This is a genomic window from Pseudoalteromonas sp. MSK9-3 (assembly GCF_003590335.1).
In the GTDB taxonomy this organism is placed as follows: Bacteria; Pseudomonadota; Gammaproteobacteria; order Enterobacterales; family Alteromonadaceae; genus Pseudoalteromonas.
In genome coordinates, this window is record NZ_MIET01000070.1 from 1 (window position 1) to 57,671 (window position 57,671).

Here is a 57,671-nt window from a genome sequence, read left to right on the forward strand (position 1 = left end):
GCGCCGCGTTGCTCTTCAATATAAGCCACTTCATTAAACTCTTTATGAGTATCTAAGCCAATGAAAAGTATGTTATGTTTAGTCATGCTAGCCTCTGCTATTTAGTTATTTGACAAACTAAGTATGGCTCTGGCTTTAAGCTAACCCACGAAAATGCGGAGGCTAGCACCGTGTGGGAGTCATTATGTCTATGTGTTTAGGAGAGTCATGAGCAAGTATCTCGTATTTTTATTAACGCTGCTTTTTTCATTTTTTTCAAAAGCAGATTATGAAATTACTTTAGAGTGTGACCATCAAAAAATGGCATCAGTGGATCCTCATAAGCATTATTTAGTTAGGTTAGCTGATGTAAGGGTAAACCTCATGCATCAAACTGCAGGGGTTAACTTGGATAAATTAGACTCGTTAATATTTGATACCCTTGACTCAATAAATAATCTAGGGTGTTACTCTGATAATTTAGATAACTTAAAAAAGTTAAAGTCTCATTATCTTCAAAAATCGCCTAACTTTCATAAAATAGTCGAGTTATTAACTGATATGGGTGCGTAAACACATAACAAATAAGGATAGGTGTCGCGCAGCCGACACCTTATCTGGGTGTTGAACAAGCCCGAAGTGAGTTTTATAGCTTATTTATAGTAAATAGTGATGAATATATTTTTCTATTTGTAGCGGCGTTCATTTATTTTAGCCGAGTGGATGCACTTCTTGCGTTCAGAAGTTAAATTAATATATCTATATCAATTCGTTATTTTTTGCGCTTCATCTCCTCTGATTGATTTAAGCCATTATCTTTTTTCCTGCCCATGATAATCAACTCGGTCGTGACATAATTTTAACTGACACCCATCCAAAATTGACGCTTTTTCATTCATCACCTATTTTTTAAATTCAGCTTAAAAGATAGGCGATTTCCGTATGGCTACAGCACGCAAAAGGCAAGTGAGTTTAACTGATACCAAATACTACCATTGCATTTCACGCTGTGTCCGTCGTGCCTATTTGTGTGGTGAAGATAAGGTAACAGGGCAATCATGATAATTTTAACTGACACCCATTCAAAATTGACTGTTTTTCATTCATCACCTATCTTTTTAATTCAGCTTAAAAGGTAGGAAGCTCATTCATGGCGACAGCACGAAAAAGACAAGTGAGTTTAACCGACACCAAATATTACCATTGTATTTCACGGTGTGTTCGTCGTGCGTATTTGTGTGGTGAGGATAAGGTAACAGGGCAATCGTATGAACACAGAAGAGGTTGGATAGAAGCAAAGCTGCTGGAGCTTGCAAAAGTATTTTGTATTGATGTGTGTGCGTATGCGGTGATGAGTAACCATACTCATATTGTGCTTTATGTAGATGATATAAAGTCTAAAAGACTGAGTGATAAAGCGATTATTATCAGATGGCATAAGCTGTTTAAAGGTACCATACTGTCTCATAAGTACCTTCAAGGTGAACGGCTAGACTCAGCGCAGCAATACTTTTTAAACAGAGACATTGAACAATTTAGAGAACGCTTATCGAGTATCAGTTGGTTTATGCGGGTGCTGAATGAAAGTATTGCCCGAAAAGCGAATAAAGAAGATAACTGTACAGGCAGGTTTTGGGAAGGCCGTTTTAAATCACAAGCTTTACTTGATGAAGCTGCACTAGCAGCCTGCATGGCGTATGTTGATTTAAACCCAGTTAGAGCCAAAATGACTGAGACACCCGAAGCGTCAGACTACACCAGTGTTAAAGCACGCTGTGAACATGCCAAAGAAGGCAAACAACCTAAACACTTAGCACGTTTTGCAGGCAGCCCCAGAAAACATATGCCTAAAGGTTTACCCTTTGAATTAAAGTCATACTTAGAACTGGTAGAGTTAACAGGTCGATGTATGCGAGCTGATAAACGCGGTGCTATCAACCCCATTAACTCCCCAATTCTAGACAGGCTCAACATCTGCCCAGAAAACTGGTTAAAACTCACGACCCAATTTACCAAAGTATTCCATGGCGCAGTAGGTCGGCCTCAAAAGCTTGATAATTATTGTGCGAGCCTAGAAATAAAACGGCGGGCTAATTATAAGCAGTGTGAAAAGTTACTGGCTTAACTTTTAGGCCACCAAGGTAATCTCTATATAACCAATACAGCATGGTTTGGCGGGTTAGCCGTGGCTTATTGCTGGGGATGAGTTCAGCTTTTCTCTATTTTTGAGCTTATAGCACATGTAGTTAACTCAATTTTATTAACTTGATGATATCTCAGGTTGAACATTGCCTGCTTATTGGTTTTAGTTTTTGAATGGGTGTCACTTGCTTGTTGCTCTCGTCAAGCCCGGATATATGTCAGAGCAACGCTTTATTGCAAATGGGTCAAACGTCAAACAGTGGCAGCGACGAAATGAAAAAACGAGGTAGTTTATTCTACCCCGCCAGAGTTATTTTTTTGACACACTGTGAGTGTCCATATATGTCATTGTATCTTTTTATTGCTGGGGATGAGTTCAGTTTTTCTCTATTTGGGAGCTTATAGCGCATGTAGTTAATTCAGTTTTATTAACTAGGCGATATTTCAGTTTGAACATTGCCTGCTTATTGGTTTTAGTTTTTTGAATGGGTGTCACTGTTTCTCTTGTTGTCACTGTTTCTCTTGTTGTTGCCAAAGGGTTGTTTTTTCGAACAGCGGACGCATATTATTAATATCATTTAAATGGAGTTAATTTTATGCACCAATTACTACTTATGCTTGGAATAATTTTTTCAACCTTGATGCACAAGCCAAGTAAATTCTTTAGCTGTTTTATTTGTCTTAACCTCGTAGGGCTTGCAGCCGTATTATCTTCCTTTTATTCGCCAATTTTTCACATAATACCTAGCTTTGTAACCGAGTGGTGGACTCAAGGTACTTATGAAAATTTTCCAATGTACTTAGTACTAGCTAGTTACTCTCTTCTTATATTTGCCTTTATCTGTCAAGTTAAAGCTTTGGCTTTTGAGTGTGCTGTTTATATTAAGAATAACTTTAATAAAAACATGCCCTTGCTTTAAAAGACAACTAACACATATGAGCCTTAACTCTGTCAATAGGCACTGATGTTCTTTTTGGCCGTTTTTATAAGTGACGGCCAACTCTAAATCAATAAACAAACTCGTTTATTTCGTCTGTCGATGTGGCAGTTAAGCAAGTTGTTTACGGCAAACACATAGTGAGGCTCTCTTATTGCGATCTCATAGCTGCCTGCTTTTGTCCACTTCCTTATGACTTAGCAGAGGCATTATGCCTAAAAGGATTTAGGCATTAGAGCGAAGCAGGATGTCAGAGCCGAGACATTCTTCGGTTAACCTCATCATGGCACTATTCAAGGCGGCTGGTTTCATCATTGTGATCCAGTAAGTTTCAGGCTCAAGTCAGGTGTAAGCGACTTTGCTTATTGTATTAATGCACGCGTACTGAGCGTCTAAGCAAGCCAAATGGCTTAGGTCGTTAGGCATATGATCAGGTTATGGCTTAATGGCTATTCACTCACCTAATTGATTGATGCTCAGCCTTTTATCCAGTTAGACGTTCAGCTCACTCAGTACCGTGACTAACGCTGTAAGAATCGTGGACTTCCCAGCTTTCACTAAACAGTTTTTAATTCACAATAATATCTTTTACTTTTATTACTAAATGCACTACTGTAATCACATAAGTTGGTACTACAGCTAGTAATGGATTACTACATCGACTGGTTTTCAGTTGAATATTTACGCTAAAATAAGGATATAAATATGTCAGACGTCAATACACTTAAAAATATACCTCACTTAAGTACACTCAATTTTGTATTGCTGGCTAATTTTAACTGATGGCTAATTTTAACTGACACCCATTCAAAATTGATTGTTTTTCATTCATCACCTATCTTTTAAATTCAGCTCAAAAGATAGGCAATTCTCTCATGGCTACAGCACGTAAAAGACAAGTGAGTTTAACGGATACCAAATACTACCATTGTATTTCACGGTGTGTTCGTCGTGCCTATCTATGTGGTGAAGATAAAGTAACAGGTCAATCGTATGAGCATAGAAGAGGCTGGATAGAAGATAAACTACTTGAACTTGTCAAAGTATTTTGTATTGATGTGTGTGCGTATGCGGTGATGAGTAACCATACTCATATTGTGCTTTATGTAGATGATATAAAAGCTAAAAGGCTGAGTGATAAAGCGATTATTATCAGATGGCATAAGCTGTTTAAAGGCACCATATTGTCTCATAAGTACCTTCAAAGTGAACCACTAGACTCAGCACAGCAATATTTTTTGAATAAAGACATTGAACAATTTAGAGAACGTTTAGCGAGTATCAGTTGGTTTATGCGGGTACTGAATGAAAGTATTGCTCGAAAAGCGAATAAAGAAGATAACTGTACGGGCAGATTTTGGGAAGGGCGCTTTAAATCACAAGCTTTACTTGATGAAGCGGCACTGGCGGCCTGTATGGCGTATGTTGATTTAAACCCAGTTAGAGCCAAAATGGCTGACACACCCGAAACCTCAGACTACACCAGTGTTAAAACACGCTGTGAACATGCCAAAGAAGGCAAGCAACCGAAACACTTAGCACGTTTTGCAGGTAGCCCCCGAAAGCACATGCCCAAAGGTTTACCGTTTGAATTAAAGTCCTACTTAGAACTGGTAGAATTAACTGGTCGATGTATGCGAGCAGATAAGCGAGGCCACATCAGCCCAGTTAACTCCCCAATTTTAGAAAGACTAAACATCGCCCCAGAAAACTGGCTAAAACTCACTACACAATTTACCAAAGTATTTCACGGCGCAGTAGGGCGACCTAAAAAGCTTGATAATTATTGCGCGAGCCTAGAAATAAAACGGCGAGCTAATTACAAGCAATGTGAAAAGTTACTGGCTTAACTTTTATACCATCAAGATAATCTCTATATAACCGATACTCCATAACTTGGCGGCTAAGCCGTGCCTTATTACTGGGCATGGGTTCAGTTTTTCTCTATTTTGGAGCTTATAGCACATGTAGTTAATTCAGTTTTATTAACTAGACGATATTTTAGGTTGAACATTGCTTGCTTATTGGTTTTAGTTTTTTGAATGGGTGTCACTGTTTCTACTGTTGGTAAAAGATGATATTGAAGAAAGGCTCAAAAATAACATAGATATATTGCTCGAATATACAGACTTAGTAACATATTCGCACCTTAACACATATGAGCCTTAACTCTGTCAATAGGCACTAATGTTCTTTTTGGCCGTTTTTGTAAGTGACGGCCAATTCTAAATCAATAAACAAATTCGTTTATTTCGTTTGTCGATGTGGCTGTTAAGCAAGTTACTTACGGCAAACACATAGTGAGGCTCTCTTATTGCGATCTCATCGCTGCCTACTTTTTTCCATTTCCTTATGGGTTCGCAGGGGCACTATGCCTAAAAGGATTTAGGCAGTAGAGCGAAGCAGAATGCCAGAGCCGAGACATTCATCGGTTAACCTCATCATGGCGCTATTCAAGGCGGCTGGTTTCATCATTGTGATCCAGTTAGTTTCAGGCTCAAGTCAGGTGTAAGCGACTTTGCTTATTGTATTAATGCACGCGTACTGAGCGTCTGATCAAGCCAAATGGCTTTGGTCGTTAGGCATATGATCAGGTTATAGCTTAATGGCTATTCACTCACCCAATTGAGTGATGCTCAGCCTTTTATCCAGTTAGACGTTCAGCTCACTCAGTACCGTGACTAACGCTTTAAGAATCGGGTTTCATCGAATACAGTCTCTTTTTTAAGCATATAGTAAACACATCGACCAAGCTTATGCGCCAGCGCTGACAATGCTTTGGCTTTACTCATCCGCTTTTGTAATTTCTCAAGGTATTTGGTGGCGTTATGATTATAATTTTAGCTGACACCCATCCAAAATAGATTGTTTATGTTGTGTCTTTCCTCTTGGATGTATCGAACCCGTATTCGGAAATATCACAGTGAATAAAGGGATGAATAAACTGACCTTACGAGGACAAACGAAAGTGAATGCACAATGGCAGCTGTATTGTCTGGTACATAATATAGAAAAGCTACAAAACAGGATACATTAAGAAGAGTAGAGCCATTTTAACCAAAATAAAGCCACAAAGGGCCGCTGTTAAGAGCGATAAAATCCCCCTCAAAGCACATAATGAAAATCAAAGTGAAAAGCTTCTAAACGATTGAATCAAAATAGGATCTCGGCTATGGTTGAGGCATCAATAAAAATAAATTAAAACGGGTAATTCTACAGGCTCGTTATGTGACTCGGATAGTTTGTCGTAAATAAATATATAATTAATGGAATATCTATAAATGAATAAATTGAGTAAAGAATATTTAGCTGAATGTAAAAATGCTCTTAATATGGAGCAAACTCACAGCCTATCAATAACAGATAATTGGGCGCATGTTAATAGAGAACTTGTCCATCAAGACTGGGATATTCTGTATAAAAAATTAGCAGGGTACGTTGATGAAACAGCCGTTGATAATGAAAGTGTTCAAGCATTAATGCAAGAACACTTTGAAATAGCTTGTCGTTTTTATACCCCATCCAAAGAAGCATATATAGGCATGGGAATATTTTATAAAGAAAATGACGATATGAAAAAGTTTCATAATTCGTATCACCCAGAAATGGTTAATTATTTAGGTGATGCAATTGTCCATTACGCAGGTAGCCATTTATAAAATCACATAACAAGTTGCTTAAATGCAAAAAAAAGGAAAGTCCAGTGAAACTCTTCGGTCGTACAACATCTTTTAATGTACAAAAAGTGCTTTGGTTACTAGAAGAATTAAGTGTAAATTATGAGCATGTAGAACTTGGTGGCCGTTTTGGCGGTTTGGATGATAAAGACTTTATTAAGTTAAACCCAATGAAAAAAGTGCCAGTTCTAATTGATGGTAATAAATCCGTTTGGGAATCGCACACTATTTTAAGGTATTTAGCTACGTGTTATGGCAATGAAAATTGGTATCCCGCATGTCCTTATGAACGCTCTTTAAGTGAACGATGGTTAGATTGGTCGCAGACAGTTTTTCAGCCAGCGTTTATGGGAACATTTTGGGGTTATTACCGAAAACCAGAAAATAAACGAGATATGGAAGCGGTAAATAGAGACTTGGATACTTGTATAAATTGCTTACAGGTCATTGAAGAGCAATTGAAACAATCTGAATATTTGGCAGGTAAAAACATTAGTCTAGCCGATATAGTAGTAGGTGCTGTTATCTATCGATTAGTTTCACAAGGATTATCTTTAGAATTGCCTGATTTAGTAAACAGGTGGTACGACAAACTTAGTAAACGCCCCGGTTACATAAAATGGGTAATGAGTGACTTTACAGAGCTTAAAGCCAGAGAGGATTTTTAATATAATCGGGTAGCCGGAGGTCTCTAACCTCCAGCCCCCACACAACCCATCATGCGGGTCCGCAATGGGCGGTTCATCTCCCATAATGAATATTGATCCAAATATCTCTCAATGACACTAAACCTTGTGAAGCCAATGAATTTTAACTGACATATATGGACACTCCCAGTGTGTCAAACAAAATAACTCTGGCGGGGTAGAATAAACTACCTCGTTTGTTCATTTCGTCGCTGCCACTGTTTGACGTTTGACCCATTTGCAATAAAGCGTTGCTCTGACATATATCCGGGCTTAACTGTTATTTCAGTACTCCTAATGAGCTTCGAGCAAATACACCCAAATTTGAAAACACCCAACCGGTTTATATACCGTGCCTTTGCCGGGTTTTGTAAACGCAGACTACGCTTCTCTTCATCTAAACGTAGCAAATAATGAAAATTTAATAGCAATTACTCTTGGTGCCCTTTGGGTTGAACACTTCTTGTCTTGTAAGTAATTTTTACCAGATTATGAAGCTACTTACCCGCCAGTATATCTAAACATGTATTGAATGATTTTCTATTAAGTTATGTTATCCCTCTCGAATATCCCAATGAATCACGAAATTGGGAATCTGACTATTCTCGATTTCGGGAATTTAACGATTTCTAGTATTTTAATTATTTTAAGTTTCTGTTATTTATCAAGTTTAATTTTGGTATCACCCTTGCTACTAAAAGGTATCAACTGAAAAAGGTACCAACATATGGATAAAGTACGTACACACACAAAAAAGAGGTTTAGCATTGTACCTGTCGGTATTGTGGTTGTGGTCGTCGTTTTGGTTTTGAGCCAGATAAGCGAGGCTTACTTTGCTGCAAAGCCCAATGGCCAACTTTGGCGTGAAACTGTCGTTACGCAAGATTTACAGTTACAGGTGAAGGGATTCGGCAGCTTACAGTCTAAGCAGCAGCGGTTTTTAACTGCGCCGTATAGTGCTGTTGTTGAGCAGATATTTATAAAACCAGGGTCGTTCGTCACAAAAGACAGTGTGATTGCTAGGCTAAGCAACCCAGAAGTCGCGCAAGCAGTATTGCAAGCCACAATGGCCTACAATGCTCAGCAAGCGGTACTCGGGCAGTTGGCATTAAAACAAGAACGAGAAGTACTGGCAGATCAACAATTATTGCAAGAGTTAGAAGTGGACTTGCAAGTGGCTAAGTCTCGGCTTAATGCTGAGCAGGGGCTGGCAAAGCAAGGGGTTGTATCAGCGCTTGATTTGCTTGATAGCCAAGCAAAGGTTGATAAGCTGACAATTCGTTTACAGCACCTAGAAAATAAACAACAAAAAATTGTGCACTTGCATGCACAAGCTATTCGTATTGAGCAGCAAAAACTGAATGAAAAAAAGAGTTTAAGAGAGCTCGCAGCTTCGCAAGCACAGCGCTTAAACGTTGTGGCGGGTATCGATGGTATGTTGCAAACATTACCGATAGAAATGGGCCAAAGTCTCAGTATGGGGTCACACATTGCTTTGGTAGGCAGCACTGATTCATTGGTTGCGTTGGTGAAGGTACCACAAGGTCAATTGCAAGGGCTGGATATTGGTATGTCAGCGGTTATTGATACACGAGGAGGCGAAGCTCAAGCCACTGTAACACGGATAGATCCGGTTGTTGCGGACGGTCATGTTGAGGTGGAATTAGACTTAGTTGGCGCGTTACCAAATAATGCGCGGCCATCGCTTAATGTGGCTGCTGTGATCACGCTCGGTGCGTTACCACACACTTTGACCATTCCTATGCCTGTGAACGCAAAAGCACACACCAGAATACAGCTATATAAGGTGGCAAAGAATGGTAAAACAGCCACAAAAACATGGATCACATTAGGTAAACAAAGCGGGCAGCGTGTCCAAGTACTGTCAGGTGCTCGCCAAGATGACGAGCTTATTTTATCTGCAATGGAAAAGCAGGCAGCACACACCATCGAATTAAAACTATAAGGTAGTAAGTATGACAACTTCAACAGCAAAAACCGTGAGTATTTCGTTAAAGAATTTAAGCAAAGTTTACGTCACAGAAAACATTGAAACGCATGCCCTACAGAATATAGAGTTGGATATTTACCATGGTGAATTTGTGTCTATCTCAGGCCCATCTGGGTGTGGTAAATCTACTTTACTGTCGATACTCGGCCTACTCGACTCACCCAGTGAAGGTCAATATTTGATTGAAGGTGAAGCCGTAGAAGGCTTAAATTTAGATCAGCGTGCTGAGTATAGAAATCTTAAAATCGGTTTTGTATTTCAGTCGTTTAATTTGATTGATGAACTAAGTGTGTTTGAAAATGTTGCGCTGCCATTGCGATATCGTGAGCCTGAGCTCGCTGAGGCTGATATTACCGCGGCCGTAAAGCAAGCCCTTACCCAAGTTGAAATGGGGCATCGCGCAGAGCATAAACCTAACCAGTTATCTGGTGGCCAACAGCAACGAATCGCCATTGCCCGCGCACTTGTTGGCGATCCAACCATTTTACTTGTTGATGAGCCCACAGGAAATTTAGACTCACATAATGGTGATGCTGTAATGGGATTACTGCGTACTTTAAATCGTCAAGGTACGACGATTTGCATGGTGACGCATGATCCAAGATATGCAAACTTTGCCTCAAAACAGTATCAGTTATTGGACGGGGAAATTGTGACAGTACCCAGCTTGAGTGAGGCAATATAATGAAAATAGCATCACATTTTAAGCAAGTAATGCATGGGCTGCAGAAAACCCCCGGCTTTACGCTCATTATGGTGTTCACCTTGGCGCTTACTTTAGGTGCACTATTGGCTGCGTTTAACCTTAATCAGGTTGTATTGCTTAAGCCGTTACCGTACCAAGATGCGCAACAGCTCTATGTATTAAAACAAAACTTACATCAAAATGGCGTAGACAATATTGGGGGGCAAGGAGAGGGTGGCCAAATTGCGATGTATCAAGCGTCTAAAGCCGCGGGGTACGAGTCTACTATGTTGACACAGCGACGCGGCCGCATCACCAGCCGTGCTGACAAGCCGGTTGAAGTTGCGATGTATGTAAGTCATGAGTACTTTCCATTACTGGGCGCCAATCTGATTTTGGGCCGTAATTTTACCCCAACAGAAAAAATCACCAACGCTTTGCCCGAAGCCATTATTTCATATGGTATGTGGCAATCGGATTTTGCAGCAGATGAGCGTGTGATTGGTAAAAGTTTAGCGTTCAACGGGGTGAGCTTACAGATTGTGGGCGTTATCCATGATGATTTTCGCGACCCAGAGCCATTGAGCTTCTATGGTACAAGTCGCTTATATTTACCTATGGCACAAGCTGGTATTAGCGAAAATGAGTTTCGTAATGCATCGCGTAATTTAGTAACTATTCAAAAAAATGATCCTTTGAAGCATATTTCAGAATTAACAGGGCTATTAGATAGCGCTTTAAAGAATGCCGTGGCTAATAGTGACTTTGCGGTTGATTTTAAAGACTATGAATATCGAGCGCATTTAGAGCCCTTACCAGCTGTTATAAAAGGAGATAACCCAATTATCTCTTTAATGGTGTTAGCAGGTGCTATTGTATTGCTCCTTATTGCGTTTGCTAATATTGTAAATTTGTATTTATCACATGTGATTAAAAAGCAAAGTATGCTAGCAATTAGTGCCAGTGTGGGAGCTAAACCTAAGCATATTTTTAAACACTTATTTGTGGAAAGCCTGCTAATTACATTGAGCGCTACCGCGTTTGGGTTGTTACTTGCTGCATGGCTATTGGTGTTAACACAGCACTTAGCGCAAGGCTCAATTAACCGACTTGATGAGTTAGGGATAAACTTAATAACGGTATTGTTTGCGGTGGGTATCGCTGTTGTATTGTCGTTTATACTTGCGTGGGTAGGCAGCAAGAGCATTGACCACGAACAGTTAAAACAACAACTGACGAGCAGCGGAAAGGGGACGCAAAAGCAAATTTCTGCCACATTACGTAAAGCGTTGGTGATTTCTCAAGTTGCATTGACTGGATTGATGTTATTTGCCACATCAACGGTGTTGCAATCAACACTTAAAATGGCCACCAAACCTTTGGGCCTGAATGTCGAGAATATATATAGTTTACAAATAGAAGCCGGCGATAATTACCCGTCACGTGAGGCGAAGTTAGTACTTATAGAGCAACTTAAGCAACACTTTCTGGCATTACCTGAGGTAGAAGCTGCGATAAAAAGCACCATATCTCCCATTCGTAAAGGTGACTTTTCTAGCCCATTTACCGACTCACAAGGTGAGCGCTTAGGCTTATTTGGGTTTAATACGGTCGGGTTAGATTATTTCTCAGTACTAGAACAGCCAGTATTGTACGGGCGAACATTTACGCAGGCCGATATTGAAGATAAAGCCAAGGTAATGTTAGTCAGTCGCGCTGTTGCACTTGAAGCCTTTGGTAAAGAAAATGCGGTGGGTGAGTCTATGTTTTTCTCGCCAGAACAAGGGTTTAAAATTATTGGTGTGGTAGACGATCATTATAATGCATTTACCGAGTCAAAATATCAAGGTGTCACCTATTTTGCTATGAGCCCGATGCGTTTAAATCTGATGGTTAAGGTGTCAGATAAAGCGAGTTTTACCCAAACGGATATTGTGAGAGAAGTAGAGCGAGTCGATGCAAGTTTAGCCATACTAGAATTTTTAGATGTAGAGCAAACCAGCCAAGATTTAGTGTTTAAATATCGTTTGGCTGCATGGTTAAGTGGATGTCTAAGTGTATTAGCATTATTTTTGGCATGCGCTGGCATTTATGGCGTAGTCTCATATGGTACGCAAATGCGCCGATTTGAATTAGGCGTTAGAATGGCGGTGGGTGCCAAACCTAAACGTATCATTAAACTGGTTGTCACCGATGCGTTTATCCCTTTGTTAATCGGCATTGGGGTGAGTTTACTCATTGCGGCAGGCGTATATCATTATGCATATCAATACAGTAATTTGATCCCAGCGCCCGATCCTTTACAAGTCACCATGTCATTGATATTGTTACTCGGATTCTCATACATGGCTTGTATAATACCGGTAAAACAAATACTTAAATCTGACCTTGTGGCAGCTTTAAGAAATCAATAAGGGCGCGCTGTTGCAGTGCCCCGCAGTGCAACAGCGAAAAAACCATGCAAAAAACACTATTAATAATTGATGATAAAGCCGATGTAAGACTATCAGCACGATTCTTACTGGCAAATTATGGGTATGATATTTTAGAGGCTGATTCTCCTTTATCTGGCCTTACTCAGTTGCATGAAAATCACGTTGATTTGGTATTGCTTGATATGAACTTCGCATTTGATACCACGTCAGGTGAAGAAGGCTTGTTTTTCTTGCGTAAATTAACCGATTTACCAATGAAACCTGCGGTAGTTGCGATGACTGCATGGGCAAATACGGAGCTGGTGGTCAAGGCGTTACATTATGGCGCTCACGACTTTATCGAAAAGCCATGGGATAACGCGCGATTAGTCCAGGTGATTGAAAATGCGCTTAAACTGTGTGGCTTAGACCATGAGAATACCGCCTTAAAGCAAACTCTTGCCGATAATGTGCCCGATATTGATTTGATTTGTCATTCTTCGGCGATGCAGCACCTAAAGCAGCAGCTCGATCAGGTTGCACACAGTAAAGCAAATATCTTATTTACGGGTGAAAATGGCACGGGTAAATCTACGCTTGCTAACTATGTGCACCAATCATCAAATATGGCGGGCGAATTTGTTGAAGTGAATATGGCCGCGGTGCCAGAGTCACTTTTTGAAAGCGAAATGTTTGGTCATACCAAAGGGGCATTTACCGGGGCCGATAAAGCGCGAATTGGGCGGTTTGAACTGGCAAAAAATGGGACCTTGTTTCTAGATGAAATAGCAGAAACACCCCTAACTCAACAAGCTAAGTTACTTCGGGTGCTAGAAAGTGGGCACTTTGAGCGGGTTGGCAGTAGCCAAACTCAATATGCTAAACCCCGCATGATCAGTGCAACTAATGCAGACATGGCATCGCTTATTGAGCAAAAATATTTTCGACAAGATTTGTTTTATCGGGTAAATACCATCACCATTGAGGTGCCTTCTTTAGCGCAACGTCATGCAGATATTCCAGCGCTGGCTGAACAGTTTTTACAACGCCATCAACTGGCACATCATAAAAAAGGCTTGAGTTTTTCTGCATGTGCTTTGGCTGAATTACAGCGCTTTAAATACCCGGGCAATTTGAGAGAACTTAGTCATATTGTTGAACGTTTGGTGCTTATGACCGTTAAAAGCCATATAACGCGTGATGAGGTTGTAAACTTGTTGAACCACTCTGTGCAACAGGTTCAATTTCAGCAAGGCACTTTGCCTTTGATGACGTTCGCACAAGCAGAGCGCATGTTATTAAAACACGCGTTAGAGAGCACGTCTGGACAAACAATAGAAGCTGCCGAGTTATTGGGGATCAGTAAAAGTGCTATTTATCGGCGATTAGAAAAGTACGATATTTCTGCGAAGGACTTTGTGTGAGTAAAGTACGTTCACAGGAACGGCTTTTTTGGCTTGTGCTAGCAGGTAATTACTGCCTGTTAATGGGTCTAATTATGTGGCTGACATGGCAAAACAGCCACAATGTACTTTATATGGTTACTGTGTGGATGTTGCTATCTCCGTTATATGTCGGGGTTGGGGTGTATCTCAAAGGGCGTTTTTTTGCGCCTTATCGTGCAATGCAGACAATGATGGATGCCATTCGTTTTTCTGATACCAGCATAAAAACAGTACCAGAATACACTGAGGGGATTGCTGCGCAGCTTCATAATGAACTTCTCCACATTAATACGCTTTTTAGTGTATGGCATACCGAACAAAACCGGCATGCGTTATTGGTCAATGAATTATTACAGGCACTGGATAATCCAATTTTAGTTGTTAACGAAGACTTTAAGTTAACGATGGGTAATAGCGCGTTATCAGGCTTTTTAAAATGTGATTGGCGGTTAAAAAAGTTTGAACACCTAACGGCACTTGGCTTTACGGATCATCAAGGTAAGTGGGGTTTTCGTGATGAGACAATTGCAGCGTCGCATCAACTCAGGCGCAGTGAAATTAGCCTTAATGGTGCGCGGCATCAATTATTGTTAATAAGCAATATTCAAGCAGAACTGAAAGAGTCGCAAAGTGAGGCTTGGCGGCAATTAGTGAAAGTACTGAGTCATGAAATTAAAAACTCACTGACGCCAATTAAGTCAATTGCACAGACTTTAGTACAATTTTCGAATGATAATGAACAGCAGAAAATGCTGGCTGTTATTGTCGATCGCAGTCAGCATTTACAGCAGTTTGTTGCTAATTACGCGAGTTTAGAACAAAGCATTATGCTCAAAACAGCAAAGGTCGAAATTGCTCCGTTGTTTTTAAGGGTGCGCCAATTGCACCCTGAGCAAAATATCGAATTAGTTATTAACGTAGAGCAGTGGCAATTTGATCCTATTTTGATTGAGCAAGTGTTAATTAACTTGCTAAAAAATGCCTTGGAGTCATGTAGCGCTGGCGGCATAGTTGCCAATATTAAGGTCAGTGCGCAAAAGGAGGGAGGATCTTTATTGATGAAGGTGGAGGATAATGGCATCGGCATTACACAAGTCGATAATTTGTTTGTGCCTTTTTACACAACTAAAGCCGATGGGCAAGGCATTGGTTTAGTGTGGTGCAAAAAGGTGGTAGATCAACATCAAGGGGCTTTGACGTTGACCGCCCTACCAGATGGTGGGGCGGCCGCATGCATCAAGTTAGTGTAAGCGATTAACGGATCTGAAATTGCTGCTGATCCGCGCTGGCATCGTACTGCCATTGATATGTCATAGGTGTTGTACTGCTATCATACATCCATACTTCAGCAACGAGCATCATGTCGCTACGGCTAATGGTTAACACAGTATTGAGTGGTGCATTGGTTAGTGCTGTTCGCAGTACACAATTATTACGATCAGCTTTGCTTTCACCTGCTAACTTTTGACATATGTTCAAATAAGCACGTTGATCTTCTAGTTTTAGGTCTACATCAATGAGCAGTGAAAACTTAGTCGATAAATCAAACTCAGTGTCGATGACGAGATCTGCCATAGATGTTTCATCAGGGGTTGGCGTTTCTGGTGTTGTGCCTGTATCGGGGGGGGTTACAGTGTCTGGTGGCGTAACTGGATCTGGGTTTTCTACCACAGGGCTTGTCACGGGAGCCGCGCTGACTTCTTCACCACCGCCGCCACACGCACTTAAGAAACACAGGCTAAATAGAGTTACAGTTAATTTATTCATTATTGTGCTCCTGATGTAATAACTTTGCTAAGTTGTGGTTCACTATACCAAGTAATACTGTTTTTACCTGCTGAGGTGGCGAATGCCGCAAATTTGGGGTAAGCATTGGTGATGTCAATGGTTTCAATTGGGTGCTTCCACGCGGCACCAATTTCCATTGCCCAAGGGAGCCCAGATGTGGTTTGAAAATAGCTATTAGCCGCTGGGTTTGAGGCATCATCGCTGCCAGACACACTATAAAGTTCATTTGAAAAGGCCTCGGTGGGCGCTCTATTTTTCAAATGCACTTCCCAGCTTCTTTTATCAATACTATTCATAAAATCACCATGGAAGTGATCAGCACTGGCAAAAATAAATGGGTCGAGTACATTGGCAGGAGAGTCTGCGAGCGCTTTGGGCGCAAGCAGTGGAATAGTCATTGAAAATGTCACTTTTGTTCCACTTTGACAATTGGCCTCGGTTCTAAAGTATTGGCACCCGCCATTCTTTTGCACATAGTCCCATACATCTTCCATCACGATTAAAATGGCATCGCTGCGGCCTGCTTCTAATGGCGATGTTTCTTGTACAACGCCATCAATGGTAAAGCTAATATTGGCTTCATCAATTTCATTACGGCTCACTCTGCGTTCGGTAGAGGCATTGATCTGATCGTACAATCTAACTGCAAAACCATTATGGTAAGTTGCACCAACACCAATGATCTCACCTTCTAATCGGTACCCTACAACTGCACCATTTTCTTTATAGCGTGTACTACGGAAGTGGGTCACTAAATCATTAAAATCATAATCTCCCGCAAATGGCCATTTGTCTTCATAAGACAGGGTTACCCAATCGTTTTCACTGGGGTAGGCATCACTTGCATAAGTGGTAATTTCATAGTCTTCGACTTCTCCGCCAGATACCCCACCTGTTGCACTGATATTTGAGGCCTCAGAGCCGTCGGTGACACGAAAGCGGGCCCAAGTGTTACCTTCAAGTGTTGTTTCAGGAACAGGAATGAGTAGGCTGTTGTCACCAGCATTAATGGCGACTTTATCGAGCATGGCTTCATCAGCAGAAAAAACCTGATCTTGGTTCCAGTCAAACCAAGCATATAAATAACTATTTTGTGATGCAGTAACAATGATTTGTGTATTTTGCCCGCCAACAAAATCAGTGACAAAAGCCACACCATCATCTGAATTATCAATAGGCTCAGCGGCTAAATCGGCTGCGGTATTAATGTTTTCACCGTCAACACTTGCACCTAGGTAAATAAGGTTTTCACCATCATCATTCGGATCGTATAAATGACGCGGACCGCTGTCTGCAAGTGTGGTGGCATAGCCGTTTGGTGCATCACCAAAGTCGATGGAATTGTCTGTGACTTTTACTTCAGCAATCGCGCAGCGCGCGCCGTCATTTTGCCCTGATTTAGGGCCGCTGGTAAAAACGGCTGCTGTTGGAGTATATCCAACAACTGGGCTGACCGATAAGTCAACTTTGTGTATTTTACCGCTTTTATTATTACTGGCATAAAATTGGCCATTAACATCAAAATAAGTTGCGCCGAATGCGCCGCTGTCCCCTGATGTGTCTAATTGCGTTATAAACGTCGTGGTACCGGTGTCGACGTTGATTTCATGTAAGTTGCCATTAGACTCCATCGCGTACAGTAAATTACTGTTGGGGTGAAATGCAAAGTCAAAAATGTTGAGGTTCCAGTTTTCACTGCCAGTGTAATGAATTGAAGCGATAGATTGCGTTAAATCACCATTAAGTGGAATTTTATAAAGTCCGGAGTTGGGGGTATAAACAAAATAATAGGCTTCTTGGTTTGCGCCAGACCCAGTAACCTGTATGTCACCCACATAAAAGTTGGTGTCAGGTAGCCCGGTTACATCGAGCACTGTCATATCATAATCATTGCCTATTTGTACCACGCGCCCAGGCGATTGTTTGCTATAGCCATACATGTATTGATCTTTATAGTTAAATCCCACCGCGTTTACGCTTGACGTATTAGCCGCGCCTTCTCGGGTTAAGCTTGCTGCGATGGTTGTGGCTTTTGCCGAGACCAAATCAATACCGTACAACTTTGCAACGGAGTCTTGCATTAAAAAGGCTTTACTTGGACAGTTTTCAAATGGGTCGGCTATCGCACTGCCTGACGCGAATAGCATACACATTGTTGCGATGTAAGTTTGTTTCATAATTAAAGGCCAGTTGCATAAGTAATATATACCTGTAGAAGCATGTGATGTTCCAACTTGTAATGTAATGAAAAATAGAGTTTTATATTTTTTCATATGTAAATTTGTTGCATCTTGCAATGACTTATTTGCATATTGCGAGTGAAATTCAATTTGCGGGCGAAGGGCATTGTTGTACTATGCGGTTTTTTGATGTGGCGGTAAGGTGAGCAATGGAATTATCAACGTGGTTGAGTTTGGCATTTATTTGTATGATAGGGGCCATGTCGCCTGGGCCAAGTTTGGCTGTTGTACTGCGTCATTCGTTATATAACAGTGCAAGGCACGGTATTGTTGCCAGCGTTTCTCATGGTGTGGGTGTGGGTGTATATGCCGGTTTATCATTGGCAGGTCTTGCAAGCTTAATTAGTCATTTTCCAATTGTTTATAATGCATTAGTGTATGGTGGAGCCGCATACCTTGCTTATATGGGCATACGTATACTGATGAGTCAATCATCAGGACTTACTGTATCAAATACTCAGGCTCTCACCTCTTATAAACAAGCCGCGCAAGATGGCTTTGCCATTGCTTTTTTAAATCCTAAACTGGCTATCTTTTTCGTGGCACTCTTTTCACAGTTTATAGATCCAGAAGCGATGACGATGACGGTGGCGTTTATCATGTGTGCGACTGTATTGGTGATTGATACTGTGTGGTATTTCATTGTCTCCATTGGATCTGCCAAAGCACGCGATAAATTTGATTTAACCAAAAAGCAAACCGTTATTGATAAAGTACTGGGTGTCGCTTTTTTACTCTTAGCGTTGCGAGTTGTGGTTGGATAGATAATGATAATAGCGATGGTTAGCGCTATTGTTGATTGTAGGACTCAAAAATCGCCTGTTTTAAATGAGCGTATCCATCGTGAATATTCATTATTTCTAGTGCGATGGTGGTGTCATTAATGATGCGGCCCAATGTTACATCAAATCGAACGTTGTTCTGTTGTGCTAGGGTGAGATTGACGGTGACATCTGTAAATTGATTGATCAAACTATGTGCTTTGTAGGGAAATGTGCGTACAACTAATCCAGATAATGACAGAGAAAGTACTTTAAAAGGGCAAGGAAGATGTGATGAGCGTAGCTGAGTATGCTCCAATTCTTTTGTACGCCAATGACGGTAATGATTGTTGATATCCACGATACTGGGTAGCTCGCAGCTTACCGTGAGGTCTCCATCACTTTGAGCATCAATGTGTGCAGGAAAGTACATGAGTTGAGAATTGATTTTTGCTAAAAGTTGTACGTCACTTGCTTTAGAGAGGGTTGATAGCCATTGCTTTAGCTGAGCGGCCTCTGGTTTTGACAGTGTTAGGTCAAATTGTGCTGTACTTTCTTGTTGTACTATTTGTGTTATGAAATCAGATTCTTCCAGTGTAAGTTTCATGGTTATTTATTGCCGATAGAGTGTGCATTAGGTCAACTAATGCACAATTCGTACCGAAAAATAATAGCTTATGTGGTGATTTGGGCTCGTTTCAATAATCTTTTTTTGAGCGTCATTTGTATAAGTACAAAGCTTAATATTGCTTGTAAGAAAACGGTAGCAGCAGAGAGTATCCATACGGTGGTGATGGCCATGTCAGTTTGTGTCACAAAATATACCAACAATATAGAGAATAGGCCTACCCTTACCAATGTGCTAAACAAAGCTGGCCATGTATTGCCAAACGCTTGGAACATGGCAGAGTATGAGAATACGAGGCCAGCAGGTACAAAATTGAACCCCACATAACTTAAAAATGTTGCTGCGACGGCAATAACTGCCGGATCATTACTGAAGGGCGTGAAAAAAAACTCAGGAAAGAAAATACAGGGTAAAGCTAATATAAACATCAATGAGGTAGTGGCGATGGTCGTTACTTTATATGTGGTGAACACACGCTTCATTTTACTGGCTGCATAATTTTGTGCGGCAATCGCTGGGGCGGCAAAAGCAATGGCCATTACGGGTAAAAAGAGTGCTTGCATTATTCGCGAGCCTAAACCAAATCCTGCTTGCTCGTCTGTACCAAACTGACTAAGTGCCCAGTAAATCATCGCCATATATAAAAAGGTCAGCATAAACTCGCTGCCTGCTGGCCCACCAATTTTTAGTATCGATTTAAATATCTGCGCGTTGGGTGTGACTTTTTGTTTGTTTAATTTGAGAATATTTGGCGTGCGTTTGATATACATGATACCCATAACCACAGCTGAACAGGCTGCAATAGAGCTGGCAAACCCAGCTCCCGCGACGCCCATGCCGTTGAAAATACCCATACCAGTGATCAGTATAGGAGACAGTACAATATTTAATAACAACGCAGCCATTTGTATGATCATAAAGGGTTTAACCAGCCCAGAGCCGCGCATAGATGCTGACACCACAGTTAAAATAAACTGCATCGCTAATGAAGGTAAAAACCAATATAAATATGTTAACCCAGTAGATTCAATGGCTTCGGTGGCTGCTAATGCAGAAAAGTAGTGGTGGCCAAATAAGTAACCAAACACACTGATGATTAAGCTGGCAGCTATGCCATAAAACAACGCATGACTATATACCTCACTTGCATGAAGGGGGTCTTTTCGGCCAATTGCATGAGCGACTAAAGTGGCACACCCTACGTTAAATACTTGCGTTAATGCCATCACGAAAAAGAACAAATTACCCGCAGTGCTTACGCCCGCCAGTGCAACATCGCCCAAATGACCGACAAAATAAAGATCCACAATAAAGTATAAGGTTTGCACTAATAAGCCAAAGGCAATTGGCATTGACATATTAAAGAGATGTTTATAAATAGAACCGCGTGTTAAGTCTTGCATAAAGTGTGCTTAATAATTCAGTATGATGTCCCTATTTTATCTCGCTAGTGTCGCATGTCTTGATTGTAATTGCTATGTTAGTTGTTTATTGATTTCATTAGCTATTTTATTAAGTTGAGTCTGAATGTCGTCGGTGAACTCCAGCCCAAAGTTCAACCTGAAACACTCTTTATAGTGTTGTGTTGTGCCAAATACGGTGCCTGGTTTTATAAAAATATGTTGCGATGCTAACACTGCTGCTAGCATATCAGAATCAAGATCAGGCACTTTTATCCATAGCACCATACCACCATGGGGAATATATATGCTGCTATTAGCGGGTAAGATGCTGTTGAGTAGCGTGATATATAAGTTTTTATGGGAAGCCAGCTTATTATTTGCACGTTTGAGGTGCTGCTGATAATGACCTCGGTTGATATAGTGTGCAATTGCTAACTGAAGCGGTTTATTAACCCCTGACGTGCGCACTTTTTGCTGTGTAATGTACGCATCAAAGTATCGCCCTGGCGCACACCACCCTAATCGAAGGCCTGCGGATAATGACTTCGAAAAGCTCGCACACCAAATAACCCAACCATTTTCATCAAAGTGCTTGATGGGAAGCGGTGGCGTGCGATTATGGCTAATTTCGCGAAATACATCATCTTCTATGATTGGTAATTGATAGGTGTTGGCTAACTGAGCAATTTGGCGTTTTTGACTGTTGCTCAAACTATGGCCCGTTGGGTTTTGGTGGTTAGCAGTGAGCAAGCATGCCACTACATTGTGCTGTTGAATAGCGTACTCCATTTGTGCTAGATCAATACCATCATGTGTACTTGGAATTTCAATCACGCGCCTTTTAAGCGTGTGTAACATATCAAGTAAGCCACTGTAACAGGGGGAGCTGACCAAAATGACGTCGTGCTCTTTGCTGACTACCGAAATGGCCAGTTGCACCGCATCGAGGCAGCCATGGGTGATTGAAATATCTTGTTCGGACAGTGCAAACCCTTGTGTACTAAAATGCTTGCTAAGCGCAAGCCGCAGCGTTGCTTCTCCTTGTATACAGGCATAACCCCAGATCAAATCACTATGGCGGCATGCTTGAGTTAGTGATGCACTGAGCGCTTTATGATCTACCAATGTTGTACCAAGTTCTGCGGTGGCTAACGATTGTGGCGTGAGCTCATTATAACGGTCTGACTGTTTTGACTGTGTGGGCTTGGCAACAAAATTGGGAAAGTCATACTTTATTTGGCTAGTTACCGGTGTAGTGACAAAGTAGCCGCGCTTTGGATGAGCGGTGATATAACCTTGTGATTCAACATATCGGTAGCAAGATAATGCCGTTGTCATGCTAATTTGTTGAATATCGCAAAATGACCTTAATGAAGGAAGTGGTTTGTCAGAGGTATAAATTCGCTGCTCTATTTTTCTAATTAGTTGCTGAGCGAGTTGTTTGTATTTTGCTTGTTGCTTCATCTGTTATCTAAAAAAGTCCATTTTTTGTATCTGTTACCTTATTTTTATCAGCATAAACTAATGTGTATGTATCGTCACTCATTAGGAACAAAAATGCAGTACACTCCAGATATTCAAAAAAGTATGATTGGCTTGTTAGAAGCGCAGTTCACTCAATTTCGCGATCAACTAGACGCGCGGGATGTTGCATCTAAGAATCAAACATTGGCAACCTTACCTATGCCAGAGCATGGCGCTGGGCTTGATGATTTTTATCAGCTTTTTAATCAGCATATTGCAGAAAATTTATCGGCCAGTAATGGAAGTCGTTATTGGGGCTTTGTTACCGGGGGCGCTAATCCCTGTGCAACCTTTGCGGATTGGTTAGTGGCATTGTTTAACCAAAATGTTGCGCAACGAGGAGATTCAATCGCCTCCGAACTTGAGCTACACACCCTTGCTTGGTTATGTGAGCTGTTCTTTTTACCCGTTGACTTTAAGGGCGTGTTTACAACAGGGGCAACTGCGGCCAATATTTTAGGCGCATTAAGTGCGAGACAATATGTGGGCAAATTGCAGGGAATTGATGTTGCGCAGCAAGGTATGGCGGGAGTAACCGTTGAGATATACGCTGCTACACCACATGCAAGCATGATCCAAAGTTTAGGCATGGCAGGGTTTGGTCAAAAGAGTTGGCATCAGGTTCGTACTTTGTCTAACAGCGAAGCGCTGTGTGTTGATTCTTTAGCGCATATGCTGTCTAACAGCAATTGTAAAGGAAAGGTTGTAATAGCCAGTGCTGCGACCGTAACGGGGACTGATTATGACGACCTCAAAGCCATCAGCCAGTTATGCAAACTTCATGGGGCATGGCTTCATGTTGATGCCGCGTTTGGTCTTTTCGAGCGATTACTCAATGGCCCCCATGGAAAAACAGCGGGAATAGAGTGTGCTGATAGCATTACCCTTGATTGTCATAAATGGCTCAATGTTCCGTATGATTGCGGTGTATTCTTAACCCGTCAGCCCAGTTATTTAGTACAGACGTGTGATGTACCAGCTCCTTATTTAAATACCCGTTCTGAGCATACCAATTTTAGGTCTATGGGCATAGAAAACTCGCGCCGGTTTAGAGCTTTGCCAGTTTGGGCGACCTTAATTGGCTATGGTAAAAAAGGGATAAAAAAGCAAATAGAAAATAATGTTGTATTAGCGCAGGTATTTGCCCAGTGGTTGGCCAAAAGTGAGCATTATGAGTTGGTTAAGCCATGTGAACTCAATGTGGTGCTATTTTGCCCTAATGCATCGCACTCGTTGGAAAGTGTAGAGGCGTGTCTAACTGCGATTAATGCATCTGGTCGTGTATTTATGACGCCAGGTGTGTGGCAGGGAAAACCTATTATTAGAGCTGCATTAAGCAATTGGGAGACGTCTGAGAGTGACATTGAACAAGTGACCACTCTATTACAGGCACTGGGGGAGTAGTGAAAGCGGCAAATGATTGCCGCTTTGTTGCTATTACCGCTTAGCTTACAAGGTAACTATACGCTAAGCGGCTGTTTAACAATAAAATGGGTGGAATAAATCTTGCTGTACATAGGGACTTAAAACCAAGGAGACAGGCGTAACCTATGACCGCTATTCAAGGGGCTAATCATCACATTCAGTCATTACAGCAATTTTCGCATCCCAAAAAAGTAAGTTTAAAAAAGCAGGCGCTATTTGCCAATCAGCATCACCAAGCACAGAAAAATATGAGCGCTAATAAAGACCCGCTGGTAACCCCCTCGGTTGCAGAGAGTACCGTTTCTAAATTTGCCTCATTCTATTTTGAAAAAGCCACATCGCATTCGACGGCTGTGGTTGACCCTGAATTATCAGCCAAAGACTATAGCAAGGCGTTTCATAAAGAGACCATTACGCAAATTATGAAAATGCCCATAGAGGTAGAAGTTGAACGTGATGAAATGCAGCAAGCGCTGTTGTTTAATTCGCTTGGTATTGATTTCCTTGAATATAAAGAGTTAGGTGTGCGGCGAGAGATGCTGTCTTTGGCTAAAAATGGCATCGAAAATGATGTAAGTTTAGCGCAATTTGAGAAGTCAAAATTCATAGATGCAATCAGGCATTTTGATGCGCGTTTAGAGCAAGCTCAAAATGCGTTACTTGGCGGTGCTCCAATGGATGCGTTGGACATGAATATGAGCGACCCACAAAGCCCATGGGCAATTCTAGTGAATGCGGCAGCTTAGGGTCTAGCGGTTTAGTCGTAAACTAGATGTTGGGCGCGTGTCTGTTTATTTATTTTATTAAGCTCAATGATGATTGACACCGTGGCCAGTTAATTTACTGTACTCATATCAGAGAAATATAAGAATAGATGCGTGAAAATGCAGTATAAAACAAGGCAATTTACCATTAATGAGCAAGCGTTGAGCGTGATATCTCATGATGGGAAACAGTGTGACATCCGCCCGAAAACATGCCAGCTATTGCTTGTTTTACTTAAGAACACGGGCAAATTAGTCACTAAAAAACAGTTACTAGCAGAGGTATGGAACACGAGCGTTGTGGATGAGCAAGTGATCTTTCAATCTATTAAAGAGATCAGAGCGCTATTTGGTGATCATGCTGTTATAAAAACGCTACCCAAACAAGGTTATATATGGCTACCAAAGGTTGTAAAGCAAACAGCCCCGTTTGATGTTACGGTATTTGAGCGTACACCTTATCTATTTTTATTACTGTTCATTATCAGTATTGTGGGCGGTTATTTTATGCTGAATGAGCGTTGGTTAGGTAAAAAAAGCGACGTATTAGCTGGGTCTATCGTGGTGTTACCCACGATGAATTTAATAGAAGGTCATGATCATAGTTGGGTGCGTTTGGGGATGATGGATCAAGTTATTCAAAGGCTGCCAAGTCATAGCGAATTTGGAATATTACAAACTGACTATGTATTAGAAGTGCTCGACCGGGCTAAAGCGCCTATTGATAACATTGATACACAGCATATAAATACGATATTCAACGTGTCAGGGGCTGAATTGTTGATAAGCACACGACTGTCTGGTTCACCGCATGATTATCAACTAAGTTATACGTTTTACCACCGCAATGCACAAACACAAGGCGTGTTGTTTTCGAGTGATACTCAAGTGCTGGTAGATAAGTTAGTGAATGAGGTACACGCGGTATTAGGTGCAACGCCACAAACATCATCTAACTATTATCATCGTGACTTTGAGTCAGAAATGCTTGGGGCGGCTATCGATTTTCGGTTAAATAATAATTACCGAGCCGCGAAAGGGTTGTTAGAGACTTTGGTATTAGAAGACAATCAAAATTTAACGGCACAGCGTTTGTTTATTGATACCTTGTTTAACCTGCAAGATTATGAAACGCTTGAAAAACAGCTTGAAGAAGCGCTCCCCATTGCGAAAGCGCAAAATGATCCTCTTGAATTGATCCGTTTAACCTATTTTCAAGCGCTGAGGTTGTTGCAACTTGATCAAGTTGAGCAAGCAGAGTTACTGGTATTAGAGGTATTTTCATTGGCTAAGCGTCATCATGATTGGCTTTTTATGGCGTATTTAACGGATTTAAAGGCACATATTGCAATTACGCGAGGCCACCTGAACCTTGCGGCTGCCTTTTATCGCGAAACCATGAGTTATCATCGGGTCCTGAAATGCCCTGTTGGGGAATCTTCTAGTTGGATAAATTTAGGGCTTGTGGCTAAGAAACAGAATGATCTTCACCAACAAACACTGGCTTTTACACAGGCTAAAAATATTGCGAAGCAGCGTGGTTTACACAATCAGTTAGCTTGGATAGAGCAATTAGAAAATAAATAAAAGTTTACATATCAGAGTTTTAAATTTTTTTCAGAAAGCTTTATTGGCAGTTGTGGCCACGTATTGAGATAACACAGCTCTGATTTTATTGGAGAATTCTATGTTGTTGTTTCAGTCGAGAGTATTCATTGGTGCATTGCTGTTGTGTGCATTTTTAGTGATGGTCGTTACGTCTATTTTATTGTTCAGTCAGCGTCATGATGCTGCGATATCGGTGATGCATACCATGGTGGGGAGCATGATGGCTTTAGCCATTGTTTGGCATGCAGTAAAAAATAGGCGGATGCTCTTTACTTATTTAAACCCGTTTAAAAAGTATCAAGGAAAACATTCTTTTTCGTTGGCATTGGTATTAAGTTTAGTCACTTATGTGTGTATTTCGCCTTATTTTAATCTGAAACCTGCTGTAAGCATTTATCAATTTGGACAGTCTTTAAAAGCAGCAGATAAAGCGCAGCATATCAAGGAGACTATTTATTCAGAGCACCGCGCTAAAACACCCACATCGGTAGGTCAAACAATTACCATAGAGCTAAAAAAAGGCCCCTATTTTATGTGGCCACAATATGCCTTTTGGCTTGAAACATTAGAGGGCGAGTTTGTACAGCCGCTGTATGTGACGCGCTCTATTGCGACTAATCAATTTACCAATAAAGTAACTAAAGTTAACCCTGAACAGGTATTTAATAGCCATCTAATGGTGGGCGACAACCCCATTGCTCAAACTGCTTTACAAGGTGAGCAAGAGCCCAGCACCAAAGACAGCCGAATGCGTCCTGAATCATTACCGGTTTTTTTGCATCAATTAGGCAAAGTATCAAGCAGTGGCTATTTTTTACCGACAGACAATACATTGCAAATTGATGGATATAGTGGGGCAACGATGATGAATAATTTTATTTATCATGTTCAGATAGCACAAAAACTAGCGGGCAAATACCGTATTCGATTCGAGATCAACCACTCATTTGATTACAACACGTACTATAGTAGCGACCGTTTCCCTGATGACAAGGTCTATTCTGGCGATGGTTATTCCGCACAGCCTTCAGTGATTTATGAGTCTGTAATTGATTTTTCAAACCCCAGTGAATTGATGAAAATGCAGCTGGTGGGCCATGGCCATCACTCAGGAAAGAATGGCATGCTGTACAAAAACACCACCAACTTAACCACCGCTTTGGAACTCGTTGATCGAATATTGGTGAGTCACACCTTATAAAAGAGTCATGGGGCGTGGATCTCAGTACCACAGCCCCTGACTCGGATAATGAGATGGCTAGGCGCAGTGTTTATGGCCTACGTACTGCCAACTGTTTAACCCTTTTTGTATAGACTGTGCCGCTTGTTTGCCTGTTTTTCCTGAGAAAATTAGCCGAATAGCGTCTCTTGTCAGCGTTTGATAGCTCGGCTCGGACGTATTCAAGCTTGCTGCGCTAAATAGACTCACACCATATCCCTGAGAAGAGACCAGTTCAGCAAGTGCTGTTAAGTTTTTACTCTTGATGTTCATGTGCTTGGAATAAGCAGGAAGCTCATTCAGTTCGTTGGCAAATAACTCGGCAAATTGTTGCGTGGTGGTAAATTTTAAAACGCGCTTAGCGGTATCACTATAACGGCCGCGCGCATTAACCTGATAGGTACCGTCAGCGAATGCGTAGAATTTATTACTTTTTCCGGGGATGGCCCAAAATTCGAATTCAAAGTTTGGGTCTATTTCATAAAATAAAGAGTTAGGGCTTGTGCGCCATCCACCATCAAACACGCTTGCAGAATTAGCAAGTGCGACGTTTGTTCCTGCACCTTGATAGCCTTCTGTCATTGCATTTTTGTTAAGGTAGCCACTTTGATGCCAATGTGACAAGGTATCCAGCACGTGAATAAAGTCTGGATCGGTAAAGCAGCTTTCACCGGAGATCAGTTGTGCGGCTTTTTGCGCAGGTAATAAACCCGCCATCAGTACTTCTATGACAACTTGTGATAAATACCAGTCATCACTTGCCATATGTAATGGGGTGATTTGATCACGCTTAAGTTGCGAAAAGTATGACTCAAGCTGGGTGAGCGATGTGGGGCGCTGGTTGATCCCCAGTTTATTGACCAGCTTTTTATTGACTAAAAGACCTTCAAGTTGAACCGCAAACGGCACCCCATATATTTTTGCATCTGATGCTGTTGCTGCCGTCAGCGCACTTGGGTTGATATTATTCAGTTGATATTCGTTGGGCTCGATAAAAGTATGTTGGAGCAGTGGCGCTAATGCCGCGGCCCCCGGTGCCCATTGAAACAAAGCCGGTCGACCATTTTGTAGTACTAGCTGCATATGCTGCTGATACGTATCAAAGCTGATCACTTTGACATTGACATGGATACCGGGGATGAGCTTTTGCTGATTTATTTTTTGCCATAATGCGCCCTCTTGCACACGCCATGTGTAGAGGTCGATGTGTTGTGCGCTCGTTGCTGAAAACGCGATGCAACTAAGTATCAATATGATGATATATTTCACTGGCTCATTACCTTACTTTAAATGCTTTACTCATTGTTACCAATGCGGTCGCGGTTTCACTTTGTTCTTTTGTGACACTCGAATTTAATGTGATCTGATCCAGAGTTTGTTGTGATAAGTCATCAATTTGTTCAACATTAAAGCTGATCTCTTGTGCGGCTATATATTGTTGACGTGCGGCTTCAGCAATGACTTCATTTAGCTGATGTGCCTCTGTGACCGAGTTGGCAAAATCTCGGATTTGTGACTCAAGATTGGTGGCAACGTCCGTGCAATTAATGGCTTTATTCACTGAATTTTGTAGTGCAGTAACCGCAAGCCCTGATGATGATAATAACGAAGATAACCTTGCTTGGATCTGCTCTGTAGAGCTTTGAGTCCTAATTGCCAAGCTACGTACCTCATCTGCCACGACTGCAAAGCCTCGGCCATGCTCACCGGCTCTGGCAGCTTCAATTGCGGCGTTTAGCGCCAATAAGTTTGTTTGATCTGCTACTTGTACTATGACATTCAACACATCTTCAATTTTTCGACATTCATGATCAAGGGACGCAACCACTTCCTCAGCGGTTTTAATATCTTGCTGTAATTGACCACTCAGTGACTGGTTGCGTGTCACAAGTGTTTGTGACTGAGAAGCTTGGGTGTTTGCTTGCGCCATCAGCTCAGTTGCTTGTGCCGAGGTATTTGAAATTTCGCTCGAGGTAGCAGTCATTTCAACGATTGCACTGGCGACCTGTGATGTTTGATCTTTTTGCTGATGCGCAATGTTAGATGTTTCGAGTGCACTCGTTGACAGAGTGTGTATAGAAGCATTCAATACATCTGACTGTGACTGAATATCGGTAACGATATTTTCAAATGCGCCTTTTAATTTTTGTAACGAGTGACTAACGTGCGAAAACTCATCCTTACTGACGGTATGAACCTGCGTTGTTAAGTCTCCTGTTGCGAGCATTTGAATCGTGGCTATGGTGTTATTAAGCGGCTTTCGAATACTCTGAATTATGTAGGTAGCGATGAGTGTACCAAGTATAAAAGTTGCAGCCATAGCAATTATCATCCACTGTTGGCTTGCTGTCACTGAGCTGTTTGAATACCCCTCTACTTCGATGCTGAAAGTATGTGTATTTGCAGACAGTTTTGTAGCAATTTCATGAAGTGCTGTTAACTTGTCAGTGATTTTATTTAAGTTTTGCGACAATGTGTTGTGTGTTGATAAATAATGTTTTTGTAAAGTTTTTATGCCTTCGTTATTGTCGACTAGCCATGTTAAGTCCGAGGCTAGATTGCCTTGCTGGTTGATTAGAGTCGCCCAGTTTGGATCCGCTGTCTTTAATGTCTGATTGCCATAACCATAGGTAACAAACTCAGTTAGCCATGTTTTATATTGTGCAGCTAAGTTCTGAAATTGTGCAATATCGTCGATTAATACCATCTGTTTAGCCAGTGAGAAGCCATACCGAAGCAGGCTTTCTCCCTCTGAGAGCGGTCGGCTATAAGTTTTTGATTGTGGTTTATTATTCTGTTCTATTGTTTTTAATGTCGTTTCTAATTGAGTTAGATCATCAGCAAGTAATTGCAGCTGTAATTTACTATTTAATGCTTGAACGGCCACTTTCATTGAACGAGCTTGTTCCTGAAACATGTCATTACTCAGGGCTGAAAATTGGGTAAGTAGCGCATGGTTCGCGTCATTTTTTGGATTCTGAGTAAAAAGCGTGTCGAGTTTATTAAGCTGCTTTGCTATCTGATCTTGGTTACTACGAATTGCGACTGCGAGTTGCTGTTGTTCGCGTGACGTGCGTGCGTAGTAATGCTTGTAAATATTGAGGTTGAGCTTTTGCAAATAATGGCTTATTTGGCTAACGCTTTTCTCCGTGGGTTGTGCAACTTTTGTGATCTTTTGTACGTTGTCATTTACTAATGAAAGCTTTACCAGAGCAAAAATACCAATGGCGAACATGGATAATATGATTGCTGCATAACCGGCTGAAACTCGGCTTATTACAGATGATTTGAGCATTTTAAACTGATGTAATGAAATTTGGCGGGATTAAAACATATTTAGGTACAAAAACACCTAGTAATTATTCAGTATTTTTAAATATTCAGTGTTTTAAAGTTGTGATAACTGATACAAAATGGTTGCTTTATTAAGGTGTGTATACTGCTTTTTGTATGTTTTAAAAACTAAATAGATGGATATGTATTTTTTATGTTTTTAATTTGGTTTTTCTTTGTGTTTTTTTGTGTGTGACTTTTAACATCATTACGTGAAGGGAGAGGGTTAATAGTGTGTATAAGGAGTCATTGTATTAGTGGGTTATTTGACCCAAGCTAGTTTTAAGCACTTGTTGCTCAGCGTCTCGTATCAGCGCATCAAGGTCACCGGTCTCTTTCATTTTTTTTATTTCTCGGTCCACCTTGGGGACCAAATGTTGCAGTGATTTATGTACATAATGGTATAAGCTTTGACGATCTAGGCTTTTAGAGATAGGTCTAACATTGGTAATTTTGAGTTTTTTGAGGGCGACTAAGCCGTCAACCGTATTGGTCAGGGCTACATCAGCGAGCCCTGCTGAAACAAGCCTTAACATTTGTGTGGTGGTGTCTAAATCTTTGACATTAGTCATGCCTTTGGTGATATTGTTAGTATGTTTAACGCCTCGCACTTTCACTATCTGGTATTGTTTTAAATCTTTGATAGTATTTATTTTTATATTGCTGTCGGCTCTAATGAAGGCCATTGTTTCTAAATGATAATAGGGCGTAGGGATCCGAATTGTTGAAGGCGTTTCGGTACCATAACTATAAATACGCATTACCTCACCGTCTTTCAATCCCGATTGAGCTTCCTGTTGCGCACGTTTACCTGGTAGCGGAGAGATTGTGACTTTGATCCCGAGTCGGTTATAAATTTCAGGGAGCACGATCCTTCCTACTTCTTGTTCAATTAAATAATTAATAGAGGCAAAATGATACTGTTCAGCATATGCCTTGGGAATGAGTAAGAATAAAAAAAATAGGTACTTCATTGTGAATTAAGGCGTTACCAATATCGTTGAGCTGAGCGCGTTTTTTAAGTTTAGCAGTGTTGTTGCATGATGCCATAAGTGGTGTTTAATTGCATTTTGTTATATTCGAACTGCTAGTTTTGTAAACGTAAGTTGTATTTTGATAATGTCATGTGTGTGTTTTTTTGTCTGTATCATGCTTTTTGGCACTGCTTTTGCTGGTTTTTTTATGTCCTATAAACGGATGGCTAACCAATGATGTTAGCGTTTTGAAGGCAAAAGATTGCCATATCTATTCATTTCAGAAGGAATTAAAGAATATGAAATACCTCGCATTTGTCGTGTTCATTATATGCAGTACTTTTATCCACACGAGTGCTCACGCACTCGGTAATAATAAACCACAAAACTTATTAGAGTTACTTGCTTATGCAGATAGTGCAAAGCACCTTATTGAAGAGGGGGCATTTGATGAAGCGTTAGCGCGTTTAAAGTGGCTAGACGATAATGGGACCCGTATTAGTTATCACTTTTATAATTTTAAACGTTCTTCAGTATATACAACATGGTGGGATCTGGCTCAGCAATATAATCGAGCAGGGAGTGCTTATGAAAGTAAACTTGCGAGCACACTAAAACATCTGATCATTGCACCTCAACAATGTGAAACATTCGATACGTCAATTTGGCTTAGCCAAACTTCAGAGCAGGAGCAGCATTTACTTGCTCAGATGACAGCATTAAACGCGCAATACACTGGGAGTCTGCATCGATGTTGGAACGGTGAAGCCGAGTATTTAGCTATTAAATACATTAACCATGATTTATTAGCGCGTTATTCTCAGGACATTTTATATGGATTTATTCACAATGTGATTGTTAAGGTCACACGTGCCTACGAACAATGTAACTTTGTTGACGATAAAGCGCAGTGTCAAACTAAAGTAAAAGCGTATTTGACTGAAACTTCGCGTTTGTATCAAGCCGTTGCTATGGATAGAGATGACTTGCAACTAGCAGGGTTAATCGGCGGTGAAACATTGAAGCTATTGCTTAAATGGCAAAATCAGCCTAATTAGTTCGTAAGTTAAATTAACCAGCGAACATTAGTGACGTGCTTAATGTCAGTCAGTTATGTTCGCTCAGTATTAACATAAACTCGTGCATATTTTACACTACACTTAAGTGATCTACTTTGCTTAGGTGAAACAATGTCAGAGCGCATACATCAAACACTCGTTGAGCAATATCAAATTTCAGAACTTGAGATCCAAACACGCAAAAACTTATTTGAGTTGAGCGATGAAGAGTTGGAGTTTTTAAACAAGTACCGTTTAGTCATTGATGGCCATTTAGACGAGGTTGTTTCTCATTTTTATACATTACTGTCGAGAGATGAATATGTTGGGCTACTCATTGGCGACAGTGAAACTTTTGAGCGGCTTAAATCCGGTTTGCATAAATATGTTTTAGACCTATTTTCTGGATTCTATGATGCAGAGTATGTAAACAATCGATTGCGTATTGGACTAGTACATAAAAGGATAGGATTAGAGCCCAAATACTTTTTATCTGCAGAACGCTATTTACGCAAAAGCATTGATGTGACGCTGGCACGTTTGATTGATGATGCCGCTGTGCTTGACAAAATATCTGCTATTTTAGAGAAGTTAATCGCGTTTGATATGTCTTGGATATTTGATACGTATATCAGCTCGATGTTAAATGAAATGAACTCGCTCAAACTCAAAACCGATTTGTACGTTAAATCATTAGAAGAACGCGTACGTGGCCTTTCTCGTTTAGCGAGTAAAGACCCATTAACTGACCTTTACAATAGCCGGAGCTTTCGAGATTTTTTGCGCCGCGAGTTGTTATTGGCAAAACGTAGCCATACATCGATTTCGATTGTTTATTTTGATATCGATGATTTTAAAGAGATCAATGACACAAAAGGGCATAAAGAAGGCGATCATGTTTTAAAAAGTATCGGCAAAATACTCACTGTGATTGCGAGAGAAACAGACATTGCAAGCCGACAGGGTGGCGATGAATTTTGTTTAGCGTTGATTGGCTGTGAGTTACCCGAAGCGCAAGCGATCAGCAAGCGTTTAATTGAAAAGTTTTCCGCTGAGTTTCCTGATTATTCATTGAGTGTGGGCATTGCTCAGCTGCAAGATCAAACGGATTTAGATGTAGATGGTGTAATACATCGAGCAGATCAAAAAATGTATCAAGCCAAAAAAAGTAAAGGGTGCAAAATCTGTATTTAACGTGAGGGAGCACTCTTACAGTAGCGCAGCTTGAGGTTATGTGTACTGTTATTAACGGGCAAGGTTGCACGCGCAAGCGAAGTGACTTATCAATTGCAGACATAGCTTACTTAGAATACCTCCCTGCGACTGAGCCCGCTATCAGGGGGTGTTATTACAACATGTGATAAAATGGCTCAGAAGAGGGGGCGTTTTAACAGTTTGTACCAGTCATTTTTTTGCGATTAACAACATACCAGCGATCACAAATAATGCGCCGATTATTCTGCTGGGGGTAATGTCAATTTTGGGGTAACCCAACCAGCCATTTTGGTCTAGTGCGAGCGACGCAATGATTTGCCCACACACAATTGAAATGGCTAACACCATGGCTCCGAGCTTGGGGGCTAAAAATACCGACATTGCAATGTTAAATGCGCCAAATAATCCGCCAAGCCAAGCCCACCAAGGGATTGTCGCGAGTGCATTGGGTTTAAACCAACTACCCCCTTGTACGAATGCAATGCTGCCAAGCACAATCGTGCCAATTAAGAATGAGATAAATGCTGCTTGAATTGGACTGTGTAATGCGACCCTTAGCTGTGCATTGACACCAGCCTGAGAGGCGAGTGAAAAGCCAATTAAAATACTAAAAGGTAATAATAGATATATTCCAAGGTTCGACACTGAGTATCTCCAACGCGATTAAACATAGATGATATGGGTTGTCAGTTAAAAAGCAAACATTTGTCTGATAATGTTAGATATTTTAGAATAAAGTATGGTGTGATTTTAATCGCTTAATGAAATCATCATTTGCTGATGAAATACAGGTGCATTTGCAGCTTAACATGTTGAAATGACTGTGTATGATTGAAGTCACCAAACAGGACAATAGTGAGTTATACCTCAATGGTTACGCTTAGAGACTTATGCGATGACGATGCCTCATTACTGGTTAAGTATTTAAATGATGCTGAAGTGAATAGGTATTTGTCATCAAAAATACCAACACCATATACATTTTCCGATGCAACTTGGTGGATAGGAATTGGCTCAAAAGATAATGCCATCGTTAAAGCTATTGAGTTCAAAGGTAGCTTCTGTGGTGTTATTGGCGCTTATACTCAAGCGTTCGAATATGCACATAGTGCCGAAGTCGGTTATTGGATTGCAAAACCTTACTGGAGAAAAGGTATCGCAACAGAGGCGTTGCAGTTATTTACTGCTGATATTTTTAATCAAACGAGCATTAGCCGGTTATTTAATCCGGTATCAGCACCCAATATTACTTCTATGCGCGTACTTGAAAAAGCGGGCTATCAACTTGAGGGCGTGTTACGTCGTTCGGTTTGTAAAGCGGGAGACTGCTATGACGAGCATGTGTTTGCGAGATTAAAACCTAATGAGGATGAGTGACAGGGTTAAATATCACATTGAAAAGAACAATAAGCACAGCGGTTTGTAGTTATTGTTCTTTTTTATGATAATGCGCTTGGTCGCTAAATGCTTAGTACCAAGGCATTGCATCAAGCTTGATTTCTTTACCAACCACTTTGATGATTAAAGGTACTAAGCGCTCTTGCTCTGGGCTGACAAATGAAAATACATGGCCATGGATGTGTTTGCTCTTCAGATCCGGTGCATCAACAATACCAAACATCTCTGTAGAAGCGACCTCTACAGATAGTTTTTGTTTTGCTACCTTTTCTTCAATTGCTTCTTGTGTTGGGTCGACAATCGGTGTTGTTCTCGCTGTGCGTCCTGCACGGTGAATATAGTCATTGCTATTTACTGGCAGGTCATAGTTGATCACATAATAAAGCTGATCAATATCGATGCCGCGTGATGCAATATCAGTCGCGACTAATAGCTTACAATCACCATTTTTAAACTCGGCGAGACTTTGTTGACGCTTTTTCTGCGGGATCTCATTGTGAATACCCTGACAGCTAAAACCTTGCTCAGATAGCTGTGCGACTAAATTGTTCACGTCATGTTTCGTACGCGTAAAAATGAGCGCTTTATCGCAGTTTAGCATTTTTAATAACGTTGATAGGTTTTCTGATTTTTTATCACGTGGACACTTATACATCGTATGCAATATCTTGTTCACGGCTGGCTGTGTCTTACTTGCCGTGATCTTTTTTGTGTGCTGCTGATGTGTTTCGCTATATTTAGCCAGTGCGTTGGAATCAGTTGCAGAAAAAATCACTAGCTGCCTTTTTGCCGGTAAGGCTTCCATGATGGTTCTGAGTTCTTTAACGATGCCCATGCTCACAAGACGGTCAGCTTCATCCATCACAAAATGTTGTACTTCAGACAGTGAAAAAACACCTTCTTTTAATAAATCGATTAGGCGCTTTGGTGTTGCAACTAAAATATCAGTACCGCGTTTAAAGCGCTTGGTTTGTGACGTGATCCGCACACCACCAAACACACTGATTGTTCTTAATTTTAGGTCGGTATCAAATTCAGCAATAGACGCTTCTACTTGCAGTGCTAATTCTCTTGTGGGCACTAAAAATAATGCGCGTAAAGGTCTGACTTGTTTATCGCTATTATCAACTTGACTCAACTCTTGTAAAGTCGGCAACAAATAAGCCGCAGTTTTACCAGTACCAGTTGGTGCGATCGCATAAGTATCAGCCCCTGACAGCACGGCGCCAATAGACTTTTCTTGAATTTCAGTCGGTGTAGTGTAACCAAGGCGTTTAATATTTGCTTGAAGGGTCGGGTTAAGCCCGAGCTTTGCGAAAGTTGTCATGTTGACCTGTCTATAGGATAGTAAAGGCGTATTATAGCGAGTTTTTACCACAGTGCACAGCGCAGAATGAACCGCAAAGTCAGTATTACGATAAAATGTGCCGTCACGAGTAGCGCCGTACAAATAAGGTCAACATTGGGGTCGTTTATTTGACATTGGGCTAAAGCTTAAATGCTGCCAAGTGTTTACAGTCTTGTCATTGGTGCGCTTTATTTATACTTTCACATCAATAATTGACTGCCCTGCTTCAAGACCTAACTCCTCTACGAGTTGGGTATAAATGGCATCTTTGCTATCTTGGCTCAAGTTTGCATATTGCTGACTTGAGTCGGTGGCGTCAGAAACCAACTCAGCAAATTGTTCAGCGACTGAACTCAAATCAATTGAAGTCTGTGTATTTTGGTTGGGTGGAGGCGGTGGTCGCTGTCCTTTATCTAGACCGGCCAGCTCTCCCACCGTTTTTGCATCAAAGCCTGCGTCGGCCATTAATTGTCCTAATTGTTTGCCGGGTTTAATACCAGCTTCAGAAAATGTACTGACAATGGCTTGTGCGTCTTCTTTGGACAAGTTCTCGGGGTCAAATTCAGCGAGCGTATCGGCAATGGTACTCTGCTGCTCTTGACTTAATTGAGCGCTTTTATAAAAAACATCGTTTGAGCCTGAGGGTGAAACGCCGTTAATCATGGTGTTGCCTTAAAGAAAGTGCTTTGAATAAAGTAACCATAGAAATGAATTGTGCAAAAAGTGTGAAAGCAGGTCGTGCTTTTCTAACGGAGATCTCAAAAACCACCGAGTTTTGTGATCAAACAGCTGAACTTACTTGCAATACGTTTTTGTATACTTTAGCCTTACTTTGTTAAATAAGTTTGGTTTGTAATGTTGATGACACGATATTTGCACAGTTTGGTTTTTGTTACGCTGCTTTTTGCCATAATAGGCCAAAGCTTTGCGGCTGCCGATCTGCCGTGTAAAATCATGATGCAGCATATGCCCAATGGCGCTCACCAACACGCCTCACTTCATGACAGCTCTGACGAAACCGCAGATGTATCTCATATGATGCACGGTGATATGTCGAGCATGGTAGTGGCTCATAATGATGGGCAAGATTGCTGTAAAACGCAATGTAGTTGCCCACCCAGTGGGTGTGTACCCTTCGCATTAGCGCTTATGGGCAGTGAACTTTTACTGAGTGACGCAACCTATACACAACCCAGTTTTCCTTTTTCAGTCTTTATAGACTCCCCAATACAAAGCTTATATAAGCCCCCTATATTTGCCTAGCCTAGGACAAGTCTGTCCTAAATTTATCATATTGAATGATTTTTGATTCATTGACGTATTCGTGATGCATTTATGGGTATTACGGTCGGTAATTTTATACACCTTGCTATGCATTTTGTGATTCTTAGTGAATTAGATACTACTTAGCAAGGGTGTTAATAGGCAAATTATGACTCCTATTTTGACAATGGTTTCTTGTAGCTGTTATAGGCTACAAATCACTGTGAGGCTAAAAATATGAAAGTATTTAGCTCAATGACATGCGCAATTTTACTCGGGACTGCGCAGCAAGCTCTCGCGAGCAAAATACCCGAATTGACTCTGTCTATGGCAATTGAACAGGCAAAAAACCATGATGCATGGCTGGTGAAAAGTAACCAAACACAGGCTTCACTGACTGCCCAGCAGATTGCTGCGGGCACATGGCAAGACCCTAAAATTGCAGTGGCAATGAATAACCTGCCAAGTAATGATTTCGCGTTTAAGCGTGACAATATGAGCCAATTAAAAGTGTCAATGTCACAAGTTTTGCCCCGAGGCGCATCATTGCAAATTAAGCAAAATATTTTGGCGTTAGAGGCTCAACAGCAGCCAATTTTGCGCGCGGATCGCCGCGCTAAAGTCGCCATGGTGGTCAGCGAATTATGGTTAGACGCTTATACGGCAAAAATGACCATTGAATTGATTAACAAAGATGCCCATTTGTTCGAACAACTCGCTGAGATAAGTGAAGCAAATTATGCCTCAGCGTTAGGTAAAACACGCCAACATGATGTGATCCGTGCACAAGTTGAATTAGCCCAATTACAAGACCGATTGGTTGTTGAACAGCAGCGTTTGGCGACCAAAAAAGCCACATTGTTAAATTGGCTTCCAACAGGAAGTACTGGATTAAGCGCGTGGCAATTCAATGCACATGGCGACTTATTTACCATTGCTAAGGCATTGCCAGATGATGCGTTATTTTCCTCCGCGCATTCATCTATTGCATCTCTTGCGCCATTTGGTGACGAGACTATGGCCTTACTTATGCGCCACCCTAGGTATTTGGCGCAAAGTAAAGAGGTCGAGTCTGCAAAGCAGTCGGTGACACTTTCAGAGCAAAAATATAAGCCTCAATGGGCTGTTAATGCCAGCTATGGTTATCGTGCAGATAGCCCAACAGGACTGGAACGACATGATTTACTGTCAGTGGGAGTGAGCTTTGATTTACCATTATTTACAGAAAATAAGCAAGACAAAGAAGTGCTTAGTGCACAAAGCCGTACTGAAGCTTTAAAAACTGCACAGCTCTTAACTTTAAAGGAGCTGGGGTCAGGGCTTGCAACAGAGCAGCAGGCGTTAACGCAGCTACAAAAGCGACTGGAGTTATACCAAGACACCATACTTGAACAAAGTCATCAGCAAGCAGAGGCTGCCCTGAGTGCATATAACAATGATGATGGTGATTTTAATACCGCTGTACAAGCTAAAATCACGGAGCTGAATGCACGCATCGCAACACTTAATATATACATAGAAAAACTAAAAACGTCAGCACGAATTAAATACTATTTAGCAGGGACTGATACCTCGCTGAATGACATTGCAGGGGGATCGTATGAATAGCAAAATAGCGCTGGTCATTGGTGCAAGTTTAGGCGCTGTATTATCGTATTTTATGGTGTGTTGGGTTGGCTCTAACATGCCTTCAGAAACGCTATTAAATGATGATACCCCAAAGCTATTATATTGGGTTGCGCCAATGGATGATAATTACCGTCGTGATAAACCAGGGCTTTCGCCTATGGGAATGGATTTAGTCCCAGTATATGCGAACAATGATACGCATGCTGATTCCCCTGGCACAATTACAATTAATCCAGCAGTGATTAATAACTTAGGGGTACGGACAGCGACGGTTAACTTGACGACTTGGCAGCAACATATTGAAACGGTTGGATATGTGCAATATGACCAGGAAAGTATGGTACATATTCATCCACGCGTAGAAGGGTGGATTGAAACACTCTATGTTAAATCTGCGGGAGACAGAGTCTCTAAAGGGCAACCACTGTACACATTGTATTCCCCGCAGCTGGTAAATGCCCAAGAAGAATACTTAATTGCATTGAAGCGAAGCAACCGCGCTTTAATGCGTGCAGCAGCAGACCGATTAAGGGCGTTACAGCTATCTGATGAATTCATCGAGACACTTAAAAAGCAACAGACAATACGTCAGTCGATCACCTTTTATGCCTCGCAATCAGGGGTGGTTGATGTTTTAAAAATACGAGAAGGCTTTTATGTAAAGCCAGGCACAACCTTAATGAGTTTGGCAACCCTTGAGCAAGTTTGGGTAGAGGCGGAAGTGTTTGAGCGTGATACCGCACTTATTGAGGTCGGTTTACCTGTGAGTATGACGCTAGATTATTTACCGAATAAAACATGGTTGGGTCAGGTTGATTATATTTATCCAAGCTTAAATGCGACAACTCGCACATTAAGAGTGCGTTTGAAGTTTGATAATCCACAGCAGCAGCTTAAGCCCAATATGTTCGCTCAAGTGAGTATTGCGACGCGACCTCAGCAAGCTCAGTTACAAGTCCCGAAAGAGGCGGTTATTCGTACCGGAAAACAAGATAGGGTTGTGTTGGCGTTGGGTAACGGTCAATTTAAGTCAGTGGCGGTCTCTGTTGGGAGTGTGGGCCATGACTTTATTCAAATTATAGAGGGGCTTGGCGAGGGAGATGACGTTGTTACCTCTGCACATTTTTTAATTGATTCTGAGTCGAGTAAACATTCTGACTTTATGCGCATGAACTACGATGACGTTAATGACATGGCTACTGTACAGGCGGAGGTAATTTCAATAGACGCTGATAAGCGAATACTAACTCTTGATCATGGCGCAATCGATGCGTGGAATTGGCCACAAATGGTCATGGATTTTAAGGTGGATAGGTCAGTTGATGTTACGCAGTTGAAAGAAAATACATTCTATATGTTTGATATTGAAAAAAGTCATGACAATGCTTATCAGGTCATGGATTACTCAGCCCTATCAGGTATGAATCATGTGCAAAGTGCGACAGTAACAGGACGTGTAAACAGCATTAACTCACAAACACGTGTGCTGAATATTAGCCGTGGCCCAATTGAAAAGTGGCAACGAGGCCCTGCAACGATGGAGTTTACGTTAGCGTTAGATTTAGATATCTCGTTACTGGAGCCAGAACAACAGATCATGTTTACTTTTGAAGTACGAGAAGATTTGGTTATTGTCGAATTTAGCGCGCAATCTCTTCCTCAAACACACGACCAACACAATATGGAAGGCATGCAACATGATTGAAGCAGTGATCCATTGGTCAGTTAAAAATCGACTTTTTGTACTTATGTTGTGCATTATTTTGGCCGTTGGCGGTGTTTTTTCAATAAAAAATACGCCTGTAGATGCGTTACCAGATCTGTCAGATGTACAAGTGATTGTGAAAACCAGTTACCCTGGTCAGTCTCCTCAAGTGGTGCAAGATCAAGTCACGTTTCCATTGACGACGGCAATGTTATCGGTGCCGGGCGCGAAGACCGTTCGTGGTTTTTCATTTTTTGGCGACTCTTACGTGTACATTATTTTTGATGATGATACCGATCTATATTGGGCGAGAAGCAGAGTATTAGAGTATTTAAGTCAAGTTGCACCGACGCTCCCCGATAACGCGAAACCTCAGTTAGGACCGGATGCTACGGGAGTGGGTTGGGTGTATATGTATGCATTGGTTGATGAAACAGGGCAACATGATATTAGCCAGCTGCGCAGTTTACAAGATTGGTTTTTAAAATATGAACTGCAGGCGGTATCGGGTGTATCTGAGGTTGCCGCCATCGGTGGCATGGTTAAGCAGTATCAAGTGCAAGTCGACCCCGATAAGTTACGAGCTTATGGCATATCACTGGCACAAGTACAATTGGCTATTGCGCGGGGCAACCAAGAAACAGGCGCTTCAGTGGTCGAAATGGCAGAAGCAGAATACATGGTTACAGCGACTGGATATATAAAGAATGTTGCAGATATCACCGCCATTCCTTTAGGGTTAAATAGCCAAGGTACAGCACTGCGCATTGGTGATGTTGCAGAGGTTAACTTAGGGCCGCAAACTCGTCGGGGCATTGCAGAGCTCAATGGTGAAGGTGAAGTGGTTGGGGGGGTTGTGGTTATGCGCTTTGGCGAAAATGCACAACAGACCATTGCGGGGATAAAAGCGAAACTAGCTCAGTTGGCGCAAGGTTTACCTGATGGAGTTCAGATTGTTACGGTATATGACCGTTCACTATTGATTGAGCAAGCAGTTGATAATCTATGGTCTAAGTTAATCGAAGAGCTCGCAGTTGTGGCGCTAGTATGTGTAGTCTTTCTATTTCATATTCGGTCATCCATTGTCGCGGTGATCAGTTTACCGATGGGCATACTGGTTGCATTTTCAGTGATGTACAGTCAAGGTATTAACGCCAATATTATGTCTTTAGGTGGTATTGCTATTGCCATTGGCGCGATGACGGATGGTGCCATTGTGATGATTGAAAATATGCACAAGCATATGGAAAAAACCCCGTTAACAGATGACAATCGCTGGGAAATAGTGACGAAAGCGGCATCAGAGGTCGGCCCAGCATTATTTTTTAGTTTGCTGATCATCACGGTGAGCTTTTTACCTGTGTTTATTCTAGAAGCACAAGAAGGACGAATGTTTGCGCCACTGGCCTATACTAAAACATACGCGATGGCGGCATCTGCAGGGTTAGCGATCACCTTGACTCCAGTATTGATGGGGTATTTTATTCGTGGCAAAGTAATATCAGAGCGTAAGAATCCCGTAAATAGACTATTGATTGCGGCATACATACCTGTGTTAAAAAAGGTATTAACGTGGCCAAAAACAACGTTGGTGATGGCGCTTGTTGTGACTGTGGTCGGCTTTTATCCGATGAATAAAATAGGGAGTGAGTTTATACCACCATTGGATGAAGGCGATTTAATGTATATGCCCACCACTTACCCCGGTATCTCCATTGGTAAAGCCAGAGAGTTACTGCAACAAACGGATAAGTTGATCCGCACTGTGCCAGAAGTTGAACTGGTATTTGGTAAAGTGGGACGGGCTGAAACGGCAACCGACCCCGCGCCATTGACCATGATTGAAACATTTATCAAGTTGAAACCACGCAGTGAATGGCGCGAAGGCGTTACTACTGAGTCTCTTAAGCAAGAGTTGGATGCTTTAGTGAAGTTTCCAGGTGTGACAAATGCATGGGTGATGCCTATTAAAACCCGTATCGACATGTTGGCGACGGGCATAAAAACCCCCGTTGGCCTCAAAGTCGCTGGGCCCAACTTAAACACTATTCAAGCTATCGGACAAGACATAGAGCGCATTTTGTCTGATGTAGCAGGCACTGCATCAGTGTATTCAGAGCGAGTAGCTGGTGGCCGTTACATCAAAGTCGATATTAATCGCCATAAAGCGGCCCGCTATGGTTTGAATATTGCGGATATTCAGCAAGTCATTACAACAGCAATTGGCGGCATGAATGTTGCGCAAACCATTGAAGGACAAGAGCGTTACCCAATAAATGTGCGCTATCCACAAGATCATCGTGATTCACCTGAGCAATTGGCCCGATTGCCAGTGGTAACGCCTGCTGGTCAGCGCATTGCATTAGGTGATGTTGCCGATATTTATATTGAATCTGGCCCACCTGGTATCAAAAGTGAAAATGCGCGTATCAATGGTTGGACCTTTATTGATATTGAACACAGTGATATTGGCAGCTACGTATCTCATGCGCAGCAAGTATTAGAGCAGCAACTGGAATTGCCTGTTGGGTATTCTGTTACGTGGGCCGGACAATATGAATATATGGAGCGTGCCAAAGCCAAGCTCGCGTATGTATTACCCCTGACTTTAGCTATTATCGTGGTTTTGCTGTACTTAAATTTTCGCAGTTTTCGAGAGGTGTTTATCATCATGGGTACCTTACCGCTGGCCATGATTGGTGGGCTGTGGCTGCTATATCTTGAAGCGTTTAACTTCTCTGTTGCAGTTGGGGTTGGCTTTATTGCGTTAGCGGGAGTCGCCGTGGAGATAGGGGTGATCATGTTGGTGTATCTGAACCAAGCACGTGACACACTGCTCGCTAAAAATGGACAACTTACCACATCGGTATTACGGGATGCCATTTTACAAGGCGCGGGTATGCGTGTACGGCCTGTTATGATGACGGTCGCCACCATCATCATTGGCTTGCTGCCTATTTTGTATGGTAGTGGTACGGGTTCAGAAGTGATGAGCCGAATTGCAGCACCTATGGTTGGTGGCATGTTCAGCGCAGTGATACTCACTTTACTGGTGTTACCTGCGGTGTATTTCTTACTGAATAAGCCGAGGATATGTTGATCTTTTTCGTCGCAATGCTAGAGTTTTGTTGAATATTTTGACAAGTTAGGTTGATACTCTAAGAGTCTCTATAAGCGACTCTTAGAGTAAATCTTAATTGATTAATGATTAAAATAAATCTGAATCGATGAACCCACTGATTGATGATATTCAGGTTGGGTTAAAAAAGCCCAATTAGGCTTTCGTTTATTTACAAAACTTCTAAATTGTAAGTAGTCTGTAGGCGCATCTACATATCCAAATAGACCAAGCCTGACGCTCCAAAATTGAATTCCCTCTGTCGGTGTTGGGAAAGCATCTCCAAACTCTAAGTTTGGAATATTAGCCGAAGTCGGTCCATAAATATACCAGTCAGCATTTTCATCATTTATTGTAAAACTCAGATCCCATCTTGCACGAGAAAAGCGGGTATCAGTTTGGCTAAAATCGTAACTTAAGGACTGTCCTTGGGTTAGATTGATAACATCATTAGATAGAGAGTGAATTGACTCAGGCAGTTCGTTTAACTTTACTTGACCATCGCTGTTAATGTAACTTCTAGAGTGTGTTTGAAGGTGTACGTCTGCTCCATTGATATTTATAGACTCATTGGCATATTGATAAATAAAATTATGCTCGGTGATACTTGGAAATATAAAGATTGGACTCAGGTTATCAATCGACGTATCGTTAGTCGGAGACACTATATGATTGAAGTCATGCTCAATATAGCTACGAGAAATTACTTGGTTCACCGAAGCACTTAATTGAGGTTGTACTAAGGTACCTTCATGAACAAAATCTTCACTTGTTAGCTGAAAGCTAGTTACAGATTCATCAAGTGTTATCAGCGCTGCTGTGCTGTTACTGCCATTAGGAGCAGTAAGTGTGAATAAAATTGACTTTGCTGTTTCTTGGTCTGGGTCAAAGCAGATCTCGGATGAGGTAGTTAAAGGTTTACGGGAACCGTCATATCCTAGAGGAACTTGCCAGTACTCTAACTCATAATTATTATACGTTACTTGTGTAAGCTCAGAAATATCGACCGTAACCCAGGTACAGCTTGTAGGGGGAGCAATGGGACTAGTTTTCTTCGGGTCGTAGAAATAAAAATTACCTAATGATCCACCCTCTTCTATATTGAGTTCAGTATATATTTTTCTATCAGAGTAACTATATCCGATAATCGAGATATGCTTGGCATTATCAGAGACTTCGGCAGAAAAGTGCCCAGTGTTGTCTGATGTTTGCGTTAATATTACTTTACCCTCGCTATCATGCAGCACAACAGTTGCTTGATAAGGTTGTTCATTTCTATCTAATGTATAGAGTGATATTGTTTTGGTACTGGACGCCGTATTTTGTGAAGAGCCGATATTTTGGTTTGATGTATCACTGCTACCTCCACAGGCGGCTAGGGTAATCGTAAGTGAAGTAGATACTAAGAATTGAGTGTATTTGTGCATTACAAGTCCATTGTTAATGTTTGTACCTGAATTATCTCCTTATTTGAAAATGAAAGCAATATTCAAAAAGTACACCGGTTGTATCAACAAGGTACCTTTGATTCCTGAGCAGCAATTAATGCTGTTATTTGAGTCGTTGATTTATGACGTTGTTTAGATCTCAGCTAAGGTCATGGTTAAAGTAGTTATTTATAAAATTGAGTGGTGCTTTGTAAAGTCGGGGTAGATAACAGATAGCGCTGAAAGGTTATACCATCTGTTTTGACATACCCTGAGAGCTTTAAGCCCAGTTTTTGTAAAACTTTGATTGATGCCTTATTACCTGCAATAACGTCGCCAAAAAATTGCGAGACCCCGAGTTCACTTTTACAGTAAGCAGTGCAAGCTAGCGCCGACTCAGTTGCGTAGCCGTTTCCCCAATATTGAGGTAAGAATCGATAACCAATATCAGGGAGCCCGACTTCAGGAATATATTTTAATCCGCAAAACCCAATAACTCTATGTGTTTGGTTATCTAATACAGCCCAGCGTCCATATCCATATAAAGCATATTCACGGAACCAAATGTTTGAAATCACCGCCTGTGCATCGTTTAGGGTCAATATTGGAGAGTTATCAGCGGTATATTGTGTCACGGTTGGATCACTGTTAAGTGACAATACTGAGGCCGCATCTTCTAGAGCGAATTCTCGAATAACTGTACGTAAAGTATTAATTTTCATATTTTTTATCATTTATCTGCTGGGTAATAAATGATAAGTTCTTAACTGTGGTGAAAACAGATACAGATCAATGCAAAATATACAGTACAGTTGATGAGTGAATACAAATATAAATCATTACAAGATACGCTGGAACGTAATATCAAGGCAGGCGTATTTTCACATAAGTTACCCTCAATTAGAGCAATGGCCAAAAGTCAAAATGTTAGTATGTCTACCGTACAAAAAGCGTATGAGGGGCTAGAGCTATTAGGGCTTATTCAGGCGCGCCCGAAACAAGGTTATTTTATATGTGAGTACAGTGAACTGGATTATGGCTCGGGCTATCAGCGTATTGTGGTTGATGAGCTAGACGAGCAACAGGTACTATTAACATTAAATGATGAAAACTTGGTCCCTTTGTCAGCAACTGCGCCAAGCTCTGTACTCAATAACCATGTATTGCTGAGTAAATTACATAATAAGTCCTTCGATAAGTCGATGTATCAATTTAGAGTAAAAGATGACGTGCAAGGGGGCACACAATTAAGGCAAACGATCAGCCAATTCTTATGGCGACAAGATCATGTCATAAGCCCAGAAAACATTCATATTATTTCGGGACGTAGAGAAGGGTTAGTGAGCGCATTGACGGCTTCTGGGGCACTCGGTAATACCGTTGCGGTTGAATCTCCTACTTCATTTTATTTCCAATCAGTCATTACGCGTTTGTGTAAAAACATCATTGAGATCCCAATGCAAACTCGTTTCATTAACGAATTGCAACTGCTTGATCAAGCACATAAAGCATACGGTTTTTCAACGTACTTAGTTAACCCTAGTTTCAATGATCCTACTGGGCGAGTCTTATCTTATAGCGATAAGTGTGCTTTATTAGCATGGGCTGAACAGAACGCAGTGACGATTATTGAGTATGATAGAAGTGAATTGTATTTTGGCACTAATAAACCCTTGTCTTTAGCCCAATTAGCATCGGGTTTTCCAAAATTATCTTTGATCAGTATTCAAGATTTCTTTGATACCGTGTCTACGCGGATCTGTTTAGGTTTTGCGATTTGTATCAATACAGGGCAGGTGTTTGCTCAAGCGAAGCATACCCTTACAGAAGAGCCAAATTTACACACGCAAAATGTCGTCAATGAGCTTATTTGTTCGGGAAACTATGAGAAATTACTATGCCAGTTACGCAATAAATTGAAAGAGAACTATCACTGCACCCTGAAAATTTTTGAAGCTAATTTACCAAATTATATAACGTTTTTACCTGTTCAAGGCGGGCCGTGTTGCTGGTTTTTTACTGCTGAAAAGTCGAGTTCAGATATTTGGCGGGCGTTGATCAAGGAGGGGATTGCGATTGCACCGGGGGCTATGTTTGGCTCAAATGATAAGTTTGAGCACTATTGTAGGATCAGTTTTGCGTTACCCTGGAATACAGATTTAGCTATTGCTTTGAAGAAGTTTTGTCAGGCTTATTAGTAACCGTACTTTTATTTAATTAGTTGTCATGTGAGATAGATGGAGTTATGTTATTAAGTTTTTGTTTTTGTGTTTTTTATTGGCTTTTTCGGGGTTGAAGATAAAGTTTCTGTTGGACCCTATTTAGGTATTTTTGTTCCTATATTAGAATGCCCCGCATTTTAATTATATTCGGGACATGGACAATAAAAGTACCTGTGTTTTTTCTCTGTTTTTTGGGCTTATTAACAGGGTGTAATAATGGAAATAATAGCCAAGAAGTACTGGTTGAAGTAGCTGAGGTGATCGAATCGACAGCATCTGAATCGGTTCAACTACCTACACCCACTCCATTACCTGTACCACCGCCGGTAACACCACCTACTTCAGAGGTGTCAATGTCAAAAATTGTTAGCGCACAAGGTAGTCCAGATGCCCAGTTACTCAGTTTTGACGACTTTGATAACGCACAGCTAGCCTGTGTTGATATAGAGTCTGTTATTGCAGCGACTATCTATTTAGAAAATACAACGAATTCTCTTGAGGAAAGTGAATTACGCGTTAGAGTGTGCTCAGTGGTTAGTTTGTATAATGTGGTCAACAAAGCTGATTTAACTCCAGAGCTATTGATTGAGTCAGGTGTTGAAGGTTTTGTAGACGATACGGGTAAACCTGACCTTTGGGCATTTGATGAAGTGATGTTAGATGCACCTGAAAAAAACTTTTTGGTGCCAGGTCTACAAAAGTTAGTGAATGCGTTTCATTACAACCGTGATAACGTGTGGCCAAAGCAAATAAATATTTCATTTGATGATGGTGGTGCCTTAGACTCACTATACGAGCACTTATGGCGGTTTGAAAAGTACAATGCAACTATTACCTATTTTGTCAGTCACTTAGCTTTGATTGATGAACAACGTGTATTGGAAATTGAAGCTCAAGGGCATGAGATTGGTCATCATGGTGCACTGCATAGGCATGCTGCAATTTACTCAAAAGAACATGGTGTCGAAAAGTGGTTAGAAGAAGATATACTTGGCCAGTTAGAGTATATGAAAGCGCTTGGTTTAAATGTAACTACATTTGCTTATCCGTTTGGTGCGCGCACCAAACAAACCGATGAGGCGTTGTTAAAGCACTTTACACATGTTCGTCGCTTCGCTGCTTGGTCTGGTTTAGAATACCGAAATCAACGCAGTGATTTAGCCATCATGACTGGATTTTCTATTGACTCGCATAGGATTAATCTAGAACAAATCTTTAAAGCAATGGACACGCTACGCGGTGGTGAAACACTCTATTTAGGGACTCATGCGATTGGTAATTATTTAAGCCCTTGGCATATCACCACAGAAAATCTAGAAGCGGTGATTGCATATGCTGCAAGTAAAGACATTCAATTTTGTAAAATGGCTGAATGCCAGAACTTTAAAATAGCCAGCGAATAAAGTTAAGGTGGGTTAATTTGACTGAAATTATGTAGTCAATTTAACTCACCTGCACTTAGCTATTATATCTCTTTGTAGCCTAACATCCGCCTTAATGTGTTATCTTGATCTACCACATGGTGCTTGATTGCGCCGATTATGTGTAAAACTAAAGCGCCAGTTAAAATATAGGCTATCCATGAATGTGACAGTTTCGCACTGTAGTAAATCGTTTCATTGAATGCAATTACTTCACCGTTTAACTCATTTCTAGTTACCAATTCAAAACCAAATATATTAATACCATATCCACCAAACCCAGAATACAGCATGCCAGAGATTGGTAGTGCAAGCGTACCCAATAATAACAACCAGTGCACGATGACAGAAAGTTGGTGTTCATGTTTTGGATAGTCACTGGCAGGTACTGGAAAGCCTTTTTTCAAGCGCCAAATCACTCTGGGTAAAATGATAAATAGGGCCAAAACTCCAAGTGCTTTATGAATTGGGTATAAAGGGCCCACATCCCAGTATACCATGTAGTATCCGATGACAATGACCCCAATCATGGTTAAGCCAACGAGCCAGTGCAGTGATATGGTTAAAGGAGATAAGGTTGAGTTTTCTTTATTCATTATAGTTTCTCGAGTAAGTATCTGATTAAAGCATTGCTCAAGCTTAAATGAAGAAAACCACCAAGTTACATGGCTTAGGGACGAATGGAGGAGTAATGTGATAAGTATTTCTCTTTCCTCCATTCATCCCATTTAGTCTGTTATCGACTGCTGATAAGCCTGCGAATAGTCGCTCGTTGACTTTTGCTAATAGGAACAACTTGACTGTTCTTTAGATAGGCCGTTGCATGGCCAGCAGGGTGGTTTTTGAGTTGTTCAATATACTCAAGATTAACTAGGTAAGAGCGATGGCATTGAACAAAGTCATCTTTTGGCAGTAAGTTATGCAGTTGCTTTAATGTTGCACGAGTCAAATAAATACGCTCTTGTGTGATAACCTCCATATAATTGCCAGCGGCTTGAATAAAAAGTATATCTTGATGCGCAAGTGTGTGCGTTAAGCCGTCGGCTTCAATTCTTAGTGTATTGGTTTGCGATCTTGTTTGATTATTCTTTAGTGCCTTTATTGGCGTGTTAGGCTTGTTGAATAAAGCCTGTTTTAGATGCCATAGCAAGATCACTATGAGGAGTGCTGCGGCATGCTTAGGCCAAATAAAGAAAAGACTGTGACTAATACTGATGTCTGACTGTGAGACCTCAAGAGCCACAGAGAATGTGAGGCTCAGTGACAGGGTTGATAGACTTAAGACACAATAAAAAAGGCTATGTGACAGTGGAAACTTGCGTCTTGATTGCAACATATGCAAGACAAATGGGGTGAGTATGAGCCAAATGCCCCATTTCTGAAGCGGAAATGTGATTGAGTCAATAAGGTTAATCGACTTGTGTTCTATAAATACGCTGTTGATCAAGCAATTCGCAAAAATTAAGCAGATAAACATCACCCACCCGATACTCGAAATACAATGGTCATGCTTTAAAAGCGGTGCCACGTTTTTTTTACTTCCCATAATTTTGATGACTCCTTTTGATAATGAAAAACGACACGATTAATTATCAATTTAACGGTTTTTAATTCAACTTTATTAGTTGAGAATTAGTATCTTAATTGTTGTGTTTTTGATAAATAAAAGCTTTAAAAATAGAGAGGTAGTTAATATATGTGTGCAGTTTGACTGCACTTTAAGCAAACAGTTCCCAAGAATGAATTATTTCATTAATACAATTGCAAATGTGAATAAATCTCATTACTCTTCTCGTGATTTTGCACCTTCTGTGCAGTAAATTTCTAGTTTGGAGTGTATACATGCGTTACTCAGTTTTATGTTTAGCAATCGGTTCAGCACTAACCACATCAAGTGTGTTAGCTAAGTCGTCTGAAATTGAAGTGATTGAAGTGAAGGGGACTTACTTTAATGACTACAAAGTTGATACGGCTAAAGGAGCAATGCGAACGGATGCTTCTTTACTAGAGACTGCACAATCAGTATTTGTTATATCAGACACCGTGATTGATGAACAATTAGCGACGACGCTGGGTGAAGTCTTAAATAACGATGCAAGCTTAACGGCTGGCTCTAAACAACGTAACCGAGAAACATTCAATTTGCGTGGTTTTGGCTTGAGTTCATCAAACGGGTATTTGCGAGATGGACACCAGCACTGGTCACATTATCAGCAGCCTATTGAAACATTAGAGCAAGTTGAGATCATTAAAGGCCCATCGAGTATTTTGTATGGTCAGTCTGGTCCCGGTGGTTTAGTAAATATGGTGACAAAAAAGCCAACAGCTAAAACTATCATGAATTTTGGGATGGATGTTGACCATTTAGGCTCTACCAGAGCGACTGCTGATTTTGGTGGTGCTATTACCTCTGAAGAAGACTTACGTTACCGTGCAGTACTCGTTAAGCAAGATGTCACCTTTGACCGCGAGTATGTCGATGGCAATGAGCGCACGCGCGACCGCTTTTTAGGTTCACTGGTGCTTGACTATGATATTAACGATAGCAGCTTTGTTCGCGTACATTACGATAGAACCAATGACAAAGCAGGCCTTGATACGGGTGCTTGGTTAGACAGCAAAGGTCAAGTAATTGGCAGTGATAAAACAATCAGAGATTTTTCTTGGGCATTTACTGACATAACCGTTGAAAATAAGGGTATTGACTTTACGCATGCACTCACAGAGAACTTCCAAGTAACGGTTGGATATAATGAGCAAGACTTCTCTCGTCAACGATTTGAGTCTGCACCAAGAAAGCCAACAGATTATCAAGTCGGAGACAGTTACGGCTCGCGTCCTTACGACCGGTTTGACGATTGGCAGTTTACGACGGCATTTGTTGATGTAACGGGTGAGTTTGAACTAGGTGGTTTTGATCATCAAGTGCTTATTGGTGCTAACTCATTAGATTATTATTTCCATATGAAGAGAGACAGTAGTGACAAGTCAGTACCATACATAGAAGGGAATGCACAACCTGCGATACCCCTTTTACCTAAGCCAAGAGAGTTTACTAGTGAATTTGATTATTATGGGGTCTATATTCAAGACTTAGTTACTATCAATGAGCAATGGCAGGTGTCTTTAGGCGGTCGCTATGACAAGCAAAATAAAGAAGGCGCAGACAATGAGTCGTTTTTACCAAAAGGGGGGGTGTTATATCACCCAAGTGAGAATGGCACTGTTTATTTTAGCTACTCAGAGGGCTTTGAACCGCAGCGTAGTAGCAAACTTGACAACCCTGAAGATAAAAACCATGACATGAAGCTTGATGCGGTTACATCGCAACAGCATGAAATTGGGACTAAATGGCAGCTAGTTGATGATAGGTTGTTAATTACAGCAGCTGTGTTTGACATTAGCAAAACGGGTACGTTGATTACGACGGACGCAGAGGCGGGGAGTGGTTATACAACAGTCACGACTCAAGCGGGTAAGCAGCGCCATACAGGTTTTGAGTTTTCGGCACAAGGGGCGGTAAACGATCGTTTATTTGTGATGGGATCTGTCATGAACTTGGACGCAGAATATGTCCGAGATGAATATTATGAAGGTAAGTCGCCAGTTGATGCACCTCAATGGTCTGCATCTTTATGGTCTCGTTATGAATTCAGTGATGCTTTTGCCGTCAATGCTGGGGCATTTTATCAAGGTGAACGTTTTGCTGACTATGACAACACCATTACCAAAGATGCATATACGCGCGTTGATGTGGGGGCAACCTATAAGCTTGGGCTGTCGCATGCTGATGTCAACGTGCGATTTAATATCGAAAATTTATTTGATAAGAACTATTTAGCTGGTGGCGGTGTGAATAATGTCACAATAGGTGAAGGCACTACCTTTAGATTGGCGCTACAAGCTGCATTCTAATCGTTATCCATAAAAATACGTGGCGTCGCTCACAGCGACGTCACTACTATTGCTTGCTGTAACGCGTTTTTTTTGTCACTGTAGCCACCTTCGTTTTGTTACAAGGAATTCGGTTATAGCTATCACTCATCACTCCTCGTTGTTTGCCGGTGTAAACCTTATTAATGTTCAGCATAGTACGCTTAATTTTAGTAAACATCTTCATTTGACATATCATATTGGGCTAATAACACAGGGAACTCAGTCGTTTAACGCAAAAGGTAAAAACGTGATAAATGGCCCTGGGCAGCTACAACTTATGGACCCTGGTATAACGCATGATGGAAGCAGCAACGAACTGAAGGTTTCTAGTAAAATATTCTCTATTTCTGTCAGTGCGATACATGAATTTCTGGATCAAAAAAATACGTCATTGCTTACTTTTTCTGATAACTGCATTGAAGATCAGTCACTTTATTCGATATTTAGTCAGTTACACACACATATGGCTGCTGGGTATGCAAATACGCTGTGGCTTGAAAGTGTCTTTTTATCAAATTTAACATTACTTGCGACACGATATGGTCATTTTACTGAACCGAAAGTTTATTGCTTAGGGCGTTCTAATCTTGCAAAGCTAAATGCCTTTATGCACGAACATATTGCTGAAAAATTGACTGTGTCACGGCTTGCAAATGAATGTAACTTAACTGATATACAATTACTTAGGCAGTTTAAGGCGTTAACTGGCATAACCCCTTTCGCTTGGTTACTGAGAATACGCCTCGAAACCGCACTGCAGTTATTACAAAGTGGTATACGCAGTACAGATGTTGCTATGCGCGTTGGTTTTTACGACCAAGCGCATTTTATTAATGCTTTTAAACGAGCGTATGGCATAAAACCGAGTCAGTTGTATTAATTTTAGTTGTTAATTTTTTACAATGAATTGACTGTGTCATTTTCTATACTTTTGTGCGTAGACTACCTTATGGAAAAATCTGGGGAAGGCAGTCATAAAAGAAGAGGATGAATGTGATGCAAAAAATTAATTTGGCTCAAAAATTTTTATTGTTCGATGAGCAGTGGCAACCCAAAGTGGTTGCGCAAATGAATGACTATCAGTTTAAAGTCGTGAAAGTACAAGGTGAATTTGTTTGGCACCAACACGATCATACTGACGAGACTTTTATCGTTGTAGCTGGACAACTCAACATCGCTTTTGAGGATGAAGTGATCACGCTCAATAGCGGTGAAATGATAGTTGTGCCTAAAGGCGTTCAGCATAAGCCCTTTGCAGATCAAGAATGTCAAATATTGATCATTGAACCACAAGGCGTAAAAAATACTGGAGATGCAGAAGGTGCATTAACCGCCAAAAATGATGTGTGGATTTAGGCGTATTCTGAACGGCCATAGTGGGCTGAATACGCCTTTGGTTAGTTAAAGGGGACTTTTTGACAAATAGTAAATAAGAGGTTTGCGCATTATCGAATGCTTGTTTGCTGATAGGTCACCTCATCGAGTTTATGATTATAATTAATTCTTTACATGGTTATGAATCGCTGTCAATGAGGTTGTACCTTAAATGTACATATTTAAAGGTGGCGACGGCGGCACTTTATATGCTAAAACTAGTTTCCACTTTTTGGAAACGTATTTGGGATTTGTGCTCTAGATTTGCGTTGTAATAGGAGAAAGTTGTCAGTGAATTACCCCAAACCACTTAAAGCCGGCAGTCGTATTGCTATTTGTGCCTTTTCATCTTCGGTACCGCAAGCTTGCTATGCAAGGCTCGATAAGGCTGTGGCGTTTTTGCAAGGGCAAGGTTTTGAAGTGGTTGAAGGGCAGAGCGTTCGCCATACTGGGGAGTGGGATGCGCAAGCACGGGCAAATGAGCTAAATACGTTCTTATTGGATGAGAGTATATCTGCGGTACTGCCTCCTTGGGGAGGAGATTTAGCAATGGCTATTTTACCCTTATTAGATTGGCAAGCGCTTCAAGCAACATCACCAAAATGGGTGCTTGGTTTCTCAGATGTAAGTACGATTATGACGGCACTGACAATACGGTTAAATTGGGTCACCGTTCACGCAACAAATTTAATGCAATTGACGTCATTACAGACTGATCCGCTCACCCGCGCGACTTTAGATGTACTCTCATTGCAAGTCGGTGATAAATGGGTACAATCAGCGTCTAGTCACTTTGAAACAACCAATGCTTGTCCAATTTCAGATCCAAACATGGTGTTTAATCTCACAGAAATAACTCAGTGGCGTCTACTGCCAAGTCAGCAGGGTATTGCAAGTGACAAAGCCGCATTTGCGGGGCGCTTAGTTGGCGGGTGTTTAGACACTCATCAACATATTTTAAATACCGAGTTTGCAGACATCGAGCAGTTTTCACAGCAATATCATGAACAGCCGCTGATTTTGTACTTTGAAAATGGGGAGCTAAGTGACCATGGTTATATCCGCGCATTACTTGGTTTAAAATACAAAGGCGTGTTCAAGCATGTGTCTGGTGTTTTATTTGGCCGTAACGCAGTGAATAAATACAAGGTAAACGCCAATGAAGAAATTTTGCTAGAGGCGTTAGGCTCATTGAATATCCCCATTGTTTTTGACGTTGATATAGGTCATACCCCACCTAACATGACACTACTTAACGGGGTGTACAGTGAGGTTGATATTTCACCTGTAGGTGCAACAGTAGTGCAATATTTGCAGTGATCTACATGAAGGAATATAGCTAATTTGTTATTTTTTAGTGTTTACAAGATCTATAATTTAACATGGGTGTGGGTGAGGTTTCTATGAGTTTTTTGAATAGAATAATTTTTATCTTATTGTTTGTTAAATTTATTATTTTTATTTATTAGGGATAAATAATGAGTTTTAGTTTTTCTACTCAGTAATTTATGTGAATTATTACACTGTTTTACATGTTCATTTGCTTTTCAATTGATTAATTATTTGCAATGCTTTAGTCTTGGTTTTGTGCTTTCATAACAGGCATAACCGCTCCTTGATAATAATAAGAAGTCTGTTGTAGGACTAGGGTAAATAAAGCCATGGAATTTGATACGTCACTTTCTCACTCTGCACAATGTATGAAAAAAGCAATTCCACTGATGGTGAAGTACAAGGTACCTGTTACACCAGTGAATTATGCGATTTGGTATTGTTATGTATTAGGTTCTAATGAGCAGCTTAATACCGAGTTAGAGCGTGTTTTAGATAACTATGAGACATGTCCTCCAGCGCATGCTAAGCAATTATTTGATGAGTTTTTATCAGATAAGGATTTAGCGTTATTTCATCAAATGTCAGAGTCATTTCAAGAAACAATCTCTGGTGTACAAGTAGAAATTGATAAAACACTGGAATCTTCTCAAGACTTTTCGGCTGTATTATCTCAGTGTCATTCTGGTTTGTATGATTTAAAAAGAAACAGCTTAGATTCTTTTGACGATGTATTGGGCTATGTCGATCGATTAACTGAAGAGTCGGTGGTGATGCAGCAAACCGCGTATCAATTTCAAAAGAAGTTGGAAAATGCTTATGCAGAGATCAGTGATCTAAAATCTGCGCTGGTCAGCACACAAGAAGCTGCAAGCCAAGATCCATTAACTGGGCTGCTGAATCGCGGCAAGTTTGATGAAGATATCGTTATGTTTTGTAAGACGGCACCAACAGGTACTCACCGGGCTTTGATCTTTGTTGATATAGACCATTTTAAGCAGTTTAATGATGATTTTGGTCACCAAAAGGGTGACGATGTTTTAAAAGTTGTTTCAGCGAAAATTATCAAACATACCGAAGGTATTGGAAAAGCATATCGATATGGCGGTGAAGAGTTTTGTATATTTGCAGAATTAGACAGCTTAAGTGAAGTGGTTAATTTTGCAGAAGGCATTCGTAAAGATATTGCAAAGCTGTCTGTTAAAGGCAAAAAAACAGGCAAAGCGGTTCGTTCAATTACAGCGAGCTTTGGTATTGCCTTGCATATTGAGCAGTGTTTAGTAACTCATTTGATTGAGCGTGCCGATAAAGCACTTTATTTAGCGAAAGAGCATGGTCGTAACCGAATAGAAATTGCTGCGTAGCACTAATTTTTACTGCTTAAAGGTGTGTTTTTATAAAATGCAAGGTCATTTAAGGCTTTGACTTGATTATAAAAAACTATAAAATTGTGTCTATTAATCATATTTAGAACCACAGTAATGAAAAGAATTATCGTCTGTATGGATGGTACATGGAACAAGCCCACCCAGTATGATCGAGGCAAGCGTAAACCCACTAATGTTGTCAAAGTCGCCCGCG

At 41.0% G+C, this 57,671-nt stretch carries 45 protein-coding genes and 3 pseudogenes (1 of these 48 running past the window's edge); 32 read left to right on the forward strand and 16 right to left on the reverse strand.

The genetic code is table 11. The features are described 5' to 3' along the window. Positions 1-207 precede the first annotated feature (207 nt). The 4 genes and pseudogenes from BGP78_RS20710 (at position 208) to BGP78_RS20730 (ending at position 4,909) form a co-directional block, all read left to right on the forward strand. The gene (locus BGP78_RS20710) at positions 208-552 is read left to right on the forward strand and encodes a hypothetical protein (RefSeq protein WP_119863170.1); all 345 of its coding nucleotides are present in this window, start codon (positions 208-210) and stop codon (positions 550-552) included. 369 nt (positions 553-921) lie between these two features. Then, positions 922-1,038 (forward strand): annotated as a pseudogene (locus tag BGP78_RS20715) (transposase); the annotation flags it as partial. A gap of 91 nt (positions 1,039-1,129) precedes the next feature. Then, positions 1,130-2,104, forward strand: a complete 975-nt coding sequence (locus BGP78_RS20720; protein WP_119863171.1) for a transposase — start codon at positions 1,130-1,132, stop codon at positions 2,102-2,104. 1,830 nt (positions 2,105-3,934) lie between these two features. Then, positions 3,935-4,909 (forward strand): transposase, encoded by a 975-nt coding sequence (locus tag BGP78_RS20730; protein WP_119863173.1) that lies wholly within the window; start codon positions 3,935-3,937, stop codon positions 4,907-4,909. Between the two features lie 831 nt (positions 4,910-5,740). Here the strand turns inward: BGP78_RS20730 and BGP78_RS20735 are convergent. Then, positions 5,741-5,893, reverse strand: a pseudogene (locus BGP78_RS20735) (IS110 family transposase); the annotation flags it as partial. Positions 5,894-5,946: 53 nt separating this feature from the next. Between BGP78_RS20735 and BGP78_RS20740 the strand changes: the two are divergent. From BGP78_RS20740 to BGP78_RS20775, 8 genes and pseudogenes are all read left to right on the forward strand, one after another. Continuing rightward, positions 5,947-6,096, forward strand: a pseudogene (locus tag BGP78_RS20740) (transposase); the annotation flags it as partial. 244 nt (positions 6,097-6,340) lie between these two features. Then, the gene (locus BGP78_RS20745; RefSeq protein ID WP_119863174.1) at positions 6,341-6,718 is read left to right on the forward strand and encodes a TipAS antibiotic-recognition domain-containing protein; all 378 of its coding nucleotides are present in this window, start codon (positions 6,341-6,343) and stop codon (positions 6,716-6,718) included. A 44-nt stretch (positions 6,719-6,762) separates the two neighbouring features. Next, entirely contained in the window at positions 6,763-7,404 is a 642-nt protein-coding gene (locus tag BGP78_RS20750; protein ID WP_119863175.1) for a glutathione S-transferase family protein, read from the forward strand. Positions 7,405-8,149: 745 nt separating this feature from the next. Next, complete coding sequence (locus tag BGP78_RS20755; protein ID WP_119863176.1) at positions 8,150-9,388, forward strand: HlyD family secretion protein; 1,239 nt, start codon at positions 8,150-8,152, stop codon at positions 9,386-9,388. 10 nt (positions 9,389-9,398) lie between these two features. Continuing rightward, positions 9,399-10,118, forward strand: coding sequence for an ABC transporter ATP-binding protein (locus BGP78_RS20760; protein WP_119863177.1), 720 nt, complete (start codon positions 9,399-9,401; stop codon positions 10,116-10,118). After that, a complete protein-coding gene (locus tag BGP78_RS20765; protein WP_119863178.1) occupies positions 10,118-12,532 on the forward strand; it encodes an ABC transporter permease in 2,415 nt (804 codons plus the stop codon). The genes BGP78_RS20760 and BGP78_RS20765 overlap by 1 nt, the downstream gene beginning before the upstream one ends. A gap of 44 nt (positions 12,533-12,576) precedes the next feature. Then, complete coding sequence (locus BGP78_RS20770) at positions 12,577-13,956, forward strand: sigma-54 dependent transcriptional regulator (RefSeq protein ID WP_119863179.1); 1,380 nt, start codon at positions 12,577-12,579, stop codon at positions 13,954-13,956. Continuing rightward, positions 13,953-15,227, forward strand: a complete 1,275-nt coding sequence (locus tag BGP78_RS20775; RefSeq protein ID WP_119863180.1) for a PAS domain-containing sensor histidine kinase — start codon at positions 13,953-13,955, stop codon at positions 15,225-15,227. The genes BGP78_RS20770 and BGP78_RS20775 overlap by 4 nt, the downstream gene beginning before the upstream one ends. 4 nt (positions 15,228-15,231) lie before the next feature. Here BGP78_RS20775 and BGP78_RS20780 read toward each other — a convergent pair whose 3' ends face one another. Next, on the reverse strand, positions 15,232-15,744 hold the full coding sequence (locus BGP78_RS20780) for a hypothetical protein (RefSeq protein WP_119863181.1): 513 nt from the start codon (positions 15,742-15,744) through the stop codon (positions 15,232-15,234). Next, positions 15,744-17,942: an LruC domain-containing protein gene (locus tag BGP78_RS20785; RefSeq protein WP_119863350.1), complete on the reverse strand. Its 2,199-nt coding sequence runs from the start codon at positions 17,940-17,942 to the stop codon at positions 15,744-15,746. Before BGP78_RS20785 ends, BGP78_RS20780 begins: the two co-directional genes overlap by 1 nt. Positions 17,943-18,154: 212 nt before the next feature. Between BGP78_RS20785 and BGP78_RS20790 the strand changes: the two genes are divergently transcribed. Then, on the forward strand, positions 18,155-18,769 hold the full coding sequence (locus BGP78_RS20790) for a LysE family translocator (protein WP_119863182.1): 615 nt from the start codon (positions 18,155-18,157) through the stop codon (positions 18,767-18,769). A gap of 25 nt (positions 18,770-18,794) precedes the next feature. Here the strand turns inward: BGP78_RS20790 and BGP78_RS20795 are convergent, their stop codons facing one another. From BGP78_RS20795 to BGP78_RS20805, 3 genes are all read right to left on the reverse strand, one after another. Then, positions 18,795-19,373 (reverse strand): hypothetical protein, encoded by a 579-nt coding sequence (locus tag BGP78_RS20795; RefSeq protein ID WP_119863183.1) that lies wholly within the window; start codon positions 19,371-19,373, stop codon positions 18,795-18,797. A gap of 68 nt (positions 19,374-19,441) precedes the next feature. Then, the gene (locus BGP78_RS20800) at positions 19,442-20,797 is read right to left on the reverse strand and encodes an MATE family efflux transporter (protein WP_119863184.1); all 1,356 of its coding nucleotides are present in this window, start codon (positions 20,795-20,797) and stop codon (positions 19,442-19,444) included. Between the two features lie 72 nt (positions 20,798-20,869). Then, a complete protein-coding gene (locus tag BGP78_RS20805; protein WP_119863185.1) occupies positions 20,870-22,261 on the reverse strand; it encodes a PLP-dependent aminotransferase family protein in 1,392 nt (463 codons plus the stop codon). A gap of 93 nt (positions 22,262-22,354) precedes the next feature. Between BGP78_RS20805 and BGP78_RS20810 the strand changes: the two genes are divergently transcribed. The 4 genes from BGP78_RS20810 to BGP78_RS20825 all read left to right on the forward strand — a co-directional run bounded on the left by BGP78_RS20810 (position 22,355) and on the right by BGP78_RS20825 (position 27,319). Next, positions 22,355-23,725 carry a pyridoxal-dependent decarboxylase gene (locus BGP78_RS20810; RefSeq protein ID WP_119863186.1) on the forward strand — a complete coding sequence of 457 codons (1,371 nt, stop codon included), beginning with the start codon at positions 22,355-22,357 and terminating at the stop codon, positions 23,723-23,725. Positions 23,726-23,871: 146 nt separating this feature from the next. Then, positions 23,872-24,492 (forward strand): hypothetical protein, encoded by a 621-nt coding sequence (locus BGP78_RS20815; protein WP_119863187.1) that lies wholly within the window; start codon positions 23,872-23,874, stop codon positions 24,490-24,492. 138 nt (positions 24,493-24,630) lie between these two features. After that, positions 24,631-26,097: a winged helix-turn-helix domain-containing protein gene (locus BGP78_RS20820; protein WP_147386108.1), complete on the forward strand. Its 1,467-nt coding sequence runs from the start codon at positions 24,631-24,633 to the stop codon at positions 26,095-26,097. 100 nt (positions 26,098-26,197) lie between these two features. Then, positions 26,198-27,319 carry a hypothetical protein gene (locus BGP78_RS20825; RefSeq protein WP_119863189.1) on the forward strand — a complete coding sequence of 374 codons (1,122 nt, stop codon included), beginning with the start codon at positions 26,198-26,200 and terminating at the stop codon, positions 27,317-27,319. Between the two features lie 57 nt (positions 27,320-27,376). Here BGP78_RS20825 and BGP78_RS20830 read toward each other — a convergent pair whose 3' ends face one another. From BGP78_RS20830 to BGP78_RS20840, 3 genes are all read right to left on the reverse strand, one after another. Beyond that, positions 27,377-28,606 carry an extracellular solute-binding protein gene (locus BGP78_RS20830; RefSeq protein WP_119863190.1) on the reverse strand — a complete coding sequence of 410 codons (1,230 nt, stop codon included), beginning with the start codon at positions 28,604-28,606 and terminating at the stop codon, positions 27,377-27,379. A 7-nt stretch (positions 28,607-28,613) separates the two neighbouring features. After that, on the reverse strand, positions 28,614-30,632 hold the full coding sequence (locus tag BGP78_RS20835) for a methyl-accepting chemotaxis protein (RefSeq protein WP_119863191.1): 2,019 nt from the start codon (positions 30,630-30,632) through the stop codon (positions 28,614-28,616). Positions 30,633-30,924: 292 nt separating this feature from the next. Further along, positions 30,925-31,644 (reverse strand): ABC transporter substrate-binding protein, encoded by a 720-nt coding sequence (locus BGP78_RS20840; protein ID WP_119863192.1) that lies wholly within the window; start codon positions 31,642-31,644, stop codon positions 30,925-30,927. Between the two features lie 299 nt (positions 31,645-31,943). Here BGP78_RS20840 and BGP78_RS20845 point away from each other — a divergent pair, with 299 nt between their 5' ends. Both BGP78_RS20845 and BGP78_RS20850 read left to right on the forward strand, forming a co-directional pair. Beyond that, on the forward strand, positions 31,944-32,702 hold the full coding sequence (locus tag BGP78_RS20845) for a hypothetical protein (protein WP_119863193.1): 759 nt from the start codon (positions 31,944-31,946) through the stop codon (positions 32,700-32,702). A gap of 132 nt (positions 32,703-32,834) precedes the next feature. Continuing rightward, positions 32,835-33,896: a GGDEF domain-containing protein gene (locus BGP78_RS20850; RefSeq protein WP_119863194.1), complete on the forward strand. Its 1,062-nt coding sequence runs from the start codon at positions 32,835-32,837 to the stop codon at positions 33,894-33,896. 210 nt (positions 33,897-34,106) lie between these two features. On the opposite strand, the gene BGP78_RS20855 is transcribed toward BGP78_RS20850, so the two are convergent. Continuing rightward, complete coding sequence (locus tag BGP78_RS20855; RefSeq protein WP_119863195.1) at positions 34,107-34,562, reverse strand: DMT family transporter; 456 nt, start codon at positions 34,560-34,562, stop codon at positions 34,107-34,109. 210 nt (positions 34,563-34,772) lie between these two features. On the opposite strand from BGP78_RS20855, the gene BGP78_RS20860 reads away from it, so the two are divergent. Then, entirely contained in the window at positions 34,773-35,294 is a 522-nt protein-coding gene (locus BGP78_RS20860; RefSeq protein ID WP_259386397.1) for a GNAT family N-acetyltransferase, read from the forward strand. A gap of 91 nt (positions 35,295-35,385) precedes the next feature. Here BGP78_RS20860 and BGP78_RS20865 read toward each other — a convergent pair whose 3' ends face one another. Then, positions 35,386-36,642 (reverse strand): DEAD/DEAH box helicase, encoded by a 1,257-nt coding sequence (locus BGP78_RS20865; RefSeq protein WP_119863197.1) that lies wholly within the window; start codon positions 36,640-36,642, stop codon positions 35,386-35,388. Positions 36,643-36,855: 213 nt separating this feature from the next. Continuing rightward, complete coding sequence (locus tag BGP78_RS20870) at positions 36,856-37,326, reverse strand: hypothetical protein (RefSeq protein ID WP_119863198.1); 471 nt, start codon at positions 37,324-37,326, stop codon at positions 36,856-36,858. 192 nt (positions 37,327-37,518) lie between these two features. Between BGP78_RS20870 and BGP78_RS20875 the strand changes: the two genes are divergently transcribed. The 4 genes from BGP78_RS20875 to BGP78_RS20890 all read left to right on the forward strand — a co-directional run bounded on the left by BGP78_RS20875 (position 37,519) and on the right by BGP78_RS20890 (position 44,360). Further along, a complete protein-coding gene (locus BGP78_RS20875; RefSeq protein WP_119863199.1) occupies positions 37,519-37,926 on the forward strand; it encodes a hypothetical protein in 408 nt (135 codons plus the stop codon). 237 nt (positions 37,927-38,163) lie between these two features. After that, positions 38,164-39,534 (forward strand): TolC family protein, encoded by a 1,371-nt coding sequence (locus tag BGP78_RS20880; RefSeq protein ID WP_119863200.1) that lies wholly within the window; start codon positions 38,164-38,166, stop codon positions 39,532-39,534. Beyond that, the gene (locus BGP78_RS20885; protein ID WP_119863201.1) at positions 39,527-41,260 is read left to right on the forward strand and encodes an efflux RND transporter periplasmic adaptor subunit; all 1,734 of its coding nucleotides are present in this window, start codon (positions 39,527-39,529) and stop codon (positions 41,258-41,260) included. Before BGP78_RS20880 ends, BGP78_RS20885 begins: the two co-directional genes overlap by 8 nt. Continuing rightward, positions 41,253-44,360 carry an efflux RND transporter permease subunit gene (locus tag BGP78_RS20890; RefSeq protein WP_119863202.1) on the forward strand — a complete coding sequence of 1,036 codons (3,108 nt, stop codon included), beginning with the start codon at positions 41,253-41,255 and terminating at the stop codon, positions 44,358-44,360. Before BGP78_RS20885 ends, BGP78_RS20890 begins: the two co-directional genes overlap by 8 nt. Before the next feature lie 101 nt (positions 44,361-44,461). Here BGP78_RS20890 and BGP78_RS20895 read toward each other — a convergent pair whose 3' ends face one another. Together BGP78_RS20895 and BGP78_RS20900 are read right to left on the reverse strand one after the other, a co-directional pair. Next, positions 44,462-45,805, reverse strand: a complete 1,344-nt coding sequence (locus BGP78_RS20895; RefSeq protein ID WP_119863203.1) for a hypothetical protein — start codon at positions 45,803-45,805, stop codon at positions 44,462-44,464. A gap of 185 nt (positions 45,806-45,990) precedes the next feature. Next, positions 45,991-46,527 (reverse strand): GNAT family N-acetyltransferase, encoded by a 537-nt coding sequence (locus tag BGP78_RS20900; RefSeq protein WP_182912351.1) that lies wholly within the window; start codon positions 46,525-46,527, stop codon positions 45,991-45,993. Between the two features lie 93 nt (positions 46,528-46,620). Here BGP78_RS20900 and BGP78_RS20905 point away from each other — a divergent pair, with 93 nt between their 5' ends. Next, positions 46,621-48,003, forward strand: coding sequence for a PLP-dependent aminotransferase family protein (locus tag BGP78_RS20905; protein WP_119863205.1), 1,383 nt, complete (start codon positions 46,621-46,623; stop codon positions 48,001-48,003). A gap of 197 nt (positions 48,004-48,200) precedes the next feature. Next, the gene (locus tag BGP78_RS20910) at positions 48,201-49,430 is read left to right on the forward strand and encodes a polysaccharide deacetylase family protein (RefSeq protein ID WP_182912352.1); all 1,230 of its coding nucleotides are present in this window, start codon (positions 48,201-48,203) and stop codon (positions 49,428-49,430) included. 62 nt (positions 49,431-49,492) lie between these two features. Here BGP78_RS20910 and BGP78_RS20915 read toward each other — a convergent pair whose 3' ends face one another. Together BGP78_RS20915 and BGP78_RS20920 are read right to left on the reverse strand one after the other, a co-directional pair. After that, on the reverse strand, positions 49,493-50,044 hold the full coding sequence (locus BGP78_RS20915; RefSeq protein WP_119863207.1) for a cytochrome b: 552 nt from the start codon (positions 50,042-50,044) through the stop codon (positions 49,493-49,495). Positions 50,045-50,184: 140 nt separating this feature from the next. After that, positions 50,185-50,994, reverse strand: coding sequence for a LytTR family DNA-binding domain-containing protein (locus BGP78_RS20920; protein ID WP_119863208.1), 810 nt, complete (start codon positions 50,992-50,994; stop codon positions 50,185-50,187). A 296-nt stretch (positions 50,995-51,290) separates the two neighbouring features. On the opposite strand from BGP78_RS20920, the gene BGP78_RS20925 reads away from it, so the two are divergent. The 6 genes from BGP78_RS20925 to BGP78_RS20950 all read left to right on the forward strand — a co-directional run. After that, the gene (locus BGP78_RS20925) at positions 51,291-53,363 is read left to right on the forward strand and encodes a TonB-dependent siderophore receptor (protein ID WP_119863209.1); all 2,073 of its coding nucleotides are present in this window, start codon (positions 51,291-51,293) and stop codon (positions 53,361-53,363) included. 19 nt (positions 53,364-53,382) lie between these two features. Then, on the forward strand, positions 53,383-54,264 hold the full coding sequence (locus BGP78_RS20930) for an AraC family transcriptional regulator (RefSeq protein WP_119863210.1): 882 nt from the start codon (positions 53,383-53,385) through the stop codon (positions 54,262-54,264). A gap of 116 nt (positions 54,265-54,380) precedes the next feature. Continuing rightward, on the forward strand, positions 54,381-54,740 hold the full coding sequence (locus tag BGP78_RS20935; RefSeq protein ID WP_119863351.1) for a cupin domain-containing protein: 360 nt from the start codon (positions 54,381-54,383) through the stop codon (positions 54,738-54,740). A 309-nt stretch (positions 54,741-55,049) separates the two neighbouring features. Next, positions 55,050-56,078 (forward strand): S66 peptidase family protein, encoded by a 1,029-nt coding sequence (locus BGP78_RS20940; RefSeq protein ID WP_182912354.1) that lies wholly within the window; start codon positions 55,050-55,052, stop codon positions 56,076-56,078. A 341-nt stretch (positions 56,079-56,419) separates the two neighbouring features. Continuing rightward, complete coding sequence (locus BGP78_RS20945; RefSeq protein WP_119863212.1) at positions 56,420-57,454, forward strand: GGDEF domain-containing protein; 1,035 nt, start codon at positions 56,420-56,422, stop codon at positions 57,452-57,454. A 117-nt stretch (positions 57,455-57,571) separates the two neighbouring features. Further along, positions 57,572-57,671, forward strand: partial view of a DUF2235 domain-containing protein gene (locus BGP78_RS20950; protein ID WP_119863213.1) — the start only. It continues 914 nt past the right edge of the window; only the first 100 of its 1,014 coding nucleotides appear in the window; its start codon is at positions 57,572-57,574; the stop codon falls past the right edge of the window.

Coding starts and splice junctions, on each gene's coding strand:
- BGP78_RS20710 (WP_119863170.1), top strand. CDS start 208: ATGAGCAAGTATCTCGTATTTTTATTAACGCTGCTTTTTTCATTTTTT.
- BGP78_RS20720 (WP_119863171.1), top strand. CDS start 1,130: ATGGCGACAGCACGAAAAAGACAAGTGAGTTTAACCGACACCAAATAT.
- BGP78_RS20730 (WP_119863173.1), top strand. CDS start 3,935: ATGGCTACAGCACGTAAAAGACAAGTGAGTTTAACGGATACCAAATAC.
- BGP78_RS20745 (WP_119863174.1), top strand. CDS start 6,341: ATGAATAAATTGAGTAAAGAATATTTAGCTGAATGTAAAAATGCTCTT.
- BGP78_RS20755 (WP_119863176.1), top strand. CDS start 8,150: ATGGATAAAGTACGTACACACACAAAAAAGAGGTTTAGCATTGTACCT.
- BGP78_RS20760 (WP_119863177.1), top strand. CDS start 9,399: ATGACAACTTCAACAGCAAAAACCGTGAGTATTTCGTTAAAGAATTTA.
- BGP78_RS20765 (WP_119863178.1), top strand. CDS start 10,118: ATGAAAATAGCATCACATTTTAAGCAAGTAATGCATGGGCTGCAGAAA.
- BGP78_RS20770 (WP_119863179.1), top strand. CDS start 12,577: ATGCAAAAAACACTATTAATAATTGATGATAAAGCCGATGTAAGACTA.
- BGP78_RS20780 (WP_119863181.1), bottom strand. CDS start 15,744: ATGAATAAATTAACTGTAACTCTATTTAGCCTGTGTTTCTTAAGTGCG.
- BGP78_RS20785 (WP_119863350.1), bottom strand. CDS start 17,942: ATGAAACAAACTTACATCGCAACAATGTGTATGCTATTCGCGTCAGGC.
- BGP78_RS20790 (WP_119863182.1), top strand. CDS start 18,155: ATGGAATTATCAACGTGGTTGAGTTTGGCATTTATTTGTATGATAGGG.
- BGP78_RS20795 (WP_119863183.1), bottom strand. CDS start 19,373: ATGAAACTTACACTGGAAGAATCTGATTTCATAACACAAATAGTACAA.
- BGP78_RS20800 (WP_119863184.1), bottom strand. CDS start 20,797: ATGCAAGACTTAACACGCGGTTCTATTTATAAACATCTCTTTAATATG.
- BGP78_RS20805 (WP_119863185.1), bottom strand. CDS start 22,261: ATGAAGCAACAAGCAAAATACAAACAACTCGCTCAGCAACTAATTAGA.
- BGP78_RS20810 (WP_119863186.1), top strand. CDS start 22,355: ATGCAGTACACTCCAGATATTCAAAAAAGTATGATTGGCTTGTTAGAA.
- BGP78_RS20815 (WP_119863187.1), top strand. CDS start 23,872: ATGACCGCTATTCAAGGGGCTAATCATCACATTCAGTCATTACAGCAA.
- BGP78_RS20820 (WP_147386108.1), top strand. CDS start 24,631: ATGCAGTATAAAACAAGGCAATTTACCATTAATGAGCAAGCGTTGAGC.
- BGP78_RS20825 (WP_119863189.1), top strand. CDS start 26,198: ATGTTGTTGTTTCAGTCGAGAGTATTCATTGGTGCATTGCTGTTGTGT.
- BGP78_RS20835 (WP_119863191.1), bottom strand. CDS start 30,632: ATGCTCAAATCATCTGTAATAAGCCGAGTTTCAGCCGGTTATGCAGCA.
- BGP78_RS20840 (WP_119863192.1), bottom strand. CDS start 31,644: ATGAAGTACCTATTTTTTTTATTCTTACTCATTCCCAAGGCATATGCT.
- BGP78_RS20845 (WP_119863193.1), top strand. CDS start 31,944: ATGAAATACCTCGCATTTGTCGTGTTCATTATATGCAGTACTTTTATC.
- BGP78_RS20850 (WP_119863194.1), top strand. CDS start 32,835: ATGTCAGAGCGCATACATCAAACACTCGTTGAGCAATATCAAATTTCA.
- BGP78_RS20865 (WP_119863197.1), bottom strand. CDS start 36,642: ATGACAACTTTCGCAAAGCTCGGGCTTAACCCGACCCTTCAAGCAAAT.
- BGP78_RS20870 (WP_119863198.1), bottom strand. CDS start 37,326: ATGATTAACGGCGTTTCACCCTCAGGCTCAAACGATGTTTTTTATAAA.
- BGP78_RS20875 (WP_119863199.1), top strand. CDS start 37,519: ATGTTGATGACACGATATTTGCACAGTTTGGTTTTTGTTACGCTGCTT.
- BGP78_RS20880 (WP_119863200.1), top strand. CDS start 38,164: ATGAAAGTATTTAGCTCAATGACATGCGCAATTTTACTCGGGACTGCG.
- BGP78_RS20885 (WP_119863201.1), top strand. CDS start 39,527: ATGAATAGCAAAATAGCGCTGGTCATTGGTGCAAGTTTAGGCGCTGTA.
- BGP78_RS20890 (WP_119863202.1), top strand. CDS start 41,253: ATGATTGAAGCAGTGATCCATTGGTCAGTTAAAAATCGACTTTTTGTA.
- BGP78_RS20895 (WP_119863203.1), bottom strand. CDS start 45,805: ATGCACAAATACACTCAATTCTTAGTATCTACTTCACTTACGATTACC.
- BGP78_RS20900 (WP_182912351.1), bottom strand. CDS start 46,527: ATGAAAATTAATACTTTACGTACAGTTATTCGAGAATTCGCTCTAGAA.
- BGP78_RS20905 (WP_119863205.1), top strand. CDS start 46,621: ATGAGTGAATACAAATATAAATCATTACAAGATACGCTGGAACGTAAT.
- BGP78_RS20915 (WP_119863207.1), bottom strand. CDS start 50,044: ATGAATAAAGAAAACTCAACCTTATCTCCTTTAACCATATCACTGCAC.
- BGP78_RS20920 (WP_119863208.1), bottom strand. CDS start 50,994: ATGGGAAGTAAAAAAAACGTGGCACCGCTTTTAAAGCATGACCATTGT.
- BGP78_RS20925 (WP_119863209.1), top strand. CDS start 51,291: ATGCGTTACTCAGTTTTATGTTTAGCAATCGGTTCAGCACTAACCACA.
- BGP78_RS20935 (WP_119863351.1), top strand. CDS start 54,381: ATGCAAAAAATTAATTTGGCTCAAAAATTTTTATTGTTCGATGAGCAG.
- BGP78_RS20945 (WP_119863212.1), top strand. CDS start 56,420: ATGGAATTTGATACGTCACTTTCTCACTCTGCACAATGTATGAAAAAA.